Source organism: Bradyrhizobium sp. UFLA05-125 (assembly GCF_059803515.1).
Genome location: NZ_JBANBJ010000028.1, coordinates 57,672 through 98,172, shown reverse-complemented (window position 1 = coordinate 98,172; position 40,501 = coordinate 57,672). Strand labels below are relative to the sequence as shown.

General features: G+C 64.0%; 40 protein-coding genes (1 of these 40 running past the window's edge). 15 read left to right on the top strand and 25 right to left on the bottom strand.

What is annotated here, in order from left to right; all coding sequences use genetic code 11:
* From SO156_RS23875 to SO156_RS23860, 4 genes are all read right to left on the bottom strand, one after another.
* Positions 1–703, bottom strand: a 703-nt coding sequence (locus tag SO156_RS23875) for an enoyl-CoA hydratase/isomerase family protein (protein ID WP_498536451.1), incomplete at its 3' end; no start/stop codon positions are given.
* A gap of 12 nt (positions 704–715) precedes the next feature.
* Entirely contained in the window at positions 716–1,825 is a 1,110-nt protein-coding gene (locus tag SO156_RS23870) for a cyclic nucleotide-gated ion channel (protein WP_458145644.1), read from the bottom strand.
* Positions 1,826–1,984: 159 nt separating this feature from the next.
* Positions 1,985–2,203, bottom strand: coding sequence for a hypothetical protein (locus tag SO156_RS23865; protein ID WP_458145645.1), 219 nt, complete (start codon positions 2,201–2,203; stop codon positions 1,985–1,987).
* A 109-nt stretch (positions 2,204–2,312) separates the two neighbouring features.
* Entirely contained in the window at positions 2,313–3,809 is a 1,497-nt protein-coding gene (locus SO156_RS23860; RefSeq protein WP_498536450.1) for a TAXI family TRAP transporter solute-binding subunit, read from the bottom strand.
* A 397-nt stretch (positions 3,810–4,206) separates the two neighbouring features.
* Between SO156_RS23860 and SO156_RS23855 the strand changes: the two genes are divergently transcribed.
* Together SO156_RS23855 and SO156_RS23850 are read left to right on the top strand one after the other, a co-directional pair.
* Positions 4,207–4,554, top strand: coding sequence for a DUF3307 domain-containing protein (locus tag SO156_RS23855; RefSeq protein WP_458145743.1), 348 nt, complete (start codon positions 4,207–4,209; stop codon positions 4,552–4,554).
* A 127-nt stretch (positions 4,555–4,681) separates the two neighbouring features.
* A complete protein-coding gene (locus tag SO156_RS23850) occupies positions 4,682–5,080 on the top strand; it encodes a hypothetical protein (protein WP_458145647.1) in 399 nt (132 codons plus the stop codon).
* Positions 5,081–5,181: 101 nt separating this feature from the next.
* On the opposite strand, the gene SO156_RS23845 is transcribed toward SO156_RS23850, so the two are convergent.
* Positions 5,182–5,508: a YkgJ family cysteine cluster protein gene (locus tag SO156_RS23845; RefSeq protein WP_458145648.1), complete on the bottom strand. Its 327-nt coding sequence runs from the start codon at positions 5,506–5,508 to the stop codon at positions 5,182–5,184.
* 5 nt (positions 5,509–5,513) lie between these two features.
* Positions 5,514–6,212: a helix-turn-helix transcriptional regulator gene (locus SO156_RS23840; RefSeq protein WP_498536449.1), complete on the bottom strand. Its 699-nt coding sequence runs from the start codon at positions 6,210–6,212 to the stop codon at positions 5,514–5,516.
* Positions 6,213–6,325: 113 nt separating this feature from the next.
* On the opposite strand from SO156_RS23840, the gene SO156_RS23835 reads away from it, so the two are divergent.
* Together SO156_RS23835 and SO156_RS23830 are read left to right on the top strand one after the other, a co-directional pair.
* A complete protein-coding gene (locus SO156_RS23835) occupies positions 6,326–6,589 on the top strand; it encodes a hypothetical protein (protein WP_458145650.1) in 264 nt (87 codons plus the stop codon).
* Between the two features lie 38 nt (positions 6,590–6,627).
* Positions 6,628–7,356, top strand: a complete 729-nt coding sequence (locus SO156_RS23830; RefSeq protein ID WP_498536448.1) for a glutathione S-transferase family protein — start codon at positions 6,628–6,630, stop codon at positions 7,354–7,356.
* Between the two features lie 146 nt (positions 7,357–7,502).
* Here SO156_RS23830 and SO156_RS23825 read toward each other — a convergent pair whose 3' ends face one another.
* From SO156_RS23825 to SO156_RS23785, 9 genes are all read right to left on the bottom strand, one after another.
* Positions 7,503–8,654 carry an ABC transporter substrate-binding protein gene (locus SO156_RS23825; RefSeq protein WP_498536447.1) on the bottom strand — a complete coding sequence of 384 codons (1,152 nt, stop codon included), beginning with the start codon at positions 8,652–8,654 and terminating at the stop codon, positions 7,503–7,505.
* Positions 8,655–8,746: 92 nt separating this feature from the next.
* Positions 8,747–9,163, bottom strand: a complete 417-nt coding sequence (locus SO156_RS23820; protein ID WP_498536446.1) for an acyl-CoA thioesterase — start codon at positions 9,161–9,163, stop codon at positions 8,747–8,749.
* An 11-nt stretch (positions 9,164–9,174) separates the two neighbouring features.
* Positions 9,175–9,936 (bottom strand): SDR family NAD(P)-dependent oxidoreductase, encoded by a 762-nt coding sequence (locus tag SO156_RS23815; protein ID WP_458145654.1) that lies wholly within the window; start codon positions 9,934–9,936, stop codon positions 9,175–9,177.
* A gap of 25 nt (positions 9,937–9,961) precedes the next feature.
* Positions 9,962–11,845: a feruloyl-CoA synthase gene (locus SO156_RS23810; protein WP_498536445.1), complete on the bottom strand. Its 1,884-nt coding sequence runs from the start codon at positions 11,843–11,845 to the stop codon at positions 9,962–9,964.
* The gene (locus SO156_RS23805) at positions 11,842–12,651 is read right to left on the bottom strand and encodes a crotonase/enoyl-CoA hydratase family protein (RefSeq protein WP_498536444.1); all 810 of its coding nucleotides are present in this window, start codon (positions 12,649–12,651) and stop codon (positions 11,842–11,844) included. Before SO156_RS23805 ends, SO156_RS23810 begins: the two co-directional genes overlap by 4 nt.
* Before the next feature lie 442 nt (positions 12,652–13,093).
* Positions 13,094–13,555, bottom strand: a complete 462-nt coding sequence (locus SO156_RS23800; protein ID WP_498536443.1) for a DUF3237 domain-containing protein — start codon at positions 13,553–13,555, stop codon at positions 13,094–13,096.
* Between the two features lie 10 nt (positions 13,556–13,565).
* Complete coding sequence (locus tag SO156_RS23795) at positions 13,566–14,885, bottom strand: TRAP transporter large permease (protein WP_458145658.1); 1,320 nt, start codon at positions 14,883–14,885, stop codon at positions 13,566–13,568.
* A 2-nt stretch (positions 14,886–14,887) separates the two neighbouring features.
* Positions 14,888–15,397 carry a TRAP transporter small permease gene (locus SO156_RS23790; protein ID WP_027521323.1) on the bottom strand — a complete coding sequence of 170 codons (510 nt, stop codon included), beginning with the start codon at positions 15,395–15,397 and terminating at the stop codon, positions 14,888–14,890.
* Between the two features lie 112 nt (positions 15,398–15,509).
* Entirely contained in the window at positions 15,510–16,526 is a 1,017-nt protein-coding gene (locus SO156_RS23785) for a TRAP transporter substrate-binding protein (protein ID WP_498536442.1), read from the bottom strand.
* Between the two features lie 259 nt (positions 16,527–16,785).
* Here SO156_RS23785 and pobA point away from each other — a divergent pair, with 259 nt between their 5' ends.
* Together pobA and SO156_RS23775 are read left to right on the top strand one after the other, a co-directional pair.
* Positions 16,786–17,955, top strand: coding sequence for a 4-hydroxybenzoate 3-monooxygenase (gene pobA / locus SO156_RS23780; protein WP_458145660.1), 1,170 nt, complete (start codon positions 16,786–16,788; stop codon positions 17,953–17,955).
* A 347-nt stretch (positions 17,956–18,302) separates the two neighbouring features.
* A complete protein-coding gene (locus SO156_RS23775) occupies positions 18,303–18,722 on the top strand; it encodes a PaaI family thioesterase (RefSeq protein WP_498536441.1) in 420 nt (139 codons plus the stop codon).
* A 122-nt stretch (positions 18,723–18,844) separates the two neighbouring features.
* On the opposite strand, the gene SO156_RS23770 is transcribed toward SO156_RS23775, so the two are convergent.
* Positions 18,845–19,729 carry a LysR family transcriptional regulator gene (locus tag SO156_RS23770; RefSeq protein WP_498536440.1) on the bottom strand — a complete coding sequence of 295 codons (885 nt, stop codon included), beginning with the start codon at positions 19,727–19,729 and terminating at the stop codon, positions 18,845–18,847.
* Between the two features lie 119 nt (positions 19,730–19,848).
* On the opposite strand from SO156_RS23770, the gene SO156_RS23765 reads away from it, so the two are divergent.
* Complete coding sequence (locus SO156_RS23765; RefSeq protein WP_498536439.1) at positions 19,849–20,487, top strand: pyridoxamine 5'-phosphate oxidase family protein; 639 nt, start codon at positions 19,849–19,851, stop codon at positions 20,485–20,487.
* 198 nt (positions 20,488–20,685) lie between these two features.
* On the opposite strand, the gene SO156_RS23760 is transcribed toward SO156_RS23765, so the two are convergent.
* The 3 genes from SO156_RS23760 to SO156_RS23750 are packed head-to-tail and all read right to left on the bottom strand — an operon-like array spanning position 20,686 to position 24,229.
* Positions 20,686–21,417: an ABC transporter ATP-binding protein gene (locus tag SO156_RS23760; RefSeq protein ID WP_498536438.1), complete on the bottom strand. Its 732-nt coding sequence runs from the start codon at positions 21,415–21,417 to the stop codon at positions 20,686–20,688.
* Positions 21,414–23,183, bottom strand: a complete 1,770-nt coding sequence (locus tag SO156_RS23755; RefSeq protein WP_498536437.1) for a branched-chain amino acid ABC transporter ATP-binding protein/permease — start codon at positions 23,181–23,183, stop codon at positions 21,414–21,416. The genes SO156_RS23760 and SO156_RS23755 overlap by 4 nt, the downstream gene beginning before the upstream one ends.
* Positions 23,184–23,188: 5 nt before the next feature.
* On the bottom strand, positions 23,189–24,229 hold the full coding sequence (locus tag SO156_RS23750) for a branched-chain amino acid ABC transporter permease (protein WP_458145666.1): 1,041 nt from the start codon (positions 24,227–24,229) through the stop codon (positions 23,189–23,191).
* Positions 24,230–24,403: 174 nt separating this feature from the next.
* On the opposite strand from SO156_RS23750, the gene SO156_RS23745 reads away from it, so the two are divergent.
* On the top strand, positions 24,404–24,934 hold the full coding sequence (locus SO156_RS23745) for a MarR family winged helix-turn-helix transcriptional regulator (RefSeq protein WP_458145667.1): 531 nt from the start codon (positions 24,404–24,406) through the stop codon (positions 24,932–24,934).
* Between the two features lie 57 nt (positions 24,935–24,991).
* Here the strand turns inward: SO156_RS23745 and SO156_RS23740 are convergent, their stop codons facing one another.
* Positions 24,992–27,097, bottom strand: a complete 2,106-nt coding sequence (locus tag SO156_RS23740; protein WP_458145668.1) for a putative bifunctional diguanylate cyclase/phosphodiesterase — start codon at positions 27,095–27,097, stop codon at positions 24,992–24,994.
* A gap of 250 nt (positions 27,098–27,347) precedes the next feature.
* On the opposite strand from SO156_RS23740, the gene SO156_RS23735 reads away from it, so the two are divergent.
* Genes SO156_RS23735 through SO156_RS23705 form a run of 7 tightly spaced genes read left to right on the top strand, consistent with a single transcriptional unit; the run spans position 27,348 to position 34,750 of the window.
* Positions 27,348–27,620, top strand: a complete 273-nt coding sequence (locus tag SO156_RS23735) for a helix-turn-helix domain-containing protein (protein WP_458145744.1) — start codon at positions 27,348–27,350, stop codon at positions 27,618–27,620.
* 34 nt (positions 27,621–27,654) lie between these two features.
* A complete protein-coding gene (gene hyfB / locus SO156_RS23730) occupies positions 27,655–29,655 on the top strand; it encodes a hydrogenase 4 subunit B (protein WP_498536436.1) in 2,001 nt (666 codons plus the stop codon).
* The gene (locus SO156_RS23725; RefSeq protein WP_498536435.1) at positions 29,652–30,608 is read left to right on the top strand and encodes a respiratory chain complex I subunit 1 family protein; all 957 of its coding nucleotides are present in this window, start codon (positions 29,652–29,654) and stop codon (positions 30,606–30,608) included. Before hyfB ends, SO156_RS23725 begins: the two co-directional genes overlap by 4 nt.
* Positions 30,609–30,611: 3 nt before the next feature.
* A complete protein-coding gene (locus tag SO156_RS23720) occupies positions 30,612–31,274 on the top strand; it encodes a hydrogenase-4 component E (RefSeq protein ID WP_254102932.1) in 663 nt (220 codons plus the stop codon).
* On the top strand, positions 31,271–32,710 hold the full coding sequence (locus tag SO156_RS23715; RefSeq protein WP_458145671.1) for a hydrogenase 4 subunit F: 1,440 nt from the start codon (positions 31,271–31,273) through the stop codon (positions 32,708–32,710). Before SO156_RS23720 ends, SO156_RS23715 begins: the two co-directional genes overlap by 4 nt.
* A gap of 3 nt (positions 32,711–32,713) precedes the next feature.
* Positions 32,714–34,222, top strand: coding sequence for a hydrogenase large subunit (locus SO156_RS23710; RefSeq protein ID WP_498536434.1), 1,509 nt, complete (start codon positions 32,714–32,716; stop codon positions 34,220–34,222).
* A gap of 3 nt (positions 34,223–34,225) precedes the next feature.
* Positions 34,226–34,750 carry an NADH-quinone oxidoreductase subunit B family protein gene (locus SO156_RS23705; RefSeq protein WP_458145673.1) on the top strand — a complete coding sequence of 175 codons (525 nt, stop codon included), beginning with the start codon at positions 34,226–34,228 and terminating at the stop codon, positions 34,748–34,750.
* A gap of 123 nt (positions 34,751–34,873) precedes the next feature.
* Here SO156_RS23705 and SO156_RS23700 read toward each other — a convergent pair whose 3' ends face one another.
* The 5 genes from SO156_RS23700 to SO156_RS23680 form a co-directional block, all read right to left on the bottom strand.
* Positions 34,874–36,157, bottom strand: a complete 1,284-nt coding sequence (locus SO156_RS23700; protein ID WP_498536433.1) for a glycerate kinase type-2 family protein — start codon at positions 36,155–36,157, stop codon at positions 34,874–34,876.
* 203 nt (positions 36,158–36,360) lie between these two features.
* Positions 36,361–37,590 (bottom strand): ABC transporter substrate-binding protein, encoded by a 1,230-nt coding sequence (locus SO156_RS23695; protein ID WP_458145675.1) that lies wholly within the window; start codon positions 37,588–37,590, stop codon positions 36,361–36,363.
* Between the two features lie 271 nt (positions 37,591–37,861).
* A complete protein-coding gene (locus SO156_RS23690; RefSeq protein ID WP_458145676.1) occupies positions 37,862–39,088 on the bottom strand; it encodes an ABC transporter substrate-binding protein in 1,227 nt (408 codons plus the stop codon).
* 116 nt (positions 39,089–39,204) lie between these two features.
* Positions 39,205–40,434, bottom strand: coding sequence for an ABC transporter substrate-binding protein (locus SO156_RS23685; RefSeq protein ID WP_458145677.1), 1,230 nt, complete (start codon positions 40,432–40,434; stop codon positions 39,205–39,207).
* 20 nt (positions 40,435–40,454) lie between these two features.
* A protein-coding gene (locus SO156_RS23680; RefSeq protein ID WP_498536432.1) for a branched-chain amino acid ABC transporter permease crosses the window boundary here: on the bottom strand, positions 40,455–40,501 show its 3' portion. 973 nt of this gene lie beyond the right edge of the window; only the last 47 of its 1,020 coding nucleotides appear in the window; its start codon lies beyond the right edge, outside the window — the gene reads right to left on this strand; the stop codon is at positions 40,455–40,457.

The window sequence follows — 40,501 nt, the reverse complement described above, 5'->3', positions numbered from 1 at the left end:
GGGCTGCGGCCTCCTCGTCGAGCGCGCCGCGCGCGAATTCGTTGATCGCACGCTTCATGCCGCGCATTGCGATCGGTGCGTTGCCGGCGAGGATATTGGCCAGCTTGTCGACTTCCTCGTTGAGAAGCTCGGGTGCCACCATGGCGGTGAGATAGCCGATACGCAGCATCTCCGGTGCGCTGATTTTCTGCGCGGTCAGGAACAGCATCTTGGCGTTGTCGACGCCGAGCCGCGTCACATAACGCTTGATGCCGCTGGTGTAGTAGTGAAGACCCAGCCGTGCAGCCGGCATGAACATCTCGGCGGTGTCGGCGCCGATACGGAAGTCGCAGGCGAGCGCAAGGTCGGTCGAGCCGCCATAGACGCCGCCGTTGAGGCGGCAGATCGTGGGCACGCCGAGATCCTCCAGCCGGTCGACCACGACCTCGAACGCCGAGCCCGCGCTCTGCTGCTCCCTGGCGCTCACCGCGCGCTCGGCCACCGAATTGAGATCGTAGCCGGCGGAGAAGGCGCGTCCGGTGCCCGTCAGCACCAGCACGCGGATGGCGGGATCGGCCTCGATCCGGTCGAACAGCCTCAGGAGCTCGCCGAGATCTTCGGCCTGCAACCGGTTGAGATGCCGCGGACGGTTGAGGCGGATGGTGGCACGTGCGCCGTCGATGTCGAGCAGGGGCGTGCTGGCGGTCTCGGCCGCATCCGGCATTGCTGTCTCCATTTACTTGTTTTCGAGCGCCCGGCGTTTGGCTTCGGCATCGATGGTCTCGGCGAGATCGGGATGCCGTGCCATCAGTACGCGGAAATCGACGAGGTCGAGCACGAGCAGCCGCGAGACCTTCATGGTCGTGACGTTTGCGCCGCGCACGTTGTTGCCGAGCAGCGCCATCTCGCCGAAGAACGCGCCTTCGCCGAGCGCCACCTTCTTGCCGGGCAGATCGACTTCGACCTCGCCGGAGGCGATGAAATACATGCAGTCGCCTTGCGCACCCTTCCTGATGATCATGGTGCGGGCCGGCAGGTCCATGGTGCGCAGCATATGGGTGACGTCGGCGATCGCGGACGGTCCGAGAGCGGCAAAGAACGGCACCTTGCTGACGGTCTCCCAGGTCTTGAGGAAATTGTCGCGCCGCGTCTCGGCGGCAAAGCCGGTCGCCAGAATACCGGTCCAGAGGCCGAACACGCCAAGGCCCGAGATCATCACCAATGCGGCCACCATCCGCCCGAGCGGCGTGACCGGCACGACGTCGCCATAGCCGGTCGTCGTCAGCGTTACCACCGCCCACCATAGTGCCGACGGCACGCTGCCGAAGGTCTGGGGCTGTACGTCGCGCTCCAGGAAATATTCAGCAACCGAGGCGAGGAACACCACCATCAGGAAGATCACGAGCACGCTGAGCAGCGGCCCCGATTCCAGCACGAGCACGCGGCGAAGCTGGCGCAGGCCCGGGATGCCCGGCACGACCTTGAGCACCCAGAGCACGCTGAGGAGCCACGCCGTCTTGGGCTCGACGCCAAGCACAAGCGCGACCGGCACGGCGAGCGCCCCGATCGCATCGACCAGCCCGCTCGAGGACAGCACGTAGAGCCCCAGCCGCTGCTGTCTTGCCATGTGGCGCAGTCGGACCAGCCATTCGAACACGAAATAGGCCAGGCACGCCCACAGCAAGGCGTCCACCCAGTGATGCGCGGCTTCGTAGGCCGGGTTGACCGTCAACAGCGTCATGGTCACGACGCCGGCCGCGACCGCGACATAGGCCGCCGTGGTCATGTTCCGGCCGGCCGTCGCGGCCACGAATTTCGCCAGAGCGGGGATCAACGGCTTGGACATACGGAATTGAGGTCCGGTGTTGGCTGGATTAGCCCGTCCCGGTTGGGACTGCCGCGCCAAAGTGCCTGCACCGGCGGGGGCCGTCAACGATAGGACGCTGACAGCTTCATGGGGCCCGCCACGCAAGCCGCAATCACGGGGCCGAAATCGCCGAGACCGTTACTTGAAATGCGGCGGCTCGTCGTAGCCGCGGCGGCTCGAGAAGAACAGCAGCGCCATGAGGCCGACGCCGACGATCACCGAGAAGCCCGCGCCCAGTGCGAGCGCAATGTAGCCTTCGGTCGGAATCGGCTCACCGTCGACCGACATGGCCGAGTAGGCGAAATAGCCGACGCCGGCGAGCATAGCGAGCAGGATGATGACGAGCAGTGCACGCATGGCCGGTCTCCGGTTGCGCGGAGGATCAACGGTTGCAGGTCAAGTCAGTTCCCGGTCGGCGACGCGGTCGCGCGCGCTGGTTCCCCGCGTCAGCATGCAAGGCCAGGCCTCATGCGCTGTGTGCGGTCTTCACCACCACCACGTTGGTGTCGTCATGCGCAGTGGCTTCGCGCCCCGAGGCCTCGCCAGGCTTCTCTGCATCGCCTGCGTGCCTCTCGGCATCGTCCGCGTGCCTCTCGGCATCGCCTGCGTGCCGCTTCAGGTGCTCGCGCCGCATGCCGAGATCGTCGCGGACGAATTCATAGCCAAGCTTGAACGTATCGAGCCCGTCGGTACTGATGGTGCCGTCTCTCAGTCCCACCACGGCTCTGCGCAGGATCGCTTCGAGCTCATCCGCCAGGCACTCGAGCTCATCGAGCGAATGGGCATGCTCGATGCGCTCGCCGACGTCGAGGATGGCGGTGGACAGCTCGCTGGCCTTCTCCGGTGCGATCCTGGTGATCTTGGCGTAGATCGCCGCGAAGATCGAGCCGATGACGCTGAGCGCGCCGGCGCCCAGATACATCATGTCGCTGTATTTATCCATGAACGACTTGGTGTCGTCGTTGATGTAGTCGGCCGCGCCCTGATGCGCCATGACGAAGGCGTCCTTGTCGACGGAGGCCGGCTCGATCCGGGTGGCGAACCCGTTTTCGAGGCCGAGCTCGGATTTGTTCTCGTAGAGGATGCGCGCGAGGTCGCCGGCGGTGGACAACGACATCTTCGACTGCGCGACCAGCAGCCATTCGAGCCCGATCGTGTCTAGATCGTCGTCGGGAATCTCCGGCGCGGCCGACAGCGTGCCCGCCGTCAAGGTCTCCTCGGAAATGCCGGGAATCTTGCGCGTCAGCGCCTTGGCCTCGTCGATGGCGTTCAGTGTGAAGCCGCCGCGCTTGGCGACCTGCTCGTAGGCCTTGTCGCGGACCGCCTTCGAGGCGTGGACGATGGCGATCACCGCGGAATAGCCGCTCGCGGGCGCCAGCAGCTTGTCCAGCGTTACGCCCTGCGGGGCCATCTGCACGCGTGCCGCGGCGTCCGGCGTTTCGGGAACATCGAGAATGCTGCGGACGAAGGCGAGCGACGAGTCGTTCTCGGCGAGCACCGCGACCTTCTTCTTTTTCAATTCCGCGAGCGATTTGACCTTCTTGTTGCCGGGGCCGAGCAGCAGCACCACATCATGCTCGAGGAGGGCGAGCGCGCGCGCCCGCGGCGGCACCTTGCCGTCGGTGCGCAGGATGGCGAGATCGGCCTGCTTGCGGTCGAATTGGGCAATCGCCTTGGCGTTGTCAGGATTGTTGACGATCTTGATCCGGAACCGCGAGGCATTGTTCTTGAGCACGGCGGCGAGCTTGGTGGCGAAGCGTGCCTCGTCGCTGTTGGCGTCACCGACGGCAAAGATCAGGGTCTCCGAATTGCGCAGCATGGCCCGGCCGCCCCAGACGGTGGCCAGCGACAGGATCAAGGTCAGCACGACATAGAGCACGACCTGCTGCTGATTGGTCTTGATGACCTTCGGGCGCGACGGTGGGGACTGTTCGGTCGATGACATCTGGCCTTCGGCACTCATGGCTGGCCTTATTCCGTTGCCAGGTGGCGGCCGGCTTGCCGGCAAAGGCCGCCCGAAAATTCGTAAACGCCTGAAAAAGTACGATAATCCTCTACTTGGGGATGATAGCTCTCCGGCCGCAGAATGCAAATTTCGAGCCGTGGGTAACGTTACTGCGAGGGAGCGCCGGCAATTGGTCCCCATCGTCGTTGGGCCACACCTTGTGATTTTCCGGTTCCTTCCGGGGTGCATTCCGCCGCGAGAGATGTCATAAAAGCGCGATCTCGGCGATTTGGCCGGGCCCAAGAAGAAGTCGCACTGAACGCTCTATTTTTTCTTCCACGTTCAATGAGGGCGTCCAGCTTTGTCGTTTCCACCCATGTCATCGGCGGTTCCGGTCGAAGCGCTCATTGGCTGGATGCTGCTGCTCACCTTCAAGCACATCATCGCCGACTTCGTCCTTCAGACCGCCTGGATGGCGCACGGCAAGGACCAGAAGCACGGCTGGGCTCTGCCGCTCCTGGTGCACTGCCTCGTTCACCTTGCGGTTGCGCTGCCGCTGATCCTGATATTCGCGCCTAAATTCTGGTTCGTCGCCCTGGTTGATTTCGCGATCCACATCACGGTCGATCGGGCCAAGGGGTTGGTCTCGGCCAATTTCGGCGTCAACCAGGAGCATCCCTGGTTCTGGACCTTGATCGGCGTCGACCAGGCGCTGCACCACCTCACCGGTTTTGGGCTGTCGATCTTCATGGCGGCGAACTGAGCCTGCCGGCTTTTGGCCGCGTTCCGATTCGGAAAGGAGGCGCAAGACCCCGGGACACTACCGGCCTGTGTGGTTAACCTTTCGTTAGAGAATTGCGCGGCATCTTCGGCATACGAGGAGAATCGCAATGTTTTCAAGCCGAGACGCCTACGAAAGCGATTTCTGCCCGGTCCGCGACGAGCTCCTTGGCGAGATGTATCGCGCCAGCGAAAGCGGCCTGCCGAGGCTGGTTGAGAGTGTTGCCCCCGAGGCCCGCGCCAGGCTGGCCTTGTTCTGCTATCGCCGCAGCCACCTGCATTCGCTGGCGGTCGCAATTGCCGCAAGCTGCACGGAGCGCGAACTGATCGAGAGCGGCGGGCGCGTCGGCTCGACGCTCTACGCGCTGTCGCGTGAAAACACGACCAAGGCGTCGCCGTCGCCGTCTGGCAACCGCAAGCCGATTACGCTGTCGACCAAACCGCTTTCGGTGCTCGCCCCACTCGAGGACGAACTCGACGACGATCTCGCTGAAGCGGTTCCGGCTTAAGTTCTTTGTTGGCGCATGATCTCTGCGCAAACGCGTGCCGCGTTTGTCGCGAGGGAAAACCGCTGCACGCTTTGCGCTGACGCGGGCCCTTCGGGTCCGGATCATACGCTGACCTCGATCACCGGCAGTCCGAACTTCCGCCGCGCCATCGCGCATTCGGCATCGCCCGGCATGCAGGTACGGCACACCTCCGGCCGCACGGCATAGATGCCGCAGGCGGTCGCATCGCCGATCTTCCCTTTCAGTGCCGAACAACGATCGCCGTCGCAGCGCATGCCCGATTGCCGCTCGTTGACGAAGGCTTGCGGGATAGCTGCGAGCTCCGCCTCGCTCTCCATCGAGAAGCGCGGCCAGTTCGCCGAATAGGCGCAGCAGGCGCCGCAAGCCTGGCAGAGCTGCGACAGGTCGATCGCGGAATTCTGGTCCATGTCGCTCAATTGTCCTTCGGCTGCCCCCAGACCAGGCTCTGCCGCCACTTGGCGCGCAGCACGTCGCGCCGCTCCGGATATCTCTCGTCGAGATAGGTCGCATCCACCACACGGTCGGTGCGGAAGCTGCGGAAATCGCTGCGCAGCTCGCACCAGGCTGCGAGCAGCCGCACGGCCTCGAGATAGCCGACCGCAATCGGCCAGATCGTGCGCTGGCTGTCGCGGCCCTGCTCGTCGCGATAGCGCAGGGTGATCTTCTTGCCCTCATGAATTTGCGTGCGCGTGCGCACCATGTCCATGCGGTCGGGTTCACGATTCCAGCTCGGCCGCGCGCGGCTTGCCGGCTCCAGCACGAAGGGACGCAGGCGCTCGGGCACGGTGTCGGCGATCTTCGCCATCAGATCTTCGGCGGCGCGCGCCAGCGCCGTGTCAGCGTGGCCGGCAACCCATTGCGCTCCCAGCACCGCCGCTTCGATCTCGTCGGGTGTCAGCATCAAAGGCGGCAGGTCAAAGCCCTTTTCGAGGATGTAGCCCATGCCGGCCTCGCCGCGGATCGGAACACGCTGGCCGATCAGCGTTGCGATGTCCCGATAGACGGTACGCTTGGAGGTCTCGAGCTCGGCCGCGATCGCGTCTGCCGTCTGTGGTTTGCGGCTGCGTCGGAGTACCTGGATGATCTGAAACAGCCGGTCGGCACGTCTCATGACACGTCTTCCGATTTGGCGCCGTTTAAAATCCGACGCGCGGATGCTGACAGGATGTTGGCAGCAGGGGAGTTCTATACCGGGACAACACTTCGAATGAAGAGGATTTGTCCATGATGCTCCCCACCACCTTCAGCCAGGCGAGCCCGCTGTGGCGGGTGCAGGCCTTGCTGCAAACCTTCACTCTTGGCCGTCTCGGCGCGTTCGATCTCATGTTCGTCGACCTTCGTCTCGCGATCGTCGCTCTGATCGCGCGCTCGCTATTCGGGGCTGCGGAAGCCGTGGTTCGCCACGTCATGGGCCGCGCCTGGCAGGGGGCCCGTTTCGCGCAGCATATCACGGCTGCTGCCACCATGGTGGCAGCAGCCAGTCGTTAGGTTCCAACAACTCTTTCGGGGGATCAGGAGCAATTTGCATGATCACGCTTTACGGCTTTGGCGTCGGCTTCGGCCTGCCGGAAATCAGCCCCTTCGTCACCAAGACGGAGGTGCAGTTGAAAATGGCAGGACTGCCCTATCGGAAGGAGCGGGCGATGCCGCCCGCTTCGCCCAAGGGGCAGCTGCCGTTCATTGACGATGACGGCGAAGCGGTCGCCGATTCCACCTTCATTCGGGCGCATATCGAGCGCCGCTATGGTTTCGACTTCGACGCCGGCCTGTCGTTGCAGGAACGCGCGCAGGCCTGGGCCTTCGAGCGCATGATCGAGCATCACGTCTATTGGGGGCTGGTCGGCGCGCGCTGGGTGGACCCGGTCAATTTCGCCAAGGGCCCTGCGCATTTCTTCGACGGCGCGCCGGAGCACAACCGCGAGAAGCTGCGCGAGGACGCGCAATTCCGCGTCGCCGAGAACTACCTGCTGTCGGGTCTCGGTCGGCATGCACCCGATGACGACGTCGATCTCGCCGTGCGCTCGCTGTTCGCGCTGTCCGTGCAGCTCGGCGACAAGGCCTATCTGATGGGCAACAGGTCTTCAGGCGTCGACGCCACGGCCTTCGGCGCGCTCGGCGGAATCCTGACGCCGTTCTTCGAATCCAAGCTGCGCGAGCGGGCGGAAGAGTTTCCGAACCTCACCGCCTATGTCGACCGCATGATGGATCAGTACTATCCGGATTTCGCATGGACGAAGCTGCGGGAGGCGGCGTAGCGCATGTAGGTCAAAGTGCTTCCGCAGACGCGGGAGAGGGAGCGCACCGGCATCGCGTTTGCAGTCGATCTCTACGGCAACGTGAGAAAAGAAAAGAGCCGACCCTTTGGGGGCCGGCTCTGGTCGCGTTCGAATGATCGCTGCTCTCACTTCACCAGCTTGTACTTGCCGTTCGTCACCGTGAGCAGGATGCGCGAGCGCTCGTCGAGGCCGTAGCGATCCTTTTCGGTGAAGTTGTAGACGCCCTGGCTTGCGGCCAATTCCTTCTCCGACAGCATGGCCTGGCGGATCGCCTCGCGGAATTCCGGCGTGCCGGGCTTGGCGGTTTTCAGCGCCGTCGGAATGATGCGCTTCAGGAGCTCGAACGCATCGTAGGAGTGGCCGGCGAACTGGCTGCGGCTGTTCGGGCCATACTTCGCTTCATAGGCGGTGTTGAGTGCAAGGCCCGGCTTCTTGGTCTGCGCTTCGTCCGGCTGGTCTTCCGGATCCATCACGGGTCCTGAAGCCATCAGCACGCCTTCCGCCGCCTTGCCGGCGATGCGGATGAAGTCCATGCTCGCCGCACCATGGGTCTGGTAGATCAGGCCCTGATAGCCGCGCTCACGCAGCTCGGTCTGCGGCAGTGCCGCCGCGGTGCCGGACGCGCCGACCAGGATCGCGTCGGGATTGGCGGCGACGAGCTTCAGCACCTGTCCGGTCACAGACGTATCGGGACGGGCGAATCGCTCCTCGTCCGCGATGGTCATGCCCATCGGCCCGGTCTGCGCCTTCAGGTCGTTGAACCAGAGGTCGCCATAGGAGTCTGAATAGCCGATATAGCCGATCGTCTTCACGCCCTTGGCCTTCATGTGGTCGTACAGCACCTTGCCCACGATCGGGATCGGCTGCGGCATCGCGACCGACCACTTCATGCGCTCGGGGGTGATCGGGAAGGGGGCGAGGCCGAAATGCGGAATGCCGGCTTCGTTCGCGACGTTGGAGACAGCGATCGTCGGCGGCGTGAGCGCCGAGCCCATGATGATGTCAGCCTTGGATTCCGTGACGAAGCGGCGCGCGTTGGTGGTCGCGGTGGTCGGATCGCCGCCGTCATCGAGCACGATCACCTTCAGCGGCACGCCGGCGATTTCCTTCGGCACGAACTCCAGTGCGTTACGCTCGGGAATGCCGAGCGCCGCGCCCGGGCCGGTCGTGGTGGTGGTGATGCCGATGGTGATTTCGTTGGTCTGGGCCATCGCGGGCAGTGCTGGCAGGGCCAGTGTCGCCGCCGCAATAGCGGCGCTCAGGTAAAAGCGTTTCATCTATTCCTCCCTTAAGGTGCGCCTTTGAAAGCAGACTTTGTGATCGAATTCAGCCCCGTCTTTGGGCGGTGCGGCGATTTAGCTCCAGAAATCTAACCCACGAATTTGGCCACCATTTCCGGCGGAAACGGTGCGGATTTCAGCTTGTCGGGATTGGCTGGGTCGCGGCCGACGAGGACGCGGGTCTCGAAGGCCTCGATCGCCAGGGCCTCGCCCTTGTACACGTTGTGCTTCACCTCGAAGCTCGAGCGCTTGATGCTCTCGATCTTCGTCTCGATGGTGATCCAGTCGCCATGGGTCGACGGGATGTAGAACTTCGCCCGCGTGTCGACCATCGGAATGCCGACCAGTCCGTATTTGTGGACCAGGTCCTGTTTCGAGAAGCCGGCCTTCTCGAACAGGACCGAGGTCGAATCGTCGAACATCGAGAAGTAGCGCGGGTAATAGACGATGTTGGCGGGGTCGCAGTCGCCCCACTGGATCTGGACGTCGCGCCGATGAACGAACATGTGTGACGGCTCTACTTGGGCGCCATGCGCAGCGAGCCGTCGAGCCGAACCACCTCGCCGTTGAGATACGCATTCTCGACCATGTGCAGCGCGAGCGACGCGAACTCGTCGGCGTTGCCGAGCCGGCGCGGGAACGGGATCGCGGCGGCGAGCGAGTCCTGGGCCTCCTGCGGCAGGTTGGCGAGCAGCGGGGTGAGGAACAGGCCGGGTGCGATGGTTAGCACGCGGACGCCGAACTGTGCGAGTTCGCGTGCGATCGGCAGCGTCATGCCGACGATACCGCCCTTGGACGCCGAATAGGCGGACTGGCCAATCTGGCCGTCATAGGCCGCGACGGAAGCGGTGTTGATGATGACGCCGCGCTCGCCGCTCGCCTGCGGCTCGAGCTTGGACATCTCGGTGGCGGCAAGACGCAGCATGTTGAAGGTGCCGATCAGGTTGACCTTGATCACCTTGTCGAAATCGGCAAGCGCCATCGGACCATCGCGGCCGACCACGCGTTTGGCAACGCCGATGCCGGCGCAGTTGACGAGCACGCGGGCCGGGCCGTGGGCCTTGGTGGCTGCCGCGATCGCGGCTTCGGCCGAGGCGGCGTCGGAAACGTCGCACGTCACGGCCACGCCCTTGATCTCTGCCGCGACGGTTTCGGCGAGCTTGGTGTTGAGGTCGCAGACCGCGACCTTGGCGCCCTGCGCCGCCAGCTTGCGTGCGGTCGCCGCACCCAGTCCCGATGCACCGCCGGTGACGATGGCTGCCTGATCCTTCAACAACATGGCGTTCTCCTTTGGCGGATTGTTTCTAGGCGACCGATATCACACGGTCCGATGGATTTGCAGCATAGAGCTCGTCAATCAGTGCGGTGCGATGCTCGAGCACGGCGCGCTGGTTGATCGAGCCTTTGTCGGTAACCTCGCCCTTGTCGATCGAGAGCGGCATGTCCAGAAGGATCGCGCGGGTGATCCTGGTCGAGGAACCGGTGGCCGAGCCGAGGAACTGGGTGAGGCGCTCGCGGAACGCCTCGCGGACCAGGCGGTCGCGTGCGGTGACGACGAGATCGTCGGCCGGTAGTGTCGGGTTGATCAGGCGGCAGCCATCGAGATCGAGCACCACGAGCGCGGAAATCTCGTCGCGGTTGATGCCGGCGATGATGACGTCGCGCACCAGCGGCGCGCAGGCCGCTGTGAGGCGCGCGCGCAACGGGCCGACGCTGACCCAGGTGCCGCTCGCGAGCTTGAAGTCCTCGCTGACGCGGCCGTCGAAGTCGAAGCCGGCATTGAGATCATTAGGGTTGGCGGGCTTCAGCGCATCGCCGAGCTTGTAAAAGCCTTCCTCGTCGAAGGATTTTGCCGTGACTTCGGGCTGGCGCCAGTAGCCGGGCATGACGTTCGGGCCCTTGCAGCGGACTTCCAGCTTGCCGTTATTGGGCACGAGCTTGGCATCATTGCCGGAGACGGGCAGGCCGACATGGCCGGAGCGGCTGGTGCGTGGATTGACCGACATGAAGAACGGCGCGGTCTCGGTAGCTCCCAGGCCCGTCAGCATCGGGATGCGATAGCCCTTCTCCTTCACCGCGAGCTCGTCGAGGCTGTCCCAGACGAAGGGCGAGAGCGCCGCGCCCGAGAAGAACATCGCATGCAGGCGGTCGAAGAACTTTGCGCGCAGGCCCTGGTCGTCGCGCAGATAGGGCAGCAGCGATTCGTAACCTTTGGGGACGTTGAAATAGACCGTCGGCGAAATCTCCTGGAGATTGCGCACGGTCTCCTCGATGCCGCCGGGCACCGGCTTGCCGGCATCGAGATACATCGAGCCGCCGTTATAGAGCGTCAGGCCGATATTGTGGTTGCCGCCAAAGGTGTGATTCCAGGGTAGCCAGTCGATGATGACCGGCGGTTCGTCCTTCAGGAACGCCAGCGTCTCGCGCAGCATCACCTGGTTGGCGCAGATCATGCGCTGGGTGTTGATGACGGCCTTGGGATTGCCGGTCGAGCCCGACGTCAGCAGGAATTTTGCGATCGTGTCCGGGCCGATTCTCCCATGCAGCTCGTCGAGCGCGGGATGGATCGGCGTCGCCATGAGGTCGGCGAGCAGGGTGACGTCGCGCCCCGGCACCGTGCCGTAGGACGCAGCGATCTCGGTGCCGAGCGAGACGTTGGTAGCAAGCGCGTCCGCGAACTTGTCGGCGTCCTCGGCAAATACGAGGCCCGGCGTCAACAGCTTCATGAGATAAGAGAGCTTGCCGTAGTCCTTCGAGACCAGCGAATAGGCCGGCGATACCGGGCAGAAGGGCACGCCGGCGTAGTACGCGCCGAAGGCGAGCAGCGCATGGTCGATCGAATTGCCGGAGAGGATGACGACCGGCTTCTCCGCCGACAAGCCACGCTGGATCAGGCCGGAGGCGATGTGCCGGCTCGCGGTGAGGAGCTCGGCATAGGTGATCTTGCGCCAGCCCCGGCCGCCTTCGCGCTCGGCCATGAAGACGCGGTCCGGTGTCGTCTTCGCCCAATGATGCAGGCGGTCGGTGATACGCACCGGATAGTCGCCGAGCGGCTGTTTTGGCCGCAGGTAAATCGTGCCGTCATCGCGCCGCTCGATGTTGACGACGGGATCGCCGAACGAGATCGGCCGCAGCGGGGAGGTGCTCGCGCCGCGCTCCGTGGTGGAAGAGGACGGCTGTGCGCTCATGACTTGGGCTTCACCTTGGCGGTCTTGTGCTCGAGGAACTCGCGGATCCGGCGCTTGGCTTCCTTGTCGCTCTGGGCAACCGTCGCCATCAGCGATTCCATCAAGAGGCCGGTCTGCGGATTGGCCTCGGCGATCATCGGGAGCGCCTGGAGCACGGCGAAAGTCGTCAGCGGCGCATTGGAGGCGATGCGCGCGGCGAGTTCGAGCGACTTCGTCAGCGAGCCGCCTTCCTCGGTCAGATATTGCGCAAAACCGTAGGAGGCGCCTTCGGTCGCCGAATAGACGCGGCCGGTCAGCATCATGTCCATCATTCGCGCGACGCCAATCAGCCGCGGCAGCCGCACCGAGCCGCCGCCGCCGACGAAGATGCCGCGCTGGCCCTCCGGCAGTGCGTAATAGGTCGAGGGCTCGGCAACGCGGATATGCGCGGCGCAGGCCAGTTCCAGCCCGCCGCCGATCACGGCGCCCTTCAGCGCCGCGATCACGGGCACCCGGCTGTACTGGATGCGGTCGAACACCCGGTGCCACATCTGGGAGTGCAGGAGGCCGCCGGTGGCGTCGTGGTCGGTCAGCTCGGACAGATCGAGGCCGGAGGAGAAATGGTCGCCAATGCCATGGATGACAACCGCGCCGATGTCATCCGGCAGCGTCGCAAAGCAGTTGCTGATCTCGTGAATGATGCCGTCATTGAGCGCATTGCGCTTGGCAGGCCGGTTCAGACCCACGGTCAAGACCTTGTCCGCCCGCTCGATCTTGAGCAGCGCATCAGGTCCCGCGGCTGCGGTATCGGCGTTTCCCTGTGTCATTTGCGTCCTTTTCAGAATAGTTATGTTGTATAACGAATTTCGAGGGAGTCAATATGGAAGGGCGGCCGTGGGCGGACCGGAGGTCAGGGGCGGTAACGAGGCGCCCCATTCTCGCCGTCGTCCCGGGCGAAGGCCGGGACCCCCGCGCGAGCGCTTGCGCTCGTCGAGATAACCCCAGGGAGACGTTTGGCGAAGGCTCGCGGCCCGAGTTTCCCCCAACAACTCTATCCTGGGGTTATGGGTCCCGGGCTCGCCACTTTGTCGGCCCCGGGACGACCAGCGGAGTGTGAGGCGCTGCCGTTGCAATATCGTCGTCATTGCGAGCGCAGCAAAGCAATCCAGGGTCTTTCCGCGGAGGGATTCGGGATTGCTTCGTGGCTTCGCTCCTCACAATGACGAGGGGGCCGAATTGGGATCCAGTTGCAGCGCTCGCGAAAAAACCTCACATCACCTGATGCACGTCGATCACCACGCGGTCTGCGTGCCGCGCGGCTGAGGCCACGAAGATGTGCTGCATCAGCCAGCGGTAATTGTCGTGCCCGGTCTCGAACTTCGGTACGGTGCGGAAGTAGATCAGGTCGGGGTCGACGGGCTCGCCGCGCTTGAGCTTCTGCAGCAGGTCCACCGGGCCGAAGCGGATGCCCTTGTTCTCGACATAGACGGTGGCGCCGTCGTCGGTTTCGAAGGCGTATTTGGCCTCGAGGTCGATCAGCTCGCTCGGACGGATGATCTGGAAGTCGGCGCCGAACGGCAAGACCCTGCCGTTGATCGCGCCCCGTACCTCGCCGCCGATGATCGGGATGATGCGGCGGACACCCGTGCCGGTCTCGCCCGCGGTGACGACGTCACCGATACGGGCGGTGATGGTGAAGACGTATTTCGTCTCGAGCTTGGGCGTGGTCATCACGCCACCCCTAATGTGCCATCATCCGCGTCGGCAGCCAGGTCGCCAGCAGCGGAAAGGCGATCAGGATCACCAACCGCACCAGGTCAGTGGCCACGAACGGGATCACGCCCTTGAAGATGGTGGAGAAGGACACGTCCTTCACCACGCTCTTGATGACGAAGACATTCATGCCGACCGGCGGGTGGATCAGGCCGAGTTCGACGGTCATGACGATGATGACGCCGAACCAGATCGGATCAAAACCAAGGTGCGTGATCACGGGGAAGATGATCGGCACCGTCAGGATAATCATTGCCATGGCGTCCATCAGGCAGCCGAGCACGAGATACATCACCATGATCAGCGCCAGCACGCCGTAAGAGCCGAGGCCGAGACCGGTGAGGAATTCCGTCACCTTCTGCGGGGTCTGCGTCACCGTCAGGAAGTAGCCGAAGATCAGCGCGCCGATCAGCACGGTGAACACCGCGGCCGCGGTGCGCGTTGCCTGCAGGAGCGAGGCCAGAATCTTCTCGCGATCGAGCCGCCCCGTGAGCACGCCGATGATGAAGGCGCCGGTGGCGCCGACGCCGCCGGCTTCGGTCGGCGTGAAGCGGGGCAGGAATGGCAGGCCGTAGAGGCCGCCGATCACGAACACGAACAACAGGACCGGGGCCCAGATGTCCTTGAGGCCCGCGAAGCGCTCGTTCCACGGCAGCTTCTTGCCCTTGGGCAAAAAGTCCGGACGGACGTATCCGATCAGGCCGATGGTGATCATGTACATGCTCATCGCGAGCAGGCCCGGGATGATGCCGGCGATGAAGAGTTTTCCGATGTCCTGCTCGGTGATGATGCCGTAGACCGCGAGCACGGTGGAGGGTGGCAGCATCGCACCCAACGTGCCGCCCGCCGCGATCACGCCGGTGGCAAAGGATTGCGGATAGCCGAAACGGCGCATCTCCGGATATGCGACGGCGGAGAAGGTCGCCGCGGTTGCGACGGAGGAGCCGCAGATCGCGGCAAAGCCGCCGCAGGCGCCGACGGTTGCGATGCCGAGCCCGCCGCGCAAATGGCCGACAAAGCCGTTGGCGGCGCGGAACAGTTCGCGGCTCATGCCGGAATTGCTGACGAAGGAGCCCATCAGCAAGAACATCGGGATGACGCCAAAAGTGTAGTCGGTGACCGTGCGCATCGAGGTCTGGCCGACGAGCTTGAGCGCCGGCGTGGCGCCGACGAGGTAGGAGAAGCCGGACACGCCGACGAGGCCCATGGCCATGCCGACGGGCACGCGCAGCAGCATCAGGGCGAACAGGGAAACGAAGCCGATTACGGCAACGGCGTCGGTGCTCATGATTACTCCGTCGCCTTCAGCTTGGGATCGTGCATTTCTTCGGGATGGAAGATCAGCCGGTAGGTGCGGATCGCGATCAGCAGCACCGCCGAGACATCGCCGATCCAGGCGATCGCGAAGAACGGCCAGGTCGGCATGTGCATATCGAAGGTCTGCACATTGTCGTTGTAAGTGCCGCGAACCTTGTCGAACAGCGTCCAGGTCTGCACGGTGACGACGAACAGCAGCACTAGGGTTGCGAACACGTCGATCCAGCGTTGATAGCGCGGGCTTGAATTGGCCCAGATCAGGTCGACCGTGATGTGCGTGCCGCGATAGGAAGTCGCGGCGATACCCCAGAAGATCAGGATGCCGAGCAGCATGCGGCCAATGTCGAAGGAATCGGGGATCGAATAGTTCAGCGTGTTGCGCAGCAGAACCGAAACGAAAATGTCGAGCGCGACGAGGCCGACGAAGCCGGCCGCGATCCATTCGATCGTATCGATAAAGCGATCCATCCAGGCGCGCTTCATGGGGAGGAATCCTATTCAAGAGTCAGGCGTGCCGCTGCTGTAGCCGCGACCGAACTGCTTCCTCCCCCGCAAAGCGGGAGAGGTACAGCGAGTTCGCGGCGATAGCTTGCCGTCACTCCGCCAGCGCGTTGTATTTCTTCAGCGAGGCCTTCAGCTCGGTGAGCGCTGCGTCCGGATCAGTGCCGGTCTTCTTCACGCCCTCGCCCCAGGTCTTGACCAGTGGCTCGGCGGCCTTCTTCCAGGACGCGGTCTGCTCCGGATTCAGCTTGTAGACCTCGTGACCTTCTTCTGCCTTGATCTTGTCGATGCCGGCATCCTCGAACTTGCCCCAGTGCTCGCCGACCACGCCGGCCATCTCGGTCGTGCAGTTCTTGTCGATCGCCGCCTTCTGCTTGTCGGACATCGCGTTGTACTTGTCCTTGTTCATCACAAAGGCGAACGTCGTGACATAGAGCGGCGCGTCCATGTGATACTTCGTCACCTTGTCGATGCCGAACAGCAACATCGAGCCCCAGGGGAAGGTGACGCCGTCGGCGACGCCGCGCTCGATGATGTCGCGCACTTCGGGCGCGGACGACTGCACATTGGTGCCGCCGAGCGAAGTGACGAAATTCGCCATGGTGGCGTGGGCGGGGCGGATCTTCAGGCCCTTCACGTCCTCCGGCACCACGATCTTCTTGGTGCGGGAGTGGAAGGAGGAGGGCGAGTGGACGAAGGCGAGACAGAATTTGACGTCCTTCATCTCCTTCTCGGCATATTTGCGGTACCAGGCATCGAGCCCCATCGAGCCGCCCTTGGCGTCCGAGACCAGAAACGGCAGTTCGCCGGCACCGATGATCGGGAAGCGGCCGGGCTGGTAGCCGGGATTGACGTAGGTGACGTCGGCGATGCCGTCGCGCGCCATGTCGTAATGATCGAACGCCTTGCCGAGCTGCTGCGCCGGGAACACCTTGCTCTTGATGGTGCCGCCGGAGTCCTTCTCCACCGCGGCTGCCCAGTCCTCCAGCGATTTCTGGAGCGGATGCGAGGCCGGCACCCAGTGCGAGATCTTCAGGTCGAAATTCTTGTCCTGCGCGAAGGCAGGCGACACGCTTGCTGCCAGCAGCAACGCCAGACAGGCTTTCCTCATCGCTCGTCTCTCCCTGTTCTTGACCGCAGGCTGCTTCGGCCCGGTCTCGTTAGTTAACATGTTATATAATTGGATCGCGCGTTCAAGCCGGAAGTGGCAGCGCTGCTGCTTTCGTCTCGCGGAAAGCCGTCACCCGGATATCGCGCTGCGGCGAATGGCACTCCCCTTTGCTCAAACGTTATATGTTATAATTATCGCGCGCGGACGACGGCGACAAGCAAGCTCGCGCCGCACCCTACAGGATCGGAAGGAGCAAGTATTGCGGACAAAAGTCGCAATCATCGGTGCTGGGCCGGCGGGACTGCTGCTTGGCCAATTGCTGCACAGCTATGGCATCGACAATGTCATTCTCGAGCGGCAGAGCCCCGACTACGTGCTCGGGCGCATCCGCGCCGGCCTTCTCGAAGAGGGAACCGTCGCGCTGCTCGACGAAGTCGGTGCGGGAGGGCGCGCGCATGCCGAAGGCCTCTTGCATGAGGGCATCGAGCTTGCCTTTTCCGGCCGTCGTCACCGTATCGACATGAAGGCTGCGACCGGTAAGACGGTCATGATCTATGGCCAGACCGAGGTGACGCTCGATCTGATGAATGCGCGGAAAGCGACAGGGTTGACGTCGGTCTACGAGGCCAAGGACGTGCAGCCGCACGATTTCGACGGCAGTCACCCGCGCGTAACCTACGTCAAGGATGGTGTCAGTCACGAGATTTTCTGCGACTTCATCGCCGGCTGCGATGGTTTCCACGGCGTCAGCCGCGCCAGCGTCAAGCCGTCGGCGATCGAGGAGTTCGAGCGGATCTATCCGTTCGGCTGGCTCGGCATCCTCTCGGATACGCCGCCAGTCAGTCATGAGTTGATCTATTCCAACCACGCCCGGGGCTTTGCGCTCTGCACCATGCGCTCGACCAAGCGCAGCCGGCATTATGTCCAGTGCTCGCTCGACGATCACGTCGACCAGTGGCCGGATGATCGCTTCTGGGACGAGTTGAAGCGCCGCATCGACCAGGAGGCGGCGGACACCCTCGTCACCGGGCCCTCGATCGAGAAGAGCATTGCGCCCCTGCGCAGCTTCGTCGCCGAACCGATGCGCTTTGGCCGGATGTTCCTGTGCGGCGATGCCGCACACATCGTGCCGCCAACCGGCGCCAAGGGACTGAACCTCGCGGCGTCAGATGCGCACTACCTCGCAACCGCGCTCCGCGAATATTACGACGAGAAATCGAGCGCGGGCATCGACGCCTATTCCGCGACAGCGCTGGCGCGGGTCTGGAAGGCCGTGCGCTTCTCGTGGTGGATGACCTCGATGCTGCACAAGTTCCCCGACACCGGCACCATCGGCGCGCGCATCCAGCTCGCCGAGCTCGACTACGTCACGCAGTCGCAGGCCGCGATGACGTCGTTGTCGGAGAACTATGTGGGGCTGCCGTTTTAGTCACAGTTTGTAGGGTGGGCAAAGCGACTTGTCCGCCGTAGCTCGAAGAGCGAAGGCGGAAGCGTGCCCACCTCTTCTGTCGCAATCGCGGAGAGATGGTGGGCACGGCGCGATGCGCCTTTGCCCACCCTACGCATCGAAGGCTGCTTCCACATCGTCATTGCGCGCGCAGCGAAGCAATCCAGACCGCTCCGTGGAAAGATTCTGGATTGCGTCGTCGCTGCGCTCCTCGCAATGACAGGGGCGTCCGTTTCAAACGCCCGCGCAAATGTCGTTTAAAACTTTGTAGGTGATGCATCCGTCGCGTCCATCGCGTTCAATGGGGTAATCAACGACGCGAGACGCACATGACGACCACCGCCGTTCCCGACGGCTTCGAGCCGCATTTCCGCAAGAGCCCGCTCACCGATCCCTGGGAGCCGCTCTATTCAAAACGCACAGAGAAGGCCGTGATCGTCGGATTGCGGTTGGCAAAGCCGCACACCAACGCGCGCGGGCTCATCCACGGCGGCCTCATCGCAGCTCTTGCCGATGCCGCGATGGGCTATAGCTGCGCGCAGGCAACGGGCTGGACGACGTCATTCGTGACGGTCTCGCTCGCCGTCGATTACGTCGGCGCGGCCGAGATAGGCCAGTGGTGCGCGGTCGAGAGCGAGGTGATCAAGACCGGCAGCACGATCTGCTTCGCGCAATGCCTGATCAAGGCCGACGGCGCCGCGATCGCGCGCGCCAACGGCACGTTTCGCGTCGTGCCGAAGAAGGAGTGAGCTCTCGTGTCCCGGACGCGGTGCGGCGCGAAGTGCCGCTCCGCAGAGCCGGGACCCTTGAGGCATGGGCCCCGGCTCTGCAGCGCATCACTGCGTGCTGCGCCGCGTCCGGGGCACGAGAGTTAGCCAAACCGCCAGTTCGTCGTCTCCACCACGAGATCGATGAACGCGCGCACCTTGGCCGAGAGCAGGCGCGAGGTCGGATAGACGATGTGGATCGGCATCGCCGGCAGCTCATACTTCGCCAGCACGATTTTCAGGCGCCCGCGCCTCAAGCCCTCGGCGGCCTGATAGGCCAGCACGCGCGTCACGCCGCCGCCGGCTTCGGCATATTGCAGGGCCGCGTCGGCGCTGTTGCTGATGAAGCGGGGAGACGGCGTCACCTCGATCTCGCGGCCGTCGCGCAGGAAGCGTCGATCGGTCGCCGGGCCGAACTGGATGGTCTGATGCTCGAGCAGCGCCTCCGGCGTCTTCGGTTCGCCGTACCGCGTCAGATAGCCGGGCGAGGCCACGACGATGCGCCGCATCTCGCCGACATGACGCGCGACCAGAGACGAGTCGGCGAGATGGCCGATCCGCACCGCGACATCGACGGCGTCTTCCACGAGGTTGACGAGATGATCCGACAGCCTGAGTTCGCAGGCGACTTCGGGATAGCGCTTGAGATAGGTGGTCATGACCGGCCCGACATGGAGCCGGCCGAACCCGACCGGTGCCGAGACCACGAGCCGCCCGCTCGGCCGATTGCGCTCCTCCCGCGCAGAGCCGTCGGCCTCCTCGACATCGGCGAGGATCCGCCGCGCACGTTCGAGATACCGCGTGCCGACGTCGGTGAGTGTCACGGAGCGCGTGGTCCGCTGCAGCAATCGCGCGCCAAGATGCTCCTCCAGCGAAGCGATCAGCCGGGTCACCGCCGACGGCGACAGCCGCAGCTTGCGCGCCGCCTGCGCAAAGCCACGCAATTCGGCGACGGTGACGAAGACGTGCATGGCCTCGAGCCGGTCCATGACCATTATTGCATATATCGCAATGATGAAGTGTCAAGCAGGTCGATTGTTTTAGCCCGAATAGGGGCCATGGTTGAGATGAAAAACGCAAGACGCGCCAGTTTCCTGGAGATGCTCCGATGCAGTCCGTCCACAGCTACGCCAGCGACGTCGCCTTCACCCCGGCCGTCAAATCGATTCAGACACGAAAAGGCTCGCGCGAGGCCTATGCCCACGCCGAGCAGCGCGGTTGGCGCACCGAGGTCGACGAAAACCTCGCTGCGTTTCTGGCCGACGCCAGCAGTCTCTATCTCGCCACGGCCTCAGCCGACGGCCAGCCCTATATTCAGCACCGTGGTGGCCCGAAGGGTTTCTTGAAGGTGCTGGACAAACATACGCTTGCCTTCGCCGACTATGCCGGCAACCGGCAATATCTTACGCAAGGAAATCTCTCCGAAAATCCAAAAGCCTATATCTTCGTAATGGACTACGCCCATCGCCGCAGGGTGAAGATCTGGGGCGAAGCGCGCGTGGTGGAGGACGATCCTGCGCTGACGCAATCGCTCATGCCGAAAAGCTACAAGGCTCGCCCCGAGCAGGTCATCATGTTCACGATCACCGCCTGGGACACCAACTGCCCGCAGCAAATCCCGCAGAAATTCGACGCGGCGGACGTGGCGGCAGCACTCGCTGCGCGCGATGCAAGGATCGCGGAGCTGGAAGCGGAGGTGGCGGCGCTGAAGGGGCAGGCGGCGGCAGCCGCTGAGACACCGCATTGAAACCAATGCCACGCCGACGGAGCAGCCTCGCCCCTTGTGGGAGAGGGTGGCTCGCCGCGTAGTGGCGAGACGGGTGAGGGGGTCTCTCCACGGGTGAATCTCTAGCGATGGAATTGGCCGATGCAGACCCCTCATCCGGCGCGCTACGCGCGCCACCTTCTCCCGCAAGGGGAGAAGGGAAGTGGAGTTCGTGGAGAGCTACAGCGCGCTGGCGCCTTCGTGCTGGAAGCCGAGATAGCTCGCCGCGACGCGCTCGTTGGCGGCGACGTCGCTGGCTTTGCCGGAGAGCACGAATTCGCCGAGCTCCATCACATAAGCATGATCCGCGATCTTCAGGGCGGCCTGCGCGTTCTGTTCGACCAGCAGCACCGAGACGCCGCTGGCGCGCAACTCGGTGACGATGCGGAAAATGTCGGCGACGATGATCGGCGCCAAGCCGAGGCTCGGCTCGTCCAGCATCAAGAGTTTCGGCTCTCCCATCAGCGCGCGGCCCATTGCGAGCATCTGCTGCTCGCCGCCGGACAGCGTGCCGGCGAGCTGCTTGCGCCGCTCCTTCAGCCGAGGGAACAGCGCGTAGATCCGCTCGATCGAGCTCTTCGCCCTGCTCTTCTCGATGCGGAAGGCTCCTAACTCCAGATTGTCCTCGACATTCATCGTCACGAACAATTCGCGGTGCTCCGGCACGAGCCCCAGCCCCATTGCAACGCGGTCCTCGATGTCGAGCCGTACGAGGTCCTGCCCGGCAAAGGCGACGCGGCCCTTAAGCGGCAGGATACCCATGATAGCGGAGAGCAGCGTGGTCTTGCCGGCGCCGTTGGCGCCAACGATGGTGACGATCTCGTTCGCGCCGACCTCGAGCGAGACGGAGCGGACCGCCTCGACCTTGCCGTATGACACATGCGCGTCGGTGACTGACAACAGCGCGCTCATGCCGCCACTCCGAGATACGCTTTGATCACTTCGGGATTGGTCTTGATCGTGGCGGGCGTGCCTTCCGCAATCTTGGTACCGAAATCGAGCACCACGATGCGGTCGGCGAGATTCATCACGAAGCCCATGTCGTGCTCGACCAGGAGCACGCTCATGCCGCCGTCGCGGAGCTCTCGCAGCAGCCTGGCGAGCTGCTGCTTCTCCATGTGGCGCAGGCCGGCCGCCGGCTCGTCGAGCAGCAGCAGCATCGGATCGACGCACAGCGCGCGGGCGATCTCGACGATGCGCTGCTGTCCGAGCGAGAGCGAGCCTGCGAGCTGATGCATCTGCCCGCCCAAGCCGACGCGCTCGATCTGGCGCGCGGCTTCCGCGAGCAGCCGTGCCTCGTCAGCGCGGTCGAGCCGCAGCATCGACGCAATCGGGCCGGATTGGCCTCGCAAATGTGCGCCGATCGCGACGTTCTCCAGCACGGTCATGTCGGGCACCAGCTTCACGTGCTGGAAGGTGCGGGAAATGCCGAGCTTGACGATCTCCTGCGGCGGCGCCTTGTCGACCTTCTTGCCGAGCACCGAGATCGAGCCCGAAGTGGCCGACAGCACGCCTGTGATCAGGTTGAACGTCGTGCTCTTTCCGGCGCCGTTCGGACCGATCAGTGCGACGATCTCGCGGGCCTGGACGTCGAATGAGACATTGTTCACCGCGATCACGCCGCCGAACTGTTTTCGCGCTTTTTCGACTCGGAGCAGCACGCTTGCCTCGGCGGCTGCGCGGACGCGCGCCGGTAGCGTCAGCGAGGTGTCCGGCTTCCTGCCGCCAGCCTTCTGCGGCAGGAGTGACATCAGCCACGGCCAGACGCCGCCCGGCGCAAGCTGCAAGAGCGCCACCAGCATGATGCCGAACACGATGGTCTCGACCTGGCCGGAGCCCGGCACGATGAGCGGCAGATAGCTCTGCAGCACTTCCTTCAGGACAACGACGATCGCCGCGCCGAGCACGCCGCCCCAGACATAGCCGGCGCCGCCGACCACCGCGATGAAGAGATACTCGATGCCGGCCTGTGCACCGAACGGCGTCGGATTCACCGCGCGCTGGAGATGCGCATAGAGCCAGCCGGAGAGACCTGCGAGCACCGCGGCATGGATGAACACCAGCAACTTTGCACGCGGCGTCTGCACGCCAAAGGCTTCGGCTGCGACATGTCCGCGCCTGAGCGCGCGGATGGCGCGGCCGGTGCGGGAGTCCAGCAGGTTCATGGTGAGGAGCGCCGAGACGATCACCGCAACCCAGATCGCGTAATAGATCGAGTCGGGCGAGAGCATCTTGAACGTGCCGATCGACAGCGGGGGGATTGCGGAGATGCCGTCGTTTCGTCCCAGAAATTCGAGCTTGCTGAAGAGATAGAACAGCCCGAGCCCCCAGGCGAGGGTGCCGAGCGGCAAATAGTGGCCCGACAGGCGGACCGTGATCAGCCCGAGCAGCACCGCGAGCAGGCCGCTGACCAGCAGCGAGAGCGGCAAGGTCAGCCAGGGCGACAGGCCATACGCCGTCGACAGCACAGCGGTGGTGTAGGCACCGAAGCCGACGAAGGCCGCCTGTCCGAAAGAGGTCAGGCCGCCGACGCCGGTCAGCAGCACGAGGCCCATCGCGACCAGCGCAGTGAGACCGATATTGTCCAGGAGCACGATCCAGAACGGCGGCATGCCGGGAAGATGCGGGATCGCCGCCATGACAAGCGCGAAGACGAGAATGGGGAGCCGGTCGTTCATCGTGCTCAGTCCTTCTCTTCCTCGACCGCGGGGGCTGCGAGCGAGCGCAGCAGCAGCACCGGAATCAGGAGCATGAAGACGATGACCTCCTTGTAATTGCTGGCGTAGAAGGACGAGAACGCCTCGACGATGCCGACAAAGAGCGCCGCGATCGCGGTCAGGGGATAGCTGACGAGGCCGCCGATGATCGCGGCGACGAAGCCTTTCAGGCCGATCAGGAAGCCGCTGTCGTAATAGAGAGTTGTAATCGGGACGATGAGTATGCCCGACAGCGCGCCGATCACCGACGCCAGCAGGAAGGCGATCTGCCCCGACAGCGAGGTGCGGATGCCGGCGAGCCGCGCGCCCAGCCGGTTGACGGCGGTCGCGCGCAGCGCCTTGCCGTAGCGCGTGAAGCCGAAGAACAGCCAGAGGCCGACGATGAAGGCGATGGTGATGCCGTAGACCGTGATGCTCTGGCCGGTGAAGCGAAGCGCGCCGAGCGTGAAGGCCGTCGACAGCACCGCCGGTCCGCGCTGGCCTTCGGCGCCGAAGAACAGAAGGCCGAGGCCCTGCAGCGCGAGATGGACGCCGACGGAGGCGATCAGCAACACGAGCACGGAGGTGTGCGCCAGCGGCTGGAACACGATGCGATAGAGCGACACGCCGATCAGCGCGACGATCACGAGCGACAGCGCCATCGAGACTGCGACCGGCGGCTTCTGGCCGGCGAAGTAGAGGGTCACCGCCAGCACGAGTCCCGGCAGCACGATGTTGGCGAGGAAGGTGCGGAGGATCAGCCGTCCGTGCAGCGCTTTGCGCGCTGCGAACAGGTCGAACACAAAGGCGACGATGCCCATGGCAAGTGCGAGCTTGGCCGTGCCCGGCATCTGCCCGGAGGCGAGCGAGGCATAGGTCAGCGCACCATAAGTGACGAATTCGCCTTGCGGGATCAGGATGACGCGGGTGACGGCGAATACCAGCACCAGCGCCAGTCCGAGCAGCGCATAGATCGCGCCGTTGGTGATGCCGTCCTGGATCAGGAACAGCAGGATGGTGGTATTCAAGACCGGACGCTCCCCCTCAAGATCCGGGCCGATCCCGCTTTCGCGGTGAATCGTCCCTCACAGCCATTGAAAATCGCTGACGATATTTGATATGGTCAATAACAATTATCGAATATAACTTCAAGGGCCGGGGAACACCGGGCCTCAATCTAACGGGATTGCGAGCAACAGGCGATGACCGTTTCCAAAGCGGCGGAAAAATCGGCGGAAGTAACCGCAAAGGGCGCGGAGGCAGCCAGGGCGCGCAAGGACGCGAATGATGATGCCAGCGAGGCCATTCAGCTTGGCGAACTCTCCGAACAGCTCGGCTACGTGCTCAAGCGCGCCCAGCTCAAGGTGTTCGAGAATTTCCTGCGTTGCATGGCCTCTCTCCAGCTCACGCCGGCTCAGTTCTCCGTGCTGCTGCTGGTCGAGAAGAATCCCGGCCGCAATCAAACCGAGATCGCCTCCACGCTCGGCATCCTGCGCCCGAATTTCGTGGCCATGTTGGATAACCTCGAGAGCCGCGACCTTTGCGCGCGGATCCGCTCCACCAACGACCGCCGCTCGCACATCCTGGTCTTGACCGACAAGGGCAAGGCCGTGCTGTCCCGCGCCAAAAAGCTCGTCGCCACCAAGCACGAGGCGCGGCTGAACGAGCTGCTGGGCGGGGCCAACCGCGAGTCCCTGATCGCCATGCTCTCCAAGATCGCCAACGAGTTTTGAGGCGAGCTGTTTCTCGACTCTAACGCTGTTGCCGAATGCCTTCGCAGTCGAAGGCGATTACGCTGCAGCGAACCGGTCGGGCAAGGCAGGCGCTTCCGGGGACAGGAAGCGGCGCTCGATTTCGGCTGCGGGCAGTGGACGGCTGAACAGGTAACCCTGCATCTCCGTGCATCCTTCCGCCGCGATCCGGTCGAGCTGCTCGCGCGTTTCGACGCCTTCCGCGGTCGCCGTCATCCCCAACCCGCTTGCGAGCGCAGCAATCGCCCGCACGATGTTGAGCGATCCGGCATCGGTGGCGATGTCGCGTACGAAGGAGCGGTCGATCTTGATCTTGTCGAACGGGAAACATTGCAGATAGGTCAGCGACGAATAGCCGGTGCCGAAATCGTCCATCGCGATCCGGATTCCGAGCTCGCGTAGCCGGTGCAGCGTGGCGAGCGTCCCCTCCTTGTCCTGCAGGAGGACGCTCTCGGTAATCTCGATTTCGAGCCGGCTGGCGTCCAGCCCGGCGGCTGCGAGCGCGCCAACGATCACCTCGGCGAGACCGGCGAAGCGGAATTGCACTGCCGATATGTTGACGGCGACGTGGAGGTGCTTTGGCCATCGGCTGGCGGTCATGCAGGCCTGTCGGATCACCCACTCGCCGATCGGCACGATCAGGCCGATCTCCTCGGCAAGCGGAATGAAGCTGCCCGGAGGGATCAGTCCGCGCTGCGGGTGCTGCCAGCGGATCAGCGCCTCGAAGCCGCTGATCGCGCCGCTGTGGCTCTTCACCAGCGGCTGATAGTGAAGCTCGAATTCTCCGCTGGCGAGCGCCTTGCGCAGATCGCGCTCGAGCGCGCGGCGGCTTTGCACCTGCTCGTCCATGGCCGGCTCGAAATAGCGGTACGTACCCCGGCCGTCGCTCTTCGCCCGGTAGAGCGCAAGGTCTGCATTCCGCAGCAATTGCTCCGGTGTTGCTCCATCGGCCGGCGCAATGGCGATGCCGATGCTTGCCCCTGCGATCGTCTGCTGGGCGTCGATCTCGAACGGCGCGCTCATCTGCCCGATAATGCGCTGCGCAAGTGTGCCTGCTTCGCTTGCCTCGCCGATCGGGGTCTGCAGGACGACGAATTCGTCGCCGCCCATCCGGGCGATCGTGTCGCTAGGGCGAACGAGGCGGCGGAGACGCTCGCTGACGCCCTTGAGCAGGGCATCGCCGGCATGATGACCCAGCGTGTCGTTCACCGACTTGAACTTGTCGAGGTCGATGTGATGTACGGCGAACGTCTGTTTCGACGCGAACGCCTGCTCGAGCCGCTGGTTGAGCAGGGCGCGATTGGCGAGGTCGGTCAGCGCGTCGTGATGCGCCATATGCGCGATTCTGAGCTCGGCCCGCCGCTGCTCAGTGATGTCTTCGTGGGTCGCCACCCAGCCGAGATCCGGCATTGGGCGATGGCGGATCTTGAAGGTGCGCCCGTTTCGCATCTCGACGATGCTATCGACGGGCTCGGCCGAAACGACGACGCCGGTGCGCCATTTCATGTACTCGTCCCGCGACATCGCGGGCACGCTGCCGGCCTCAAAGCGCATGTCGACGATGTCCGTCAGGGGCGTGCCGGGACCGACCCGCTCGGGCGGCAGACCGTACATGTCGATGAAGTCCTTGTTGCACACGATCAGCCGGTGATCGGCATCGAAGAAGCACAGCCCGTGCGACATGTTGTTGATCGCGATGTCGAACTGCATGTTGCGCTGTTGCAGTCGCGCACTGAGCTCCTCGCGTTCGGTGATGTCCTCGTGGGTGGCCATGCCGCCGCCATCCGGCAGAGGATGAACGGCATAGGCGATGATCCGTCCGTCCGCGAATTCCTGCACGGTCCGCTCGTTGACGACCGCGCGCTCCGTCCGCGCGCGAACATAGTCCTCGGCCTCACCGCGAATCTTCAGCCCCAGCTTGAGCCGATGCTGGATCAGGCTGCTCACCGGTGTGCCCGGCCGCACCTCGTCTGGCGCAAGGCCGTACATGTCCATGTAGCGCTGGTTGCAGTAGATGACCTCGCGGCTGCGGTTGAACAGGATGATGCCGAGCCAAAGATTGTTGACCGCTTGCTCGAGCAGCCCGCCCAAGGCGAGCGAGCCGAGCCCGCCGTTGTCGGCGACCAGCCTGTCGCGATCCTCCATGTGTGTTCGCCCCCTTCCAGCGCGGCAAGCATTAGAGCAGAGGCCGGTGAATGGTCTCCACGATCTGCCGCCCCCACAGGCAGCTTCCTGAAGTTGCAGCGAATTTCACGTTAAGGAAGCGCGACGAGATTGCAGCATGCGGGCAATTTCTTCTTGATGTGCAGTGCAGCATAATCGATGCTTGATACATCATTTTAGATATAATATGCTTGCTTTATCAATCATGGAACCTGCCATGGAGGCGCTTTCAGTGATTACCGCCGCGCAGCTCCGGGCCGCTCGGGCCCTGCTCGGGATCGACCAGCGCGAGCTGGCGCAGCGCTGCTCGCTATCGCTGCCGACGATCCAGCGCATGGAGGCCTCCGAGGGCGTCATTCGCGGCAACGTCGATTCCCTGATGAAGCTGGTCGAGGCGCTCGCGGCCGCGGGCATCGAACTGATCGGCGAGGGCGCGCCCTCGACCGGAGGCGGCCGCGGTGTGCGGCTGAAATCCCAGCCGAGCGCGGGCGAGGGCAACAAATGACGACGCGCGCTCAACTCGCAACCCGGGAACTCTGATGATCTCGGTGGCGCTATGGTCGGTGGCACTGCTGCTGGCGATGGCGCCGGTCGGGATCGCGCTGTCGACGCGTCCGCGCGGTTCGATCGTGCTCTATGGCGCCTGCCTCGTCATCACGGCGGCGCTCTGCGTCACCGCGCTCGTTCACTTGCTCGATCCTGCGCATCCCGTGTTGAGCGCGACGCTTCCGATCGGCCTGCCCTGGCTGGGGGCTCACTTCCGTCTCGATGCGCTGTCGGCTTTCTTCCTGGTCGTGATCAACATTGGTGGCGCAGCCGCGAGCCTGTTCGCGCTCGGCTATGGCGTTCATGAGGAATCTCGCGGCCGCGTGCTGCCGTTCTATCCGGCCTATCTCGCCGCCATGAACACCGTGGTGCTCGCGAACGACGCCTTCAGCTTTCTGGTGGCGTGGGAGTTCATGTCGCTGACCTCCTGGGCGCTGGTGGTGGCGCATCATCGCGAGGCCGACAACGTTCGCGCCGGCTACGTCTATCTCCTGATGGCGAGCTTCGGCACGCTGGTGCTGCTGCTCGCCTTCGGCCTGCTCGCCAATGGTGCCGGTTACGATTTCGATGCGATCCGCGCCTCGCATCCGTCGGCCGCGCTCGCCGGCACGGTGGTGATCCTCGTCCTGCTCGGCGCCGGCTCCAAGGCTGGCCTCGTGCCGCTGCACGCCTGGCTGCCGCTGGCCCATCCCGCCGCACCCAGCCACGTCTCGGCACTCATGAGCGGCGTGATGACCAAGGTTGCCGTCTACGGTTTTGTCCGCGTCGTTTTCGACCTGCTGCCGGAGCCTGAGTGGTGGTGGAGCATGGTGGTGCTGCTCGTCGGCGGCCCCACCGCGACGCTGGGCGTGCTCTATGCGCTGATGCAGCGCGACATCAAGCGCGTGCTGGCCTATTCGACCATCGAGAACATCGGCATCATCTTCACCGGTCTTGGGCTCGCGCTCGCCTTCAAGGCGCAGGGGCTCGACTGGGTGGCGGCGCTCGCCTTCACCGCGGCGATGCTGCACGTCTTCAATCATGTGCTGTTCAAGAGTCTTCTGTTCTTCGGCGCCGGCGCGGTGCTGGAAGCAACCGGTGCGCGCGACATGGAGAAGCTCGGCGGGCTGATCCATCGCATGCCCCGCACGGCCTTCGCGATGCTGGTCGGCTGCGTCGCGATTTCGGCGCTGCCGCCGTTCAACGGCTTCGTTTCGGAATGGCTGACCTTCCAGGCGATCCTGCTCTCCCCGCAACTGCCGTCCTGGGGCCTGAAGCTCGCCATCCCCGCCGTCGGTGGGCTGCTGGCGCTGGCGGCCGCATTCGCCGCGGCCTGCTTCGTCAAGCTCTATGGCATCAGCTTCCTCGGCCGGCCGCGCACGGATCTCGCGGCGAACGCGCATGAAACCGACCGCTTCTCGCTGGCCGCGATGTTTGCGCTCGCAGCACTCTGTCTCGTCGCCGGCATCCTGCCCGGCCTTTTCATCGACGCCCTGGCGCCGGTGAGCAAGGCCATGGTCGGCAACGCCATGCCGCATCAGACCGGACTGCAATGGCTGACGGTGGTGCCGATCGCGGAGAGCCGCAGCTCCTATAACGGCCTTCTGGTCTTCCTGTTCGTCGCGCTCTGCGGCACCGCCGCGGCGTCGGCGATTCACCGGCTCGCTTCCGATCGCCTGCGCCGCGCTCCGGCGTGGGATTGCGGCTATCCCGATCCCAGCCCGCTGATCCAGTACTCCGCCTCGAGCTTCTCACAGCCGATCCGTCGCGTATTCGGCAGCGTGATCTTTGCGGCCCGAGAGATCGGCGAGATGCCGCCGCCGTCCTCGCCGGCGCCCGCGCGCCTCACGGTCCAGCTGCATGACCTGATCTGGGAGGTGCTCTACGCGCCGATCGCAAAGGGCATCGGCTTCGCCACCGAGCACATCAACGTCCTCCAGTTCCTCACCATCCGCCGCTATCTGACGCTGGTTTTCGTGGCGCTGATCGGGCTGCTCCTGGTGGTGGCACTATGAATGCGCTGCGCGACGTCATCTCGCAGGGTGCGCAGATGCTGCTGGTGCTGCTGCTCGCGCCGCTGCTCACCGGCTTCGTGCGCAAGGTGAAGGCGCGGCTGCTCCGCCGGCGCGGGCCGCCGCTGCTCCAGCCCTATCGCGATCTCGTCCGTCTGATGCGCAAGGATGTCGTGCTCGCGGACAACGCCTCCTGGCTGTTCCGCGTCATTCCCTATCTGATGTTCGCGGGCACCTGGGTGGCGGCCTCCCTGGTGCCGACCTTCGGCAATGGCCTGTTGTTCTCCTGGACCGCCGATCTCATCGCCATCATTGCGCTGCTCGGCAGCGCGCGCTTCTTCCAGGCGCTTGCCGGCATGGATGTCGGCACGGCCTTCGGTGGCATCGGCTCCAGCCGCGAGGTGATGATCGCCTCGCTCGCCGAGCCCGCGATCCTGATCACCGTATTCTCCGTCGCAATGATCGCCGGATCGACCCAGCTTTCCAACGTCGCCGAGTTCATGGGCTCGGATGCGGTCGGTCTGCGCGTGTCACTCGGCATGGCGTTCGTCGCGCTGACCATCGTGGCGCTGGCGGAGAACGCCCGCATTCCCGTCGACAATCCTGCGACCCATCTCGAACTCACCATGGTCCACGAGGCCATGGTGCTGGAATATTCGGGGCGGCATCTCGCGCTGGTCGACCTGTCGTCGCAGCTCAAGCTGCTGCTTTATGTCTCGCTGATCGCCTGCGTGTTCCTGCCGTGGGGTACGGCGGCCGGGGATGCGAGCGTCGCGACACTGGCGTTGGGCGCGCTGCTGTATCTCGGCAAGCTTGCAGTCCTTGGCTTCCTGCTCGCCGTGTTCGAGACCTCGATCGCCAAGATGCGCGTGTTTCGTATTCCGGAGTTTTTGGGCGCGGCGCTGATGCTGGCGCTGCTCGCGACCTTGCTGCGCTTCGTGTCGGGGAGCCTGTAAGACATGAGCAGCCTGCAATTCGATATCGCCCACCTGCTCGCCGGCTCGCTCGTGCTGGCGAGCTTCATGCTGCTCTACCAGGACCGGCTCTATGCGCTGCTCAACGTCTATGCGCTGCATGCGACCGTACTGGCGCTGTCGGTGGCCTGGCAGGCCTACGTCCAGGCCGCGCCGCATCTCTATGTCACCGCGCTGATCGCCCTCGTTTTCAAGGCCATCATCATTCCGGTGGCGCTGCATCGGATTATCCGGCGGCTCGGCATCCATCGCGAGATCGAGAACGTGATCGGTATCGGGCTGACCATGATGGCCGGCATCGGCCTCGTCGCGCTGTCGATGGTGGTGATGCTGCGGGTCACGCCTGGCGCAGATGCGCTCGCGCGCGAGGACCTCGCCTTCGCGCTGTCGGTGGTGCTGCTCGGGCTCTTGATCATGGTCACAAGGCGCAATGCGGTCAGCCAGGTGGTCGGCTTCATGTCGCTGGAGAACGGCTTGGTGCTGGCGGCGACGGGCGCCAAGGGCATGCCGCTGGTGGTCGAGATCAGCGTCGCCTTCTCGGTCCTGATCGCCTTCATCGTGATCGGCATCTTCCTGTTCCGCATCCGCGAGCGCTTTGACAGCGTCGACGTGCAGGCGCTCGACCGCTTCAGGGGAGAGCGACGATGACGATCGACGCACTCGGTGCGATCCTGCTGATTCCGGCCGTTTCGGCCGCGCTGCTTGCGATCCTGCCCGGCTACCTCTTGACGGCGAAGCTCAATGTCGTGGCATCGCTCGCAACTTTCCTCACCTCGCTCTCGCTGTTCGTGATCGAGCCGACGTCAGGGCAATACCTGCTGCTCGATGACCTCAACAGGGTCTTCATCGTGCTGACGACATTCGTCGGATTCACGACATCCGTGTTCAGCGCCAGCTACATCCATCACGAGATCGAGACCGGGCGGCTGACGCCAACCTTCCTGCGCTTCTATCACGCGATGTACCAGACGCTGATGTTCGCGATGAACCTCGCGCTCGTCGCCAACAATATCGGCCTGATATGGGTCGCGGTCGAGATCGCGACGTTGACGACCGTGCTGATGGTCGGCATCTACCGCACTCATGAGGCGCTGGAGGCCGCCTGGAAATATTTCATCCTCGGCAGCGTTGGCATTGCGCTGGCGCTGTTCGGCACCATCCTGGTCTACATGGCGGCGCGCCCGGCGGTGGGTGAGGGGCTCGACGGCATGGTCTGGACCGTGCTCGTGCAGCACGCCGCCGCGTTCGATCCGGCGCTGCTCAACGTCGCCTTCGTCTTTCTGCTGCTCGGCTACGGCACCAAGGTCGGCCTGGCGCCGCTGCATGCCTGGCTGCCCGATGCCCATGCCGAAGGTCCGACGCCGATCTCCGCGGTGCTCTCGGGCCTTCTGCTCAATGTCGCGCTCTATGCGCTCCTGCGCTTCAAGATGATGCTCGCGGTCAATTCGGCGGCGATCGCGCCGGGGCCGCTGATGGTGACCATGGGCCTGGTCTCGGTGATCTTCGCGGCGCTGATGCTGTATCGCCGCCGCGACATCAAGCGCATGTTCGCCTATTCCTCGATCGAGCACATGGGAATCATCGTCTTTGCCTTCGGCATGGGCGGGCCGCTCGCGAATTTCGCCGGCCTTCTGCACATGACCATGCACTCGCTGACCAAATCCGCGATCTTCTTCGCGGTCGGCCATGTCGCGCAGGTCAAGGGTACCCAGAAGATTGCCGATATCGGCGGGCTCACGGTGACCAATCCGGTGCTCGGCTGGGGCCTGATGCTCGGCGTCATCGCCATCGTCGGCCTGCCGCCGCTCGGCATCTTCATGAGCGAGTTCCTGGTCGTCAGCTCGACCTTTTCTCGCGCGCCATGGCTGACCGCGATCCTGGTGCTCGGCATCATCATCGCGCTCGGCGGGCTCCTCCTCCGGATCGGCGTCGTGATGTTCGGCGAGCCCAGGGGCAAGACCGCGCCGGCGGAAGCCTCTTACGTGCCGATGTTCACGCATCTGGCGCTGGTCGCGATGGCTGGCATCTATCTGCCGCCGGTCCTGGTGACCGGCTTCACGAACGTTGCAAGGCTGCTGGGATAGGCGATGGGCATCCTCGACAGCATCCCCCATGTTCACGCGGTGCCTTCACACCGGCCCTGGCCGCGTGTCGTCGTGGCGGAAGCGGGCTGGCGGGCGGCGATCGACCAGCTGGTCGCCGGACGCGTGACCCTGCTTGGCTTCTGGGGTGAGCCGGCCGCTGTTCACATGGCGCTGCTCGATGGAGGCGTAGCCGAGATCGCGGTCGTCACCTACAAATGTGCGGCCGGTCACTTTCCAAGTGTCGCTCGCCATCACCCGCCCGCGCTGCGGCTGGAGCGTAGCATCCACGACCTGTTCGGGCTGACGCCAACCGGCGCGGACGATACGCGGCCGTGGTTCGATCATTACCTTTGGGGCAAATCGTTCCCGCTCGGCAGCCGCAACGCGCCGCGCGAGGCGGTCCCGTATAAATTTCTGCCGGCAGAAGGCGAGGCGCTGCACCAGGTTGCGGTCGGACCCGTCCATGCCGGCATCATCGAACCGGGCCACTTCCGCTTCACGGCCAATGGCGAGCACGTGGTGCGGCTGGAGCAATTGCTCGGCTATACCCACAAGGGCGTCGAATCCCTGATGCAGGGCGCAAGCCTCGAGGGCGCGGCCAAGCTCGCCAACCGAACCTCCGGCGACAGCGCGGTCGCCTATGCCTTCGCCTTCGCGCGCGCCGTCGAAGCGGCGCTCGACATCGAGGCGTCGCCGCGCGCGACGTATTTGCGGGCGCTGATGGCGGAGCTGGAGCGGCTCGCCAATCATTTCGGCGACATCGGTGCGATCTGCAACGACGCCTCCTTTGCGCTGATGCATGCGCAGACCGGCATTTTGCGTGAGCGCTGCTTGCGCGCCGCCGATCTCGCTTTCGGTCATCGGCTGATGATGGACGTCATCGTGCCCGGTGGCGTGGTGCGTGACATCACGCCGGACGGCGTTGCAGCACTGCGCACGCTGCTCGCCGAAATCAACAAGGTGCTCCCGCGTCTGATCGAGCTCTACGACAACACGGCCTCACTTCAGGACCGCACCGTCACAACGGGCATCGTGAAGGCCGAATATGTGCGCCAGTTCGGCGCCGGCGGTTTTGTCGGCCGCGCCTCGGGTCGCGATTTCGATGCGCGGCGCATGCTTCCTTATGCACCCTACGATCGCTTGTCGTTCGAGGTTCCAGTGCTCGAGACGGGCGACGTCAATGCGCGGGTCTGGATCCGCATCCGCGAGGTCGAGCAGAGTGTCGCGCTGATCACGCAGATTCTGGACCTGATCGCGCCGGGCGAGATCATGCGTGTGCTGCGCGCTGCGCGCGGTGAACGCGACGGCCTGGCCGTGACGGAAGCGTTTCGCGGCGACGTGCTGGTCTGGCTCAGGCTGGACGCCGAGCTGCGTGTGCAGCGCTGCCACCTGCGCGATGCCTCGTGGTTCCAGTGGCCGCTGCTGGAGACTGCGATCGATGGCAACATCATCGCCGACTTCCCTCTCTGCAACAAGTCGTTCAACTGTTCCTATTCGGGCGCGGACCTCTGAGCCATGCGCAAGACCCTGCTCGAAAGCCTCACCCACGGCTCTCTCACCGAGCCCGCCCCGGCACCAGACGATACGGCGCTAGCCGAACTCGCGGCGAAGGTCGACCGGGCCGCGCAGGCAAGACTTGGCCGCTCGCTCGCGATCCGCCAGGTCGATGCCGGATCCTGCAACGGCTGCGAGCTCGAGATCCACGCGCTCTCCAACGCCTTCTACGACATCGAACGTTTTGGTCTGCGGTTCGTCGCCTCGCCGCGCCATGCCGACGTGCTGCTGGTCACGGGACCGGTGACGAAGAACATGAGGCAGGCGCTGGAGCGCACCTACAACGCCACGCCCGATCCGAAATGGGTGGTTGCGGTCGGCGGCTGCGCCGCGGATGGCGGCATCTTCAAAGGCAGCTACGCCTGCGTCGGCGGCGTGTCCGAGGTCGTGCCGGTGGACCTGCACATCAAGGGCTGCCCGCCGACTCCAACGGATTTGCTGAAGGGCCTGCTCGCGCTGTTGGAGCACGTCGGCAGGAATGGGTGAGCTGCCGCTATACCCTCAGTCGTCATGCCCGGGCTTGACCCGGGCATCCACGTCTCTCCACAGACACGGCGGCACGTGGATGGCCGGGTCAAGCCCGGCCATGACGGAGGAGAGGCCCGTCTCTCAATCCACCAAAATCACCCTGATGTCGTTCACGTTCGTCAGCGTCGGCCCCGGCAGCAGCAGATCGCCCGTGGCCGCAAAAAACGCCGTCGCGTCGTTGTTGTCGAGATAGGCCTGCGGTTCCAGCGCCAGAGCCTTCATCTTCGCAAACGTCGCCGCGTCGATCATCGCGCCGGCGGGGTCGGTGGGCGTGCCCGCGCCGCCGTCGGCGCCGTCGGTGTCACCGGCGAGCGCGGCGATGTCGGGCGTGTCCTTCAGGAGGCTGGCGAGCGCCAGCGCGTATTCCTGGTTCGGGCCGCCGCGGCCGTTGCCGCGCACGGTCACCGTGAGCTCGCCGCCGGAGAGGATGGCGGTGCGTTTGCCGGCGGCGCGCGCCGTCAAGGCCAGCCTCGCATGCTCGGCGGCAACCTCGCGCGCCTCGCCTTCGAGATCGGCGCCGAGATCGATCACCTCATAGCCCGCCTCCTTCGCGAGCTTGACTGCGGCGTCGAGCGACTGCTTGGGCCGCGCGATCAGTTCGAAATGTGCGTGCGCAAACGCGGCATCGCCGGGCTTGCAGCTTTCGTTGGCGGGATCGTCGAGCGCACGGCGAACGGCATCGTCGATGTCGAGCTTGTATTTCGCGACGATCGCGCGCGCGTCAGCCAGCGTGGTCGGATCGGGCACGGTGGGGCCGGAGGCGATCGCGGAGGGGTCGTCATGCGGCACGTCGGAGATCGCGAGCGTGACGATCTCGGCGGCATTTTTGCCGGCGCGCGCCAGCCGCCCGCCCTTGATGCGCGACAGATGCTTGCGCACGACATTCATCTCGCCGATCGGTGCGCCCGAGCGGAGCAGCGCCTTGTTGACCGCCTGCTTCTGCGCAAAGCTGATGCCGTCCACCGGCGCGATCCAGTTGGCCGAGCCGCCACCGGTGAGCAGCACCAGCAGCAGATCATCGGGACCGGCCTCGCCTGCGAGCGCGAGCGTGTCGGCGGCGCCCTTCAGGCCGGCTTCGTCCGGCACGGGATGGCCGGCCTCGACCACGCGGATTCGCCGCGTCGGTACGCCGTAGCCGTGGCGGGTGGTGGCGATGCCGACCAATCGTTCCGGATCGAGCTTGAGCGTATCGAGATAATGCCGCTCGGCGGCCGCGGCCATGGCGCCCGCGCCTTTGCCGGCGGCGAGGCAGATCACGCGGCCTCTTGGCGCGGGGCGCAGGTGCGGCGCCAGCACCACGTCGGGATGGGCGGCGGCGACGGCGGCGTCATAGAGGGCGCGGAGCAGGGGGCGTCGGTCGGTCATGGCGATGCTTTCGTCAAGGAGAGGCGGTTGCCGGCGACCTCGCCAGAGTTCGCCGCCTCTTGCCTAGCGCATCGCCGCGCAAAGCGTAAGCGGGCTTGCTCATCATTCGATTATGCGATCGCGTGATGATCATCGAAAGGCCATGAAAAGCCCCCCGCGAGGCTCTCGCGAGGGGCGTTCTCGTACCTCAAATCCGCCGGTGGTCAGCCTCCGACGTCGGCGCTGATCACGTCGCCGAACAGCTCCCATTTCTCGCCCTTGAACTTCTCGAGCTGGAGCTGGCTGATCGGCGCAAAGTCGGTCGGGGAGGTGTTGATCTGGACGCCGGGCAGCAGCACCTCGGTGCGGAAGTTCTTCAGGTTCGCCGCCTGCTTCATGATGTTCTCGCGCGTGAGATCGTCGCCGCACTGCTTCAACACCTGCACCAGGGTCTGCGCTACGCCGTAGCCGGTGATGGTGCCGTGATCGAGTTTGTCGCCGTCGGGGAAATACTTCGTCATGAAGGCGAGGAATTCCTTCATGCCGGCATCGTTGGCCCACGTCGGATCGGACACGTCCTTCAGATAGTCGGCGGAGATGATGTCCTGCGAATTCTCGAAGCCGGCGGGCTTGAGCACGCTGCCGACGGAGGCGGAGACGTTGTTGAGGAAGTGCAGCGGCTTCCAGCCGATCTCGGCGTTCTTCTTGATCGCTTGCGCGGCGAATTTCGGCGTCGTGATGTTCATGAAGACGTCGGCGCCGGTCGCCTTCAGTCTCACGATGTGGTTGTCGATCGTCGGCTCGGAGGTCTCATAGCTCTCCTCCGCGACGATCATGCTCGCCGCCTTCGCGCCGAGACCGTCCTTCAGGCCCTTGAGATAGTCCTTGCCGTAGTCGTCGTTCTGGAACAGCACGGCAATCTTGGCGTCCGGCTTGTTCTTCAGGAGCCACTTCGCGTAGATCTGCGTCTCGCTCTGGTAGTTGGGCTGCCAGCCCATGGTCCAGGGGAAGTCTTTCGGATCATTCCACTTGGTGGCGCCGGTGGCGACGAAGAGCTGTGGCACCTTCTTGGAGTTCATGTATTTCTGGATCGCCGAGTTCGGCGGCGTGCCGAGCGAGTTGAAGATGAAGAGCACCTCGTCGCTCTCGACAAGCTTGCGCGCCTGCTCCACCGTCTTCGGCGGCGAATAGGCGTCGTCATAGGAGATGAAGTTGATCTTGCGACCGTTGATGCCGCCCTCATCGTTGATCTTCTTGAAATAGGTGGCTTCGGTGCGGCCGATGATGCCGTAGGCGGAGGCCGGTCCGCTATAGGGCATGATGTTGCCGATCTTGATCTCGGTGTCGGTCGCACCGGTATCGTATTTCTTCTGGGCTGATGCAGTGGAGGTCGAGGCCGCGAACAGCGCAAGCGCGACTGACGCGGCAACAAATTTGCCAGTGACAGCGGGCATTCCAATCTCCCTGATTTTCTTGGCGTGTGTGCGTCCTTCTTCTTGTCGTTGGTTTCTTTGCGACGCACCTGCAATTGAATACGATTTGCGTTGCAGCATCAAGAAAAAGGCCCTGCGACGGCGTCCCAAGGCCTTCTCCTTTAGTAGTCATCCATCTGATGGAGGTCAGCGAACCGGCTGCGGTCGCGAGATAGCGGCACGCGTTAACCAGGCTGTTGGAAGTTGCGACAGCCGTCGCTACCGATTACCGGTTGCGCTACTTCCCCGCGCCCTAATGGCCGAGCTCGCTGGAGATGACGTCGCCGAACACCGCCCACGACTTGCCCTTGAAGCGCATCATCTGGAGCTGTGCGATCGGCGCGAAATTGTCCGGCGCGGTGTTGATCGTGATGCCGGGAAGCAGCGTGTCCGGCGCAAAATCCTTCAAGCTCGCAGCCTGCCTCATGACATTCTCGCGCGTGAGATCGTCGCCGCACATCTGAAGAACCTTCACCATCGTCTGCGCCGCGCCGTAGCCGAACGCGACGGCGGCATCGACCCTGTTCGCCTTGGGATCAAACTGCGCCAGGAAATCGTAGAACCTCTTCATCCCGTCATCAGCGTTCCACTGCGGATCCGAGCCATCCTTGACATAGGTCGCCGAGAGGATGCCCTGCGACACCTCGAAGCCGGCCGGCTCGATCACGCCGCCGACCGATGCTGAAACGTTGGAGATGATGTGCATCGGATGCCAGTTGATCTCGGCCGCCTTCTTGATCGCCTGGGCTGCGAATTTCGGCGTGGTGATGCTGATGAAGACGTCGGCACCCGAGGCCTTCAGCTTCACGATGCGCTCGTCGATCGCGGGCTCGGAGGTGTCGTAGCCGTCCTCGATCACGATCATCGAGGCCTTCGGCCCGAGGCCGTCCTTCAGGCCCTTCAGATAATCCTTGCCGAAATCATCGTTCTGGTAGAGCACGCCGATCTTGGCGTCCGGCTTCTCCTTGATGATGTATTTGGCGTAGATGCGTGCTTCGCTGGCGTAGCTCGGCTGCCAGCCCATGGTCCATGGGTAGTTCGTCGGATCGTTCCATTTGGAGGCGCCGCTTGCCACGAACAATTGCGGCACCTTCTTCTCGTTCATGTACTTGCGGATGGCGCTGTTGGTGGAGGTGCCGAGCGATCCGAAGATCAGGAATACTTCGTCGCTCTCCACGAGCTTGCGGGCCTGCTCGAGCGTCTTCGGCGGCAAGTACGCGTCATCGTAGGAGATGAACTTGATCTTGCGGCCGTTGATGCCGCCTTCCGCATTGATCTTGTTGAAATAGGCCTCCTCGGTCTTGCCGATCACGCCATAGGCGGAGGCCGGACCGCTGTAGGGCATGATGTTGCCGATCCTGATCTCGGTGTCGGAAGCGCCGGTGTCATATTTCTTTTGTGCCAGAGCAAGGCCGTTCGCTGCGGCGCACAAGACGAATACGACCGACAGGGCCGCGAACTGAAGACGGACGGCAGTCATTGCTCCCCCACCCGGTTGGATTGGCTCTGCATTGAACAAGATTGGCGTCGGCCGTCAACAAAAAGCCCCCGCGATAACTCGCGGGGGCTCATCTGGTAAGCTGTTGCGTCAGCGTATCACTCGGAAGCGACGTCGCCGCTGATGATCTCGCCGAAAAGTTCCCATTTCTCACCCTTGAAGCGCTGCATCTGGAGCTGGCTGATGGGGGCGAAATCGGTCGCGCTGGTGTTGATCTTGATGCCGGGCAGCAAGGTGTCAGGAACGAAGTCCTTCAGGCTCGCCGCCTGCTTCATGACGTTTGCGCGGGTGAGATCGTCGCCGCACAATTCCAGCACCTTGGCGAGCGTCTGCGCCGCACCGTAGCCATAGACGACGAAGCTGTCGTTCTTGTCAGTGCCAGGCATGTACTTGTCGACGAACTCCGACCACTTCTTCAAGCCGGGGTCATTGTTCCACTGCGGGTCGCCGGCGTCCTTGCCGTAAGTGGCAGACAGGATGTCCTGCGAGTTTTCAAGGCCGGCCGGCTTCATCACACCACCGACCGAGCTCGAAACGTTGGTGACGATCTGGAGGGGCTTCCAGGACAGCTCGGCCACCTTCTTGATGGCCTGGGCAGCGAATTTCGGCGTTGCGTAGATCACGAGCACGTCCGGATTGGCAGCCTTGATCTTGACGATATGACCGTCGATCGACGGTTCGGACACCTCGTAGCTTTCCTCCATGATGATGGTGGACGCCGCCTTGGCGCCGAACCCGTCCTTGGTGCCCTTCAGGTAGTCCTTGCCGAAATCATCGTTCTGGTAGAGCACCGCGACCTTGGCGTCCGGCTTCTCCTTCATCAACCACTTCGCGTAGATCTGCGCTTCGCTCTGGTAGGAGGGCTGCCAGCCCATGGTCCAGGGGAAGTTCTTCGGATCGTTCCACTTGGTCGCGCCGGTCGCGACGAACAGCTGCGGGATCTTCTTGGCGTTGAGATATTTCTGGATCGCTGTGTTGGAGGGCGTACCGAGCGGGTTGAACACGGCCAGCACCTCGTCGCTCTCGACGAGCTTGCGGACCTGCTCGACCGCCTTCGGCGGCGAGTAAGCGTCGTCATAAGTGACGAAGTTGACCTTGCGACCGTTGATGCCGCCCTTCTCGTTGATCATCTTGAAATAGGCTTCTTCGGTCTTGCCGATGACGCCGTAGGCGGAGGCCGGACCACTATACGGCATGATGTTGCCGATCTTGATCTCGGTGTCGGTCGCGCCGGTATCGTATTTCTTTTGGGCGAGCGCTGCGCCGGAGGTGATCGTTGCGACCGCCGTTACGACCGCGGCGGTTCCGAGTAGTCTTGCAAACAGCAATTCAGTCTCCTTTGGACGTTTCAGTTCTTCTTGAGTTTGCCAATCAACTGTTGGCTGACGATCGCAA

Bases quoted from the DNA above. Each gene is read 5' to 3' on its own strand.
- SO156_RS23870 (WP_458145644.1), bottom strand. From the start codon at position 1,825: ATGTCCAAGCCGTTGATCCCCGCTCTGGCGAAATTCGTGGCCGCGACG.
- SO156_RS23865 (WP_458145645.1), bottom strand. From the start codon at position 2,203: ATGCGTGCACTGCTCGTCATCATCCTGCTCGCTATGCTCGCCGGCGTC.
- SO156_RS23860 (WP_498536450.1), bottom strand. From the start codon at position 3,809: ATGAGTGCCGAAGGCCAGATGTCATCGACCGAACAGTCCCCACCGTCG.
- SO156_RS23855 (WP_458145743.1), top strand. From the start codon at position 4,207: ATGCTGCTGCTCACCTTCAAGCACATCATCGCCGACTTCGTCCTTCAG.
- SO156_RS23850 (WP_458145647.1), top strand. From the start codon at position 4,682: ATGTTTTCAAGCCGAGACGCCTACGAAAGCGATTTCTGCCCGGTCCGC.
- SO156_RS23845 (WP_458145648.1), bottom strand. From the start codon at position 5,508: ATGGACCAGAATTCCGCGATCGACCTGTCGCAGCTCTGCCAGGCTTGC.
- SO156_RS23840 (WP_498536449.1), bottom strand. From the start codon at position 6,212: ATGAGACGTGCCGACCGGCTGTTTCAGATCATCCAGGTACTCCGACGC.
- SO156_RS23835 (WP_458145650.1), top strand. From the start codon at position 6,326: ATGATGCTCCCCACCACCTTCAGCCAGGCGAGCCCGCTGTGGCGGGTG.
- SO156_RS23830 (WP_498536448.1), top strand. From the start codon at position 6,628: ATGATCACGCTTTACGGCTTTGGCGTCGGCTTCGGCCTGCCGGAAATC.
- SO156_RS23825 (WP_498536447.1), bottom strand. From the start codon at position 8,654: ATGAAACGCTTTTACCTGAGCGCCGCTATTGCGGCGGCGACACTGGCC.
- SO156_RS23820 (WP_498536446.1), bottom strand. From the start codon at position 9,163: ATGTTCGTTCATCGGCGCGACGTCCAGATCCAGTGGGGCGACTGCGAC.
- SO156_RS23815 (WP_458145654.1), bottom strand. From the start codon at position 9,936: ATGTTGTTGAAGGATCAGGCAGCCATCGTCACCGGCGGTGCATCGGGA.
- SO156_RS23810 (WP_498536445.1), bottom strand. From the start codon at position 11,845: ATGAGCGCACAGCCGTCCTCTTCCACCACGGAGCGCGGCGCGAGCACC.
- SO156_RS23805 (WP_498536444.1), bottom strand. From the start codon at position 12,651: ATGACACAGGGAAACGCCGATACCGCAGCCGCGGGACCTGATGCGCTG.
- SO156_RS23800 (WP_498536443.1), bottom strand. From the start codon at position 13,555: ATGACCACGCCCAAGCTCGAGACGAAATACGTCTTCACCATCACCGCC.
- SO156_RS23795 (WP_458145658.1), bottom strand. From the start codon at position 14,885: ATGAGCACCGACGCCGTTGCCGTAATCGGCTTCGTTTCCCTGTTCGCC.
- SO156_RS23790 (WP_027521323.1), bottom strand. From the start codon at position 15,397: ATGAAGCGCGCCTGGATGGATCGCTTTATCGATACGATCGAATGGATC.
- SO156_RS23785 (WP_498536442.1), bottom strand. From the start codon at position 16,526: ATGAGGAAAGCCTGTCTGGCGTTGCTGCTGGCAGCAAGCGTGTCGCCT.
- SO156_RS23775 (WP_498536441.1), top strand. From the start codon at position 18,303: ATGACGACCACCGCCGTTCCCGACGGCTTCGAGCCGCATTTCCGCAAG.
- SO156_RS23770 (WP_498536440.1), bottom strand. From the start codon at position 19,729: ATGGACCGGCTCGAGGCCATGCACGTCTTCGTCACCGTCGCCGAATTG.
- SO156_RS23765 (WP_498536439.1), top strand. From the start codon at position 19,849: ATGCAGTCCGTCCACAGCTACGCCAGCGACGTCGCCTTCACCCCGGCC.
- SO156_RS23760 (WP_498536438.1), bottom strand. From the start codon at position 21,417: ATGAGCGCGCTGTTGTCAGTCACCGACGCGCATGTGTCATACGGCAAG.
- SO156_RS23755 (WP_498536437.1), bottom strand. From the start codon at position 23,183: ATGAACGACCGGCTCCCCATTCTCGTCTTCGCGCTTGTCATGGCGGCG.
- SO156_RS23745 (WP_458145667.1), top strand. From the start codon at position 24,404: ATGACCGTTTCCAAAGCGGCGGAAAAATCGGCGGAAGTAACCGCAAAG.
- SO156_RS23740 (WP_458145668.1), bottom strand. From the start codon at position 27,097: ATGGAGGATCGCGACAGGCTGGTCGCCGACAACGGCGGGCTCGGCTCG.
- hyfB (WP_498536436.1), top strand. From the start codon at position 27,655: ATGATCTCGGTGGCGCTATGGTCGGTGGCACTGCTGCTGGCGATGGCG.
- SO156_RS23725 (WP_498536435.1), top strand. From the start codon at position 29,652: ATGAATGCGCTGCGCGACGTCATCTCGCAGGGTGCGCAGATGCTGCTG.
- SO156_RS23720 (WP_254102932.1), top strand. From the start codon at position 30,612: ATGAGCAGCCTGCAATTCGATATCGCCCACCTGCTCGCCGGCTCGCTC.
- SO156_RS23715 (WP_458145671.1), top strand. From the start codon at position 31,271: ATGACGATCGACGCACTCGGTGCGATCCTGCTGATTCCGGCCGTTTCG.
- SO156_RS23710 (WP_498536434.1), top strand. From the start codon at position 32,714: ATGGGCATCCTCGACAGCATCCCCCATGTTCACGCGGTGCCTTCACAC.
- SO156_RS23705 (WP_458145673.1), top strand. From the start codon at position 34,226: ATGCGCAAGACCCTGCTCGAAAGCCTCACCCACGGCTCTCTCACCGAG.
- SO156_RS23700 (WP_498536433.1), bottom strand. From the start codon at position 36,157: ATGACCGACCGACGCCCCCTGCTCCGCGCCCTCTATGACGCCGCCGTC.
- SO156_RS23695 (WP_458145675.1), bottom strand. From the start codon at position 37,590: ATGCCCGCTGTCACTGGCAAATTTGTTGCCGCGTCAGTCGCGCTTGCG.
- SO156_RS23690 (WP_458145676.1), bottom strand. From the start codon at position 39,088: ATGACTGCCGTCCGTCTTCAGTTCGCGGCCCTGTCGGTCGTATTCGTC.